The 57,188-nt window shown below is 66.7% G+C and carries 50 protein-coding genes (1 of these 50 running past the window's edge); 23 read left to right on the top strand and 27 right to left on the bottom strand.

Annotation, left to right across the window (positions count from 1 at the left end; all coding sequences use genetic code 11):
* Nucleotides 1-381 carry the 3' portion of a class A beta-lactamase gene (gene bla / locus Q0Q02_RS14240; RefSeq protein ID WP_293810400.1) on the top strand. The gene continues 621 nt to the left of window position 1, outside the view, so 381 of the gene's 1,002 nt are visible here — the last part of the coding sequence; its start codon lies off the left edge, out of view; the stop codon is at nt 379-381.
* A gap of 136 nt (nt 382-517) precedes the next feature.
* Here the strand turns inward: bla and Q0Q02_RS14235 are convergent, their stop codons facing one another.
* Nucleotides 518-1,426, bottom strand: a complete 909-nt coding sequence (locus Q0Q02_RS14235; RefSeq protein WP_293810399.1) for a DMT family transporter — start codon at nt 1,424-1,426, stop codon at nt 518-520.
* 112 nt (nt 1,427-1,538) lie between these two features.
* Here Q0Q02_RS14235 and Q0Q02_RS14230 point away from each other — a divergent pair, with 112 nt between their 5' ends.
* Complete coding sequence (locus Q0Q02_RS14230) at nt 1,539-2,420, top strand: type 1 glutamine amidotransferase (RefSeq protein WP_293810398.1); 882 nt, start codon at nt 1,539-1,541, stop codon at nt 2,418-2,420.
* Nucleotides 2,421-2,764: 344 nt separating this feature from the next.
* Nucleotides 2,765-4,477, top strand: a complete 1,713-nt coding sequence (locus Q0Q02_RS14225; RefSeq protein WP_293810397.1) for a mucoidy inhibitor MuiA family protein — start codon at nt 2,765-2,767, stop codon at nt 4,475-4,477.
* Nucleotides 4,478-4,592: 115 nt separating this feature from the next.
* On the opposite strand, the gene Q0Q02_RS14220 is transcribed toward Q0Q02_RS14225, so the two are convergent.
* Together Q0Q02_RS14220 and Q0Q02_RS14215 are read right to left on the bottom strand one after the other, a co-directional pair.
* On the bottom strand, nt 4,593-5,177 hold the full coding sequence (locus tag Q0Q02_RS14220) for a protein-tyrosine-phosphatase (protein ID WP_293810396.1): 585 nt from the start codon (nt 5,175-5,177) through the stop codon (nt 4,593-4,595).
* A 120-nt stretch (nt 5,178-5,297) separates the two neighbouring features.
* The gene (locus tag Q0Q02_RS14215; protein WP_293810395.1) at nt 5,298-6,497 is read right to left on the bottom strand and encodes a M20 aminoacylase family protein; all 1,200 of its coding nucleotides are present in this window, start codon (nt 6,495-6,497) and stop codon (nt 5,298-5,300) included.
* A gap of 306 nt (nt 6,498-6,803) precedes the next feature.
* On the opposite strand from Q0Q02_RS14215, the gene Q0Q02_RS14210 reads away from it, so the two are divergent.
* Both Q0Q02_RS14210 and Q0Q02_RS14205 read left to right on the top strand, forming a co-directional pair.
* Nucleotides 6,804-8,096, top strand: coding sequence for an adenylosuccinate synthase (locus Q0Q02_RS14210; RefSeq protein WP_293810394.1), 1,293 nt, complete (start codon nt 6,804-6,806; stop codon nt 8,094-8,096).
* A 31-nt stretch (nt 8,097-8,127) separates the two neighbouring features.
* The gene (locus Q0Q02_RS14205) at nt 8,128-9,360 is read left to right on the top strand and encodes a histidine kinase (protein ID WP_293810393.1); all 1,233 of its coding nucleotides are present in this window, start codon (nt 8,128-8,130) and stop codon (nt 9,358-9,360) included.
* Nucleotides 9,361-9,477: 117 nt separating this feature from the next.
* Here the strand turns inward: Q0Q02_RS14205 and Q0Q02_RS14200 are convergent, their stop codons facing one another.
* Nucleotides 9,478-10,425 carry a polyprenyl synthetase family protein gene (locus Q0Q02_RS14200; protein ID WP_293810392.1) on the bottom strand — a complete coding sequence of 316 codons (948 nt, stop codon included), beginning with the start codon at nt 10,423-10,425 and terminating at the stop codon, nt 9,478-9,480.
* Nucleotides 10,426-10,550: 125 nt separating this feature from the next.
* Between Q0Q02_RS14200 and mtgA the strand changes: the two genes are divergently transcribed.
* Nucleotides 10,551-11,219 carry a monofunctional biosynthetic peptidoglycan transglycosylase gene (mtgA, locus tag Q0Q02_RS14195; RefSeq protein ID WP_293810391.1) on the top strand — a complete coding sequence of 223 codons (669 nt, stop codon included), beginning with the start codon at nt 10,551-10,553 and terminating at the stop codon, nt 11,217-11,219.
* A 169-nt stretch (nt 11,220-11,388) separates the two neighbouring features.
* Nucleotides 11,389-11,574, top strand: coding sequence for a 50S ribosomal protein L32 (rpmF, locus tag Q0Q02_RS14190; protein WP_047582212.1), 186 nt, complete (start codon nt 11,389-11,391; stop codon nt 11,572-11,574).
* Between the two features lie 84 nt (nt 11,575-11,658).
* On the opposite strand, the gene Q0Q02_RS14185 is transcribed toward rpmF, so the two are convergent.
* Nucleotides 11,659-11,871 carry a hypothetical protein gene (locus Q0Q02_RS14185; RefSeq protein WP_293810390.1) on the bottom strand — a complete coding sequence of 71 codons (213 nt, stop codon included), beginning with the start codon at nt 11,869-11,871 and terminating at the stop codon, nt 11,659-11,661.
* A 172-nt stretch (nt 11,872-12,043) separates the two neighbouring features.
* Here Q0Q02_RS14185 and Q0Q02_RS14180 point away from each other — a divergent pair, with 172 nt between their 5' ends.
* Nucleotides 12,044-13,735, top strand: coding sequence for a bifunctional diguanylate cyclase/phosphodiesterase (locus Q0Q02_RS14180; RefSeq protein WP_293810389.1), 1,692 nt, complete (start codon nt 12,044-12,046; stop codon nt 13,733-13,735).
* Between the two features lie 327 nt (nt 13,736-14,062).
* On the top strand, nt 14,063-14,716 hold the full coding sequence (locus Q0Q02_RS14175; RefSeq protein ID WP_293810388.1) for a histidine phosphatase family protein: 654 nt from the start codon (nt 14,063-14,065) through the stop codon (nt 14,714-14,716).
* Between the two features lie 198 nt (nt 14,717-14,914).
* Here the strand turns inward: Q0Q02_RS14175 and phaR are convergent, their stop codons facing one another.
* A complete protein-coding gene (gene phaR / locus Q0Q02_RS14170) occupies nt 14,915-15,517 on the bottom strand; it encodes a polyhydroxyalkanoate synthesis repressor PhaR (protein ID WP_293810387.1) in 603 nt (200 codons plus the stop codon).
* Nucleotides 15,518-15,823: 306 nt separating this feature from the next.
* On the opposite strand from phaR, the gene Q0Q02_RS14165 reads away from it, so the two are divergent.
* The 3 genes from Q0Q02_RS14165 to phbB all read left to right on the top strand — a co-directional run bounded on the left by Q0Q02_RS14165 (nt 15,824) and on the right by phbB (nt 18,104).
* Nucleotides 15,824-17,002 carry an acetyl-CoA C-acetyltransferase gene (locus Q0Q02_RS14165; protein ID WP_293810386.1) on the top strand — a complete coding sequence of 393 codons (1,179 nt, stop codon included), beginning with the start codon at nt 15,824-15,826 and terminating at the stop codon, nt 17,000-17,002.
* 17 nt (nt 17,003-17,019) lie between these two features.
* On the top strand, nt 17,020-17,235 hold the full coding sequence (locus Q0Q02_RS14160; RefSeq protein WP_293810385.1) for a DUF1737 domain-containing protein: 216 nt from the start codon (nt 17,020-17,022) through the stop codon (nt 17,233-17,235).
* 143 nt (nt 17,236-17,378) lie between these two features.
* Complete coding sequence (phbB, locus tag Q0Q02_RS14155; protein ID WP_293810384.1) at nt 17,379-18,104, top strand: acetoacetyl-CoA reductase; 726 nt, start codon at nt 17,379-17,381, stop codon at nt 18,102-18,104.
* Between the two features lie 65 nt (nt 18,105-18,169).
* On the opposite strand, the gene Q0Q02_RS14150 is transcribed toward phbB, so the two are convergent.
* On the bottom strand, nt 18,170-18,418 hold the full coding sequence (locus Q0Q02_RS14150) for a hypothetical protein (RefSeq protein ID WP_293810383.1): 249 nt from the start codon (nt 18,416-18,418) through the stop codon (nt 18,170-18,172).
* A gap of 100 nt (nt 18,419-18,518) precedes the next feature.
* Nucleotides 18,519-19,721: an MFS transporter gene (locus Q0Q02_RS14145; protein WP_293810382.1), complete on the bottom strand. Its 1,203-nt coding sequence runs from the start codon at nt 19,719-19,721 to the stop codon at nt 18,519-18,521.
* Between the two features lie 244 nt (nt 19,722-19,965).
* Between Q0Q02_RS14145 and Q0Q02_RS14140 the strand changes: the two genes are divergently transcribed.
* On the top strand, nt 19,966-20,823 hold the full coding sequence (locus Q0Q02_RS14140) for an EamA family transporter (protein WP_293810381.1): 858 nt from the start codon (nt 19,966-19,968) through the stop codon (nt 20,821-20,823).
* 282 nt (nt 20,824-21,105) lie between these two features.
* Here Q0Q02_RS14140 and Q0Q02_RS14135 read toward each other — a convergent pair whose 3' ends face one another.
* The 4 genes from Q0Q02_RS14135 to argH form a co-directional block, all read right to left on the bottom strand.
* Entirely contained in the window at nt 21,106-23,817 is a 2,712-nt protein-coding gene (locus tag Q0Q02_RS14135; protein ID WP_293810380.1) for a TIGR02302 family protein, read from the bottom strand.
* 406 nt (nt 23,818-24,223) lie between these two features.
* Nucleotides 24,224-25,513, bottom strand: a complete 1,290-nt coding sequence (gene lysA / locus Q0Q02_RS14130) for a diaminopimelate decarboxylase (RefSeq protein ID WP_293810379.1) — start codon at nt 25,511-25,513, stop codon at nt 24,224-24,226.
* Nucleotides 25,514-25,671: 158 nt separating this feature from the next.
* Complete coding sequence (locus Q0Q02_RS14125; RefSeq protein ID WP_293810378.1) at nt 25,672-25,935, bottom strand: lipoprotein; 264 nt, start codon at nt 25,933-25,935, stop codon at nt 25,672-25,674.
* A gap of 187 nt (nt 25,936-26,122) precedes the next feature.
* Nucleotides 26,123-27,508, bottom strand: a complete 1,386-nt coding sequence (gene argH / locus Q0Q02_RS14120) for an argininosuccinate lyase (protein ID WP_293810377.1) — start codon at nt 27,506-27,508, stop codon at nt 26,123-26,125.
* Between the two features lie 30 nt (nt 27,509-27,538).
* On the opposite strand from argH, the gene Q0Q02_RS14115 reads away from it, so the two are divergent.
* From Q0Q02_RS14115 to Q0Q02_RS14105, 3 genes are all read left to right on the top strand, one after another.
* The gene (locus Q0Q02_RS14115; RefSeq protein WP_293810376.1) at nt 27,539-28,165 is read left to right on the top strand and encodes a TlpA disulfide reductase family protein; all 627 of its coding nucleotides are present in this window, start codon (nt 27,539-27,541) and stop codon (nt 28,163-28,165) included.
* Nucleotides 28,166-28,322: 157 nt separating this feature from the next.
* Entirely contained in the window at nt 28,323-30,053 is a 1,731-nt protein-coding gene (locus tag Q0Q02_RS14110; protein WP_293810375.1) for a carbamoyltransferase C-terminal domain-containing protein, read from the top strand.
* A 231-nt stretch (nt 30,054-30,284) separates the two neighbouring features.
* Nucleotides 30,285-30,533: a DUF1272 domain-containing protein gene (locus Q0Q02_RS14105; RefSeq protein WP_293810374.1), complete on the top strand. Its 249-nt coding sequence runs from the start codon at nt 30,285-30,287 to the stop codon at nt 30,531-30,533.
* Nucleotides 30,534-30,578: 45 nt separating this feature from the next.
* Here Q0Q02_RS14105 and grxD read toward each other — a convergent pair whose 3' ends face one another.
* The 7 genes from grxD to Q0Q02_RS14070 form a co-directional block, all read right to left on the bottom strand.
* Nucleotides 30,579-30,914 (bottom strand): Grx4 family monothiol glutaredoxin, encoded by a 336-nt coding sequence (grxD, locus tag Q0Q02_RS14100; protein WP_293810373.1) that lies wholly within the window; start codon nt 30,912-30,914, stop codon nt 30,579-30,581.
* A 16-nt stretch (nt 30,915-30,930) separates the two neighbouring features.
* Nucleotides 30,931-31,182 carry a hypothetical protein gene (locus Q0Q02_RS14095; RefSeq protein ID WP_293810372.1) on the bottom strand — a complete coding sequence of 84 codons (252 nt, stop codon included), beginning with the start codon at nt 31,180-31,182 and terminating at the stop codon, nt 30,931-30,933.
* Nucleotides 31,183-31,202: 20 nt separating this feature from the next.
* Entirely contained in the window at nt 31,203-31,439 is a 237-nt protein-coding gene (locus tag Q0Q02_RS14090) for a BolA family transcriptional regulator (protein ID WP_293810371.1), read from the bottom strand.
* A 118-nt stretch (nt 31,440-31,557) separates the two neighbouring features.
* Nucleotides 31,558-33,768, bottom strand: coding sequence for a phosphoribosylformylglycinamidine synthase subunit PurL (purL, locus tag Q0Q02_RS14085; protein WP_293810370.1), 2,211 nt, complete (start codon nt 33,766-33,768; stop codon nt 31,558-31,560).
* A gap of 94 nt (nt 33,769-33,862) precedes the next feature.
* Nucleotides 33,863-34,300 (bottom strand): thioesterase family protein, encoded by a 438-nt coding sequence (locus Q0Q02_RS14080; protein WP_293810369.1) that lies wholly within the window; start codon nt 34,298-34,300, stop codon nt 33,863-33,865.
* Nucleotides 34,297-35,184 (bottom strand): methyltransferase domain-containing protein, encoded by an 888-nt coding sequence (locus Q0Q02_RS14075; RefSeq protein WP_293810368.1) that lies wholly within the window; start codon nt 35,182-35,184, stop codon nt 34,297-34,299. Before Q0Q02_RS14075 ends, Q0Q02_RS14080 begins: the two co-directional genes overlap by 4 nt.
* Before the next feature lie 103 nt (nt 35,185-35,287).
* Nucleotides 35,288-36,166 (bottom strand): UTP--glucose-1-phosphate uridylyltransferase, encoded by an 879-nt coding sequence (locus Q0Q02_RS14070; protein ID WP_293810367.1) that lies wholly within the window; start codon nt 36,164-36,166, stop codon nt 35,288-35,290.
* Between the two features lie 169 nt (nt 36,167-36,335).
* Here Q0Q02_RS14070 and galE point away from each other — a divergent pair, with 169 nt between their 5' ends.
* A complete protein-coding gene (gene galE, locus Q0Q02_RS14065) occupies nt 36,336-37,328 on the top strand; it encodes a UDP-glucose 4-epimerase GalE (RefSeq protein WP_293810366.1) in 993 nt (330 codons plus the stop codon).
* Between the two features lie 163 nt (nt 37,329-37,491).
* Here galE and rnk read toward each other — a convergent pair whose 3' ends face one another.
* A complete protein-coding gene (rnk, locus tag Q0Q02_RS14060) occupies nt 37,492-37,902 on the bottom strand; it encodes a nucleoside diphosphate kinase regulator (RefSeq protein WP_293810365.1) in 411 nt (136 codons plus the stop codon).
* A gap of 337 nt (nt 37,903-38,239) precedes the next feature.
* Here rnk and Q0Q02_RS14055 point away from each other — a divergent pair, with 337 nt between their 5' ends.
* Together Q0Q02_RS14055 and Q0Q02_RS14050 are read left to right on the top strand one after the other, a co-directional pair.
* Nucleotides 38,240-39,472 (top strand): lytic murein transglycosylase, encoded by a 1,233-nt coding sequence (locus Q0Q02_RS14055; RefSeq protein ID WP_293810364.1) that lies wholly within the window; start codon nt 38,240-38,242, stop codon nt 39,470-39,472.
* Nucleotides 39,473-39,528: 56 nt separating this feature from the next.
* A complete protein-coding gene (locus Q0Q02_RS14050) occupies nt 39,529-40,725 on the top strand; it encodes an SGNH family hydrolase (protein ID WP_293810363.1) in 1,197 nt (398 codons plus the stop codon).
* An 8-nt stretch (nt 40,726-40,733) separates the two neighbouring features.
* On the opposite strand, the gene Q0Q02_RS14045 is transcribed toward Q0Q02_RS14050, so the two are convergent.
* The 4 genes from Q0Q02_RS14045 to gltB form a co-directional block, all read right to left on the bottom strand.
* Nucleotides 40,734-42,248: an ABC-F family ATP-binding cassette domain-containing protein gene (locus tag Q0Q02_RS14045; protein WP_293810362.1), complete on the bottom strand. Its 1,515-nt coding sequence runs from the start codon at nt 42,246-42,248 to the stop codon at nt 40,734-40,736.
* A gap of 356 nt (nt 42,249-42,604) precedes the next feature.
* Complete coding sequence (locus Q0Q02_RS14040) at nt 42,605-43,624, bottom strand: helix-turn-helix domain-containing protein (protein ID WP_293810361.1); 1,020 nt, start codon at nt 43,622-43,624, stop codon at nt 42,605-42,607.
* A 263-nt stretch (nt 43,625-43,887) separates the two neighbouring features.
* A complete protein-coding gene (locus Q0Q02_RS14035; protein WP_293810360.1) occupies nt 43,888-45,312 on the bottom strand; it encodes a glutamate synthase subunit beta in 1,425 nt (474 codons plus the stop codon).
* A gap of 98 nt (nt 45,313-45,410) precedes the next feature.
* Nucleotides 45,411-50,099, bottom strand: coding sequence for a glutamate synthase large subunit (gltB, locus tag Q0Q02_RS14030; protein ID WP_293810359.1), 4,689 nt, complete (start codon nt 50,097-50,099; stop codon nt 45,411-45,413).
* 615 nt (nt 50,100-50,714) lie between these two features.
* Between gltB and Q0Q02_RS14025 the strand changes: the two genes are divergently transcribed.
* Complete coding sequence (locus Q0Q02_RS14025; protein WP_293810358.1) at nt 50,715-51,770, top strand: low specificity L-threonine aldolase; 1,056 nt, start codon at nt 50,715-50,717, stop codon at nt 51,768-51,770.
* 93 nt (nt 51,771-51,863) lie between these two features.
* On the top strand, nt 51,864-52,820 hold the full coding sequence (locus Q0Q02_RS14020) for a hypothetical protein (protein WP_293810357.1): 957 nt from the start codon (nt 51,864-51,866) through the stop codon (nt 52,818-52,820).
* 65 nt (nt 52,821-52,885) lie between these two features.
* Here Q0Q02_RS14020 and Q0Q02_RS14015 read toward each other — a convergent pair whose 3' ends face one another.
* Nucleotides 52,886-53,353, bottom strand: coding sequence for an Hsp20 family protein (locus tag Q0Q02_RS14015; protein WP_293810356.1), 468 nt, complete (start codon nt 53,351-53,353; stop codon nt 52,886-52,888).
* A gap of 413 nt (nt 53,354-53,766) precedes the next feature.
* Between Q0Q02_RS14015 and Q0Q02_RS14010 the strand changes: the two genes are divergently transcribed.
* A complete protein-coding gene (locus Q0Q02_RS14010) occupies nt 53,767-54,822 on the top strand; it encodes an alpha/beta hydrolase (protein ID WP_293810355.1) in 1,056 nt (351 codons plus the stop codon).
* On the opposite strand, the gene hisN is transcribed toward Q0Q02_RS14010, so the two are convergent.
* Nucleotides 54,727-55,509: a histidinol-phosphatase gene (gene hisN / locus Q0Q02_RS14005; protein ID WP_293810354.1), complete on the bottom strand. Its 783-nt coding sequence runs from the start codon at nt 55,507-55,509 to the stop codon at nt 54,727-54,729. The genes Q0Q02_RS14010 and hisN overlap by 96 nt on opposite strands.
* A 309-nt stretch (nt 55,510-55,818) precedes the next feature.
* Nucleotides 55,819-56,709, bottom strand: a complete 891-nt coding sequence (locus Q0Q02_RS14000; protein ID WP_293810405.1) for an N-formylglutamate amidohydrolase — start codon at nt 56,707-56,709, stop codon at nt 55,819-55,821.
* Nucleotides 56,710-56,962: 253 nt separating this feature from the next.
* Here Q0Q02_RS14000 and Q0Q02_RS13995 point away from each other — a divergent pair.
* Nucleotides 56,963-57,188 (top strand): response regulator (locus Q0Q02_RS13995; protein WP_293810353.1); only part of this gene is annotated, 226 nt, incomplete at its 3' end.

The following is a 57,188-nucleotide window of genomic DNA, read 5'->3' as shown; positions in this document are numbered from 1 at the left end:
CTGTCCAACGCTCTCAAGGACGAGCGCGACGCCTCGACGCCGGAGGCGAGCGCGCAATTCCTCGAGGCCTTCGCCAAGGGCAACTGGCTGCGCGACCCCGCGCACACCGCCTTCATCGAGAAGATCGTCGCGGAATCGAAGGTCGGCACCGACCGGCTCAAGGCGGGCCTGCCGGCCGGCTCACGCTTCGCCCATCGCACCGGCCTCGGCCTGACCACGGACGGCATCAACCACGCCACCAACGATATCGGCATCGCGACGCTGCCGGACGGGCGGCACTTCGTCATCGTGACCTATCTCGCGGGTTCCCGCGCCGATGCCAAGGAGCGCGAGGCGGCGCTGGCGGACGTGGCGCGGCTGGCGGTTTCGGCGCTGCGCTGACGGACATTCCAAGCACCCGCACGCCGTGATGCTCGAGCTTGAGCCCTAAGCATCGCGGAAACCAGAGCCCTCTGGTCATGAGATGCTCGGGTCTGCGCTTCGCTCCGCCCGAGAATGGCGCTGAGGCGTACCCGCCCTACCGCCCCAGCCGCTCGGCGATAAAAATACCGCCGAGCACGAGCGCGAGCGCCACGGCGTGATAGAGGCCGAAGGGCTCGCCGAGGAGCAACACGGCCAGAACCGGCGCGAAGACCGGCACGAGATTGACGAAGACGCCGGCCCGCCCCGGCCCGATCAGCTCGATCGCCCGCATGAAGGACAATTGCGACAGGATAGAGGGGCCGATCACCGTGAAGGCGAGGATGGCCCAGCCCGCCGGTGTCGGCATGTGGAAGCGGCCCATGGCGATCTCGACGGCCAGCAATGGCAAGGAGACCAGGCAGGCAAAGGTCGCGACAACCGTGAAGAAGACGAGCTGGGGCATCGGCGGCCGGCTGCGGACCGCGACCGTGTAGCCGGCATAGAAGACGCAGGCCAGGATCATCAGCAGATCCCCGGGGACGAAGCGCAGGTTCGCGAGCACATGGGCATCGCCGCGGCTCGCCGTGACGGCAACCCCGAGCAGGGTGACGGCGACACCGAGCGCCTGCATGGCGCCGATCGGGATGCGATAGGCGACGAAGGCGCCGAGCAGCACGAAGATGGGGATCGAGCCCTGCAGAATGCCGATATTGATCGCCGTGGTCGAATACGCCGCGACATACATCAGGGTGTTGAAGGCGGTGAAGCCGATGATGCCCAGCAGCGCGATATACAGCCAGTGCGCCCTGATCTGCGGCAGATGTGCCGCGATCTGCCGCCGCAGCAGGAAGGGCATGATCAGGCAGACGCCAACCCAGCGAAAGGAGGTCAGTGCCATCGGCGAGATGTTGCCGACCGCGAACCGGCTGGCCACGGCATTGCCGGCCCAGATCAGCGTGGTCAACACCATCAGCAGATAGGCATTGCCCCAGGCGCGTTGCAGCCAGGTCTGGGAGGGGTGCACGTTTCCGCCCTGTTACGAGAAAGGGCTCATGCAATACCCTTGCGCGAACCCAGTCTCTATGAGATCGGGCGCAAGCCTGCCCGTCGCCCTGCGCATCCCTGCGGAACCTCCGATGATCGAAACCAGTGCCCGCCCGCTCCGCCTGCTCTTCGTCGACGGCAATATGCGCGACACGCGCGAAGGGCTGCGCCAATCCTATGGCATGGCCTATGGCGAGGCTTATGCGGCCGAGATCGCAGCGTTCGAGCCGGGGATCGTCTCCGACATCTGCCTGCCGGCCGACGAAGGGGCAAACCTTCCCGACAGCGCCGGGCTCGAATCCTATGACGGCATCTTCCTGACCGGCTCGGCCCTGCACATCTATGATACCGCTCCGGCGGTGACCCGGCAGATCGACCTGATGCGGGCGATCTATGCCAGCGGCACGCCCTGCTTCGGCTCCTGCTGGGGCATCCAGGTCGGCTCCGTCGCGGCCGGCGGCACCGTCACCGCCAATCCGAAGGGCCGCGAAACCGGCTTTGCCCGCAAGATCACGCCGACCGAGGCCGGCCGCAACCATGCGCTGCTCGCCAGCCGCCCAGCCGCCTTCGATGCCCCGGCGATCCATCTCGACACGATCGCGCTACCGGCGCATGGCACGACGATCCTCGCCTCCAACGCCTACAGCCAGGTTCAGGCCGCCGAGATCAAGCATAATGGCGGCACCTTCTGGGGCGTGCAGTACCATCCCGAATTCTCGCTGAAGCAGGTCGTCGCGATCCTCGACCGCCGGGTGCCGCTGATGATCAAGGAAGGCTTCCGCAAGGACGAGGCTTCCGCGAAAGCGTGGCTCGACGACATGATGACGCTCGATGCCGAACCCGGCCGGCAGGACCTCGCCTGGGCGCATGGCCTCGACCGCGAGGTGCTCGATGCCGAGCGCCGCGTCACCGAGCTGCGCAACTTCATGGAGCATCGCGTCAAGCTCCATGCCAGCGCGCGCGGTCGCGCCTGAGCCGACGAGCGGCGAACATCGTGAGCCCATCCCGGTTGTCTGACTGGGAATTCTCTGAGCCCTCATCCTGAAGAGTCATTTCTTTGGGAATGGCGTCTCGAAGGATGGTTCAGGAGGCTCCGGAACCACCTGGAACATCCTTCGAGACGCCGCTGACGCCGCCCCTCAGGATGAGGGCTCGAATTTGCAAACGGGCTCTCGGGATGAGGCCACTCCCGCAAACGCAGGATGTTTCGCACTCCCGCCCCGCCTATCCGCATTCCGGCCCAATTCCGCCTTGGACACGCCGAATTCGGTGGTGTCTATCACGGTGACGTGATTGCGATCTGGAGGGGATGATTTCGATGCGAAGCCATATTGCTGCTGCCCTGATTCTCGCGCCCGGCATTGCCGCTGCCGCCGAGACCGAATTGTCGAACCGGATCGATCGCGTCACGGTCTTTCCGGACGGGGCGGTGGTGACGCGCCTCGGCAAGGCCGATCTGCTGCAAGGCGCCTCGCAGATCGTGCTGCGCGGCCTGCCGGCGACGATCGACCCCGCCTCGATTCGCGTGGAAGGCAAGGGCGACGGCGCCTTCTCGGTCGGCGCGGTCGATGTCCGCATCACGCCCGGCGATGCCAAGCCCGTGCTCGACGCGGTGCTGGAAGAGAAGCTGAAGACGCTGCGCGGCGAGAAGGAGAAGCTCTCCGGCCAGGTCGCCGCGATCGAAGCCAAGCGCGCCACGATCGAGCGCTTCGCGCAGGTCGGCCCCGACAAGCTCGGCCCCGACGGCAAGGCCCTGCCCGTCGGTGACTGGCCGGCGGTGTTCGAGGCGATCGGCACCGCCCTCGTCAAGGTGCAGGACGAATTGCGCGGCACCCGCAACCGCCTTTCCGATGTCGAGGCCGAGATCGCTTCGCTGGAGCGCGCCCGCCCGTCGCCCGCCCGCCCCGGTGCCCCGAAGCGCGATGTCGCCATCGCCGTCGAGGCGCCACAGTCGATTTCGGCCGAGTTCACGGTGACCTATCGCGTCACTGGCGCGAACTGGACCCCGACCTACGAGGCGCGCCTGACCACGACCGGCGAGAAGCCGGAAATCGCCCTGACACGCCGCGCCGAGATCCGCCAGCGCAGCGGCGAGGCCTGGGACGACGTGGCGCTGACCCTCTCGACCACGCGCTCGACCGGTGGCACCCGCGCACCCGACCTCACTCCGATGCAGGTCGCCTTCTTCGAGCCGCAGATCGTCGCCGAGGCCCGCGCGCGGGCCATGGCTTTGGCGCGCAAGGCGGAAGCGGAGAAGGCTGCGGCCTCGGCGGGACCACGCCGGACGGCGGTCCCGGCAGCCCCTGCCGCGCCCGCGCCCGTAGACAGTCTCGCCAAGCCGGTCATCGCAGCGGATGTCGCCGAGGCCGCGCTCGAAGCCGGCGCCTATCAGGCGAATTTCCAGGTGCCCGGCCGCGCCTCGATCCCGCAGGACGGCAGCTCCAAGACGGTGACGCTGACCCAGCGCAAGACGGAAGCGACGCTCGCTGCCCGCACCGTGCCCGAAATGGAGCAGAAGGCCTATCTCGAAGCCGGCTTCACCCATGACGAGGAGGCGCCGCTGCTGGCCGGCCGCGTCGCGCTGCATCGCGACGGCACCTATGTCGGCATGGGTCAGTTCAATCTTGTCGCGCCCGGCGACAAGGTCGAGCTCGGCTTCGGCGCCGACGATCGAATCAAGGTCTCGTTCGCGCCGGTGAAGCGCCGCGAGAACGATCCGACCTGGCTCGGCCAGACCCGCACCGACCAGCGCGAGTTCCGCACGATGGTGAAGAGCCTGCACACAAGGCCGGTGAAGGTCACCGTGCTGGAGCGCATCCCGTTCTCGGAGAACAGCGGGATCACGGTCGAGACCATCGCGGCCCAGACCACGCCGCCGACCGAGAAGCAGGTCGGAGACCGGCGCGGCGTCGCCTCCTGGACCTTCGATCTTGCCCCCGGCACGGAGAAGGAGATCAAGCTCGCCTATCGCATCAAATGGCCGGGCGACCGCGAGCTCTCCTATGAGGAGCAGCCGCTGCCGGGGAAGTGAGCCAACCTGGCGTCATTCTCGGGCGGAGCGAAGCTTCGACCCGAGAATCTCTTTCAGGATAGATCGCCTCTTTCGGCCTGAGATGCTCGGGTCAAGCCCGAGCATGACGGCCTCGTCAGAGCCCCAACCCCATCTCGATCTCGCGCTTGCGGCCGAGATCGTTCATCCAGGTTCGGAACTTGGGTTGTGCCTCGATCTGGTGGGCATAGTGCCGCCGCAGCGCCTCGGTCATCCGGCCGCCACGGCCGAGCTGCGCGTCGGCGAAGCCGATCATCACCGAATTCGGCCAGGCCTGCGGCCGGATCTCGCGCAAGCGTGCGAACAGCGCATCCTCGTCCTCGGCCGGATCGGCCTGCGCCATCAAGGTCATCATCGCCGCCGTCGAGCGCGAGATGCCCATATGGCAATGCACCAGCAGATGGCCCTTCACCCGGCCGGTCGCGGTCTCGCGCAGGCCTTCGCCGAAGCGCAGGATCTCGCCGACATGGTCCGGCGTCGGCATGATCTGGCCGGGCAAGGGATCGATGATGTCGTGGAAGCGCAGCGTGACGCGATGGTGCTCGCCATAGGTCCCGAAGGCTTCGATCTCGGCCCGGTCGGGATCGAGCACCGAGAGCACATGCGTCACCTCGCGGGCGCTGTTGCCGGGCAACTCGTCGATGCCGCAGATCGTCAGGGTCGAGATGGACAGGGTCTTCATGGCGTGCCTCCGCTGCGGAGCCCGCCGCCTAACGCTCTTGCGCCGGCTATACAACCGCCGGGAATGACGGGCTGCCCTGCATGATTGCGGCCGGCCCCGAAGGGCCGGCTGCTATGGTTCTTACGCGGCGCCTTTGGCCTGCCCCAGCTCCTGATCGACGACGCCGACCCAGTAGCGCACGCCATCCGGGATGATCGCGTCGTTGAAGTCGTAGAGCGGGGTATGCAAGCCGACGAAGGAGCCATCCGGATTGACGCCGTTGCCGATGCGCATGAAGGCGCCCGGCCGGACCAGCATCATCTCGGCGAAATCCTCGCCACCCGTGCCGGGGCGAAGCTGGCCGTTGACCTTCTCGGCACCAACCGCCGCCGTCGCCGCAGCAACGCCGACCCGCACCTGCTCGGCCTCGTTCACCAGCGGGCTGGTGCCGCGACGGTAATGGGCTTCCGCCTTGCAGCCCCAGGTCTGCGCCGTCGCCGCAGCGAGCTCGCCGATACGGCGCTCGACGAGGTCGCGCACCTCCTGCGAATAGGTCCGCGCCGTGCCGCCGATGACGAGTTCGGAGGGAATGACGTTCGAGGCGTTGACGTCGCCGCCATGGATGAAGCCGACGCTGATCACGGCCGTGTCGAGCGGGGCGACGTTGCGGCCGATGATGCCCTGCAGCCCGAGCACGAAATGCGCCTGGGCATAGGTGATGTCGGTCGAGCGGTGCGGCTGCGAGCCGCCATGGCCGCCGACGCCCTGGAAGGTGACCTTCCACGAGTCAGCCGCGGCCAGGAACGGACCGACCGTGGTACCGAAGGTGCCGGGCGCCATGCCCGGCGTATTGTGCAGCCCGTAGATCGCGTCGCAGGGGAAGCGTTCGAACAACTTGTCGGCGAGCATCGCATTGGCGCCGCCGCGGCCCTCCTCGGCCGGCTGGAAGATCAGGTTGACGGTGCCCTCGAAATCCCGGTTTTCGGCGAGGTAGCGCCCGGCAGCGAGCAGCATCGTGGTGTGCCCGTCATGACCACAGGCATGCATCCTGCCCGGGTTCTTCGAGGAATAGGGCAGGTTCGTCGTCTCATCGAGCGCGAGGCAATCCATGTCGGCGCGCAGGCCCACGGCACGGCCGGGCTTGTTGCCTCGGATCACGCCGACGACGCCGGTCTTCCCGACATTCTCGGTGACCTCGACGCCCCACTCCCGCAGCTTGTCCGCGACGAGCTTGGCCGTGCGGACTTCTTCGAGACCGAGTTCGGGATGGGCGTGGATGTCGCGGCGGATCGCGGTGAAGGCGGCGTGATGCTGGTCGAGCCAGGCGTCGAGCTTCGTCATGGTCGGTGAGATCCCCTCTCCTGCAGATGCGGCGGCATGGCCCCTCCATCGCCGCCCGCTGGGCCCCCCTAGCCCTTACGCCCGATTGTGGCAGCATCACTGCGCAGATGCTGCAGGGCGGCCATGCTCAGGCAGTTTATCCCCCCGGATCACGCCCCCCGCTGCCGAAAAACTTGACCTGCGGGCCGTGTTGGCCCATGAGGGCTTGCAAGGACCTGCCCCGAAACCCCGGCCTTGCGCCGGGGTTTTGCATTTGCGCGGGCCGCTTGCACAAGGCAACGCGGTAACAGCAGGGACACCTCGCTCATGGCGAATGTTGTGGTGGTCGGCGCCCAGTGGGGCGACGAGGGCAAGGGCAAGATCGTCGACTGGCTTTCCAGCCAGGCCGATGTCGTCGTCAGGTTCCAGGGCGGCCATAATGCCGGCCATACCCTGGTCATCGACGGCGTCGTCTACAAGCTCTCGCTGCTGCCTTCCGGCATCGTCCGCCCCGGCAAGCTCTCGGTCATCGGCAACGGCGTCGTCGTCGATCCCTGGCATCTCGTCGAGGAGATCGCCAAGCTGCGCGCGCAAGGGGTGGCGATCACGCCCGACAACCTGCGCATCGCCGACAACGCGACGCTGATCCTGCCGCTGCACCGCGAGCTCGACCATTTCCGCGAAACCTCGAATGCCGGCATGAAGATCGGCACGACCAAACGCGGCATCGGCCCGGCCTATGAGGACAAGGTCGGCCGCCGCGCCATCCGCGTCATCGATCTCAAGGACGATGCCCTGCTCGAGGCCAAGATCGAGCGCCTGCTCGCCCATCACAACGCCCTGCGCCGAGGCCTCGGCATCGGCGAGGTCGACGCCAAGGAGCTGCTCGGCCAGCTCAAGGCGATCGCTCCCGAGGTGCTGCCCTATGCCACATCGGTCTGGGCCCTGCTCGACGCCGAGCGCCGCGCCGGCAAGCGCATCCTGTTCGAGGGCGCGCAGGGCGCCCTGCTCGATGTCGACCACGGCACCTATCCCTTCGTCACCTCCTCGAATATCGTCGCCGGCCAGGCCGCGACCGGCTCGGGCATGGGTCCCTCGGCCGTCGGCTATGTGCTGGGCATCGCCAAGGCCTACACCACCCGTGTCGGCGAAGGCCCCTTCCCGACCGAGCTCTTCGACGAGATCGGCGAATTGATCGGCACCAAGGGCAAGGAATTCGGCGTCGTCACCGGCCGCAAGCGCCGCTGCGGCTGGTTCGACGCCTGCCTCGTGCGCCAGACGGTCAAGACCTCCGGCATCGACGGCATCGCGCTGACCAAGCTCGACATCCTCGACGGCTTCAAGGAGATCAAGGTCTGCGTCGGCTACAGGCTCGATGGCCAGATTCTCGAGCACCTGCCGGCCGGCCAGAACGACCAGGCCCGTGTCGAGCCGATCTACGAGACCATCGAAGGCTGGGAAGGCTCCACCGCCAATGCCCGCTCCTGGGCCGATCTCCCGGCGCAGGCGATCAAATATGTCCGCCGCATCGAGGAGCTGATCGGCGCCACCGTCGCCGTGCTCTCCACCAGCCCGGAGCGCGACGATACGATCCTCGTCCATAATCCTTTCGAGGGTTGACGGCGCGCGCCATCAGCGACAAGTGAGGCCAATGGCCGATTTCTACCCGATCCTGGCGCGTGCGGTCGCCGGGCTGCCCGAAACCTCCCCGGAGGCCCGGCGCGCCATCTACGACCGGGCGCGGACGGCGCTCGTCGCGCAGTTGCGCGGGCTCGACCCGCCGCTGAGCGAGGCCGAGATCATGCGCGAGCGCCTCGCGCTCGACGAGGCCGTCGCACGGATCGAAGCCGATTATGACGAGGCGCCGACCCCACCGCCGGCATCGGACGGCCCGGTGATCCGTACCCTCGATAACCCGACGCTGCCGATCCGCCCGCCGGCGCCGAAGAAGGTGCCGGAATTCGCGCCGCTCCCCGCGGCTGCGGGACAGGAAGACGGCGAGCCATTGCCCGAACCGGCCGAGCAGCAGGCCGCCCGGCCGCGTGTGCAGCCGCCGCGCGAGCGGCGGGTCAAGCCCGGCCATATCCGCTCCGCCGTCGTCGGCGGCGTCGTGGCCGTCGCGGTCGCCGCAATCGCGGCCACCGCGATCTATGTCCACAAGCTCCGGCCCCAGGATACCCCGCGCCCGAACAGCGAAACCGCGCAGCGGGCGCAACCGGCCCAGCCCGACGGTGGCGGCAAGATCGCGGAGCGGGTCGGCGAGCCCCAGCAGAACCGCCCCGCCGGAAACCAGCAGGGCGGCGCGCCCGGCACGCCCGTGCCGCAGCCGGGCGGCGAGATCGCCGTCGCCCAACGCGCCATCCTCTACACCGAGGTGCCGGAGGCCCCGCAGCAGCCGCGGGCCTCGACCGGGCGCGTGTTCTGGCGCCTCGACAGCGAGAGCGCCGGCCAGGGGCGCCCGATCGAGACCATCGTGCGCGCGACCGTCGAGATTCCCGATATCGGCCTGAGCCTCGACTTCACCATCCGCCGCAACACCGATTCGGCCTTCCCGGCCTCGCATATCATCGGCCTGCGCTTCACCAGTTCCGGCGACCCGGCCAGCCAGGCCATCAAGGAGGTCGGCGTTCCCCAGTTCAAGAGCGAGGAAAGCGAGCGCGGCGCGCCGCTCTCGGCGATCAATTCGGCGCTCGGCGACAATCTCTTCGTGGCGGCGCTGTCGAACGTGCCGGTCGAGGTCGAACGCAATGTCGACCTCATCCTGAATCGCAGCTGGATCGACGTGCCCGTGCGCTTCGCCTCGGGCCGCCGCGGCATCATCACCTTCGAGAAGGGCGTCTCCGGCAGCCAGACGCTGGCCGACGCCTTCGGGCGCTGGCGGTAAGAGCGGCACTCAGCCGTCATTCTCGGGCGAGCGAAGCTTCGACCGAGAAGCTCATGACGAGAACGCACTGTTTTCCGTCATGCTCGGGTCAAGCCCGAGCATGACGGTGGCTGAGCTCTAGCTCTTCCGCTCGGCTGCGAAGCGCCCCGCCGCCCGCAGCACGTCCGCATCCGGGCCGAAGCCTGAAAGCGCTGCCGCGGCTTCGGCGCTCAACCGATCGCGCTCGCGCTTGGCGCCGGCAAGGCCGAGCGCGCCGACCAGCGTCCCCTTGCCCTTGTCCGCGTCCTTGGCAGTCGCCTTGCCCATCTGCTCCGCATCCGATTCGACGTCGAGGATGTCGTCGGCGATCTGGAAGGTCGCGCCCAGCGCCCGGCCATAGCGGCCAAGCGCCGCCAGCGCCGCCGCATCAGCACCGCCGAGCCGGGCGCCGATCTCCACGCTCGCCGCCAGCAAGGCACCGGTCTTCATCGCCTGAAGCTGGCGGATGGCATCTTCCGAAAGAGAGCCCCGCACGTCCGCGAAACGCCCTTCGGCCGCCAGGTCGAGCATCTGACCACCGACCATGCCGCCCAGCCCTGAAGCCCGCGCCAGGCTGCTGACCAGCGCCGCGCGCACCGCGCCGGATTCATGCGTCGCCTCGTCGGCCAAAACCTCGAAGGCGAGCGTCAACAGGGCGTCGCCCGCCAGGATCGCGGTCGCCTCGTCGAAGGCCTTGTGCACGGTCGGCCGGCCGCGACGCAGGTCGTCGTCATCCATCGCCGGCAGGTCGTCATGGACCAGCGAATAGCAGTGCAGCAGCTCGACAGCCGCCCCTGCCCGCCTCGCCTGTTCGACTGGAGCGCCCAGCAGCCTTGCCGTCTCGACCGTCAGGAAGGGCCGCAGCCGCTTGCCGCCGCCGAGCGCGCCATGCCGCATTGCGGCCACGAGGCGCGGCGGACGCGTGACTTCGCCAGCAGCCGCAACATCGGACAGCAGCACCTCCAGCAGCGTCTCGATCGCGGCCGCGTTCTGCGCCAGCCGGGCATCGAGATCGCCAAAGCTGGCCGGAGAGGGGACGGAACTCATGCGCGGATCTCGCGTTCGCTGCCGGAAGGGGGGCCTTGCCGGACGAAGGCCGCATCGTCAAGCTGCGCCGCCCTGGCCCGAGCCGCTATGGCGGGGCGATCGACCGGCGGGGAGGATGAAGCAAGGTGCTGGGTAGGATTCTCGGCCTGTGCTTCCGGCTCGCGTTCTGGCTGCTCCTCGCTCTCGCGGCCTTGATCCTGCTCTATCGATTCGTGCCGGTGCCCTCGACGCTGATGTTCGGCCGCTGGCTGGTGCTGAAGCCCGTCGAGCGCGAATGGGTGCCGCTCGACCAGATCTCCCCGCATCTCGTGCGCGCGGTCATCGCCTCGGAGGACCAGCGCTTCTGCAGCCATCGCGGCGTCGACTGGGTCGAGCTCAACAAAGTGCTGGAGAACGAGGATGGGCCGAGCCGCGGCGCCTCTACCCTCACCATGCAGACCGCCAAGAACGTCTTTCTCTGGCAGGGCCGCTCCTATCTCCGCAAGGGCCTGGAGATTCCGCTCGCGATGGCGATCGATTCCGTCTGGGGCAAGCAGCGCGTGATGGAGGTCTATCTCAACGTCGCCGAATGGGGCGAAGGCCTGTTCGGCGCCGAAGCCGCGGCGCAGCATTACTTCCGCAAACCAGCCGCGCGGCTGACGGCCGGTGAGGCCGCCCGGCTTGCCGGCGCCCTGCCCAACCCGATGCTGCGCAACCCGGCCAAGCCGAATCGAGCGCTGCAATCAGCCGCCGGCCGCAGCCTGCGCCAGCTCGGGCAACTCGGGTCGCTGGGCGATTGCGCCATTCCCGGCTGATTAGGTAGATGTTCGACGTTCTGAACCGTGCCGGCGAAGAAATCCGGATTCAGCACTAGCAATCCGCGCCCTGACCGTGTATGGCCAACGCCTCACGAGATTGATCCGTCGCCGTGGCGGGTGCTTGGCCTTGGGCCAGCGTCCGGGCGGTGGCACGATGGAGAGTACTATGGCCGTTCCGAAGAGAAAGACGTCGCCGTCGAAGCGTGGCATGCGCCGCTCGGCCGACGCCCTGAAGCAGCCCACCTATATCGAGGACAAGAACTCGGGTGAGCTGCGCCGTCCGCACCATGTCGACCTGAAGAGCGGCATGTATCGCGGCCGTCAGGTCCTGAAGGTCAAGACCGACGCCTGAGGCGCCCGGTCTTCGGCGCCGGCAGCGATGCCGGCTTGCCTTCGCGAGATTTGAACCGGCCGCAAGGCCGGTTTTTCTTTGCCTTCAGCCCCGCACCGCTTGCAGGCGGGGCTTTCCGGCTGGCGCGACGAGCCGCGCCGCGGCCCGGTAGAAACCCGCCGCCGCTTGCGGGCTCGCCCGTCCGCGCCGGGCGAAGGGCCCGATCTCCGCCCGCGCCGCAGCCGCCTGCAGGAGCACCAGCGCGGATGCATTGGCATCGGCGGCACTCCGTTCGGTCCAGCTTCCGGCTTCTGCCATGTATCACTCCGGCACAGACGAGTTGTGACGGAGTCGTTGCTGCAAGGAATCGACCAGCCTTAACGCCGCGTTAATCCGAAATACCGCATCGTTTCGAAGCACTTCCCTTCACATGGACAGGGCGCCGAAGCACCGGAATGGAGCCGCGCGACCATCCGACAGAGGCCGGCCGATGCCCTCCCCGTCGCTCTTCAGCTTCCAGAACGGCAGCCCGGTCGATCCCCGCAGCATTCTCTCCTCGATCGGCGAAGTGGTTTATGGCTGGGACATCCAGAGCGACGCCCTGAGCTGGGGCCCCAATGCCCGCGAAGTTCTGGGCACGCTTCCCGAGCAGGCGATGCAGCGCGGCCTTGCCTTCGCCGGCCTGGTCGAGCCGGGCAGCGGCCCCAGCCGCTACGACGCGATCTTCTGCTCCAGCGAGCACGACAAGGGCGAAGGCGTCATCTACCGCACCCGCTACGCCGTCGATCTCGCCGGCCGCAAGATGTGGGCCGAGGATACCGGCCGCTGGTTCGCCGGCAGCGACGGCTACCCGGCCCGTGCGCGCGGCGTGCTCAGGCTCGAACGGGCGGCGCGTGCCGACGAGCTCGAGCAGTTCGACAACGAACTCTGCGACCGCCCCGCCCTGGTCGAGCGAATCGGCATGGCCCTGCAGGAACATCTGCCGGCCGAGCGGCCGGTCGTGGTCCTCGTCGCCGCCATCGACGAGCTCGCCCGCCTTAACGACGATTTCGGCCACGAGGCCACCGACGAGATCATCGGCACCGTCCATGAGCGCCTGCGCTCGGTGACGCGGCGGCGCGACCACCTCGTCCGCTATGCCGGCAACAGCTTCGCGATTCTCCTGGTCGGCTGTCCGCCCGAGCAGGTCGAACCCGCCGCCAGACGCTTCATCAAGGTCGTCGCGCAATCGGCGATCGAGACCAGCCACGGCATTGCGCTGGTGCGGCTGCGCGTCGGTGCGGCCAGCGCCCCCGAGCTCGGCAGCCACGGCGGCGCACTGCTGGCCGCCGCCGAAGGCGCCCTGACGAGCGCCCGCGCCGGCGCCGTCGACACCGCCGTCATGGCGAGGCCACAGCCGCGGCGCAGCCCTGGAGCCGACCAGACCGGCTTCGACGTCCAGGCCATCGCCGCCCTGAACGACCGCCGCGTGCGCCTGGCCCTGCAGCCGATCGTCCGGACGAACTCGCGCGAGATCGCCTTCCACGAGGCGCTGCTGCGCGTCGGCCAGGGCGATACCGGCCTCTATTTCGCCTCGGCCGAGCTCATCCCGATGCTGGAACGCCGGGGCCTCGTCAGGCTGTTCGACCAGCGCGTGCTTGAACTCGCGATCGAGATGCTCGGCGCCGATCCCAAGCTCAACCTCTCGGTCAACGTCTCGCCGCGTTCCCTGAACGATCCCGAATGGTTCGACGCCTTCATCGCCTGCACCGCTGCGGCGCGGGGCAAGGCGTCGCGCCTCATCGTCGAGGTCACGGAAACCGCGACGATCGACAATCCCGGCCGCATCGCCAAGCTGCTGGGCCGGATCAAGGAGCAGGGCGCGCGGATCGCGATCGACGATTTCGGCGCCGGCCACACCTCACTCCGGCACCTGCGCGCCTTCCCGATCGACATTCTCAAGATCGACGGCGCCTTCACCCAGAACCTGCGCCGCTCCACCGACGACCGCTTCTATGTCCGCACGCTGGTCGAGCTCGCCGGCCATCTCGGCGTCGAGACGGTCGCCGAGTGGGTCGATGACGAGATGCAGGCGAGCATGCTGCGCGACTGGGGCGTCACCTATCTGCAGGGCCATCTCGTGGGGCGGGCGGAAGTCGCAGAGCCGATGCAGGTCGCGCCTCGCCGGCTCGCGGTCGGCTGAGGCAGGTAAAGTTTCGAGCGTATTTCAGGGCTTGGCCCGCTGGCCGCTTTCGCCCCATCGCTGACATCAGCGAACTACATCACCCGCCAGCAGCGGACCGATCACGCTATTCTCGTTTGAAGGCAAATGAACCTCCTCAATTTCTCGTGCCGCGCCTCCTCCCTGGAGCGCAGTTCTGTCGATGCGTAAGAACGGTAACATCAGCACTGGCCGTTGAGAAAATTATTTCCCACCCTCTACGGTCAAACCTTTGTAAAAACTGAGAAATTTAGAGATCGAAAGATGGCCCGGGGGTTGCTGAGGCGAAGGAGGATAGGAGACCACAGATTGACCAAGCTGCCCGAACTTCTCGTCATCCGACATGCTGAGACCGACTGGAACAGTCGTTCCATGCTGCAAGGCCACCGCGACAGTCCGCTCACGCTCAACGGCGTCAGGCAAGTGCTCGCTGTTGGCGAGACTCTCGCTCCCGAGATCGCAACAGCGCAGCCGAAGCACTTCTGGTGCAGCCCTCTCGGAAGAGCTCAACAGACCGCTGCGATTCTGGCCGGGCTGTGGTCGCTGCCATTCTACAAGTTCGACACGGTTTCAGCTCTCAGGGAGCGATCCTATGGCGTTTGGGAGGGCATGAGGCAGGACGAGATCGCGGAAAGGCGGCCGGAGGAGCATGACGCTCACATGGCCGACCCGTGGCATTCTCGGATGGAAGGCGCCGAAACCAAAGTCGAGATCTACGACCGCCTTTCCAATTGGGTCCGCAGCCTCAACCATGACGTTCTTCATGTGGTCGTGACACACAGCGGCTGCCTGCGGATTCTGCGTGGCATCTATTCCGGGGCGAGCCGGCAACAGATTGACGAATTTCGCGAGCCGCAGACCGCTAGCTTTCTTCTGAGCGATACGGAAAGAATGATCGAGCCGACAGAGGCGGTGCTTTCGCGTCACGGTTGCGAAGGACTTGGCCGAACCGTCTGGATCTAGCGAACGGCTGCAAGGGCGAGCCACGCACCAAGGAGGTGGGCTCTGCTTCGATCCGAAGCGGCATGATATGCAAAGCGAACGCGAGGCGAGGAGCATTCCGTCCGCTCCCGCCCCCATCCGGACCTCACTGTATCGGCTCTCCGGCCAACAAAAAGCCGCCCCCTTTTCCAAGGGCGCGGCTCAATCACTTGCCTTGGCTCAGCGCGAGCGCGACAGCTTGTCCAGCCTCTCGCGCATCTCGTTGAGCTCGCGCTTGAGATCGCCGATGTCGCCGTTGCCGGCTTCCGCCGCGGGCTTCGCGCCGGCGGCTGCTTCCTGCTTGGCCTGCGCCGCCGCGGTGAACGGATTGAACAGCCGGAAGGCTTCCTGGAACATCTGCATGTTGGCCCGCGTCTGCGCCTGGATGGCGTCGAGCGCGTTGCCGCCGAAGGCCGAGCCGCCGAAAGCCTTGGCCATCTGCTCGCGGAACTTGCTCTGCTCCTGCGTCAAGTTCTCCATCGAGAACTCGAGGTAGCGCGGCACCAATGCCTGCATGCTGTCGCCGTAGAAGCGGATCAGCTGGCGCAGGAAGGCGATCGGCAGCAGGTTCTGCCCGTCCTTGGCTTCCTCGTCGAAGATGATCTGCGCCAGCACCGAACGGGTGATGTCTTCCCCCGACTTCGCGTCATAGACCACGAAATCCTCGCCCGAGCGCACGAGCCCGGCGAGGTCCTCCAAGGTCACATAGGAACTGGTGCCCGTATGATAGAGACGCCGATTGGCGTATTTCTTGATGACGGTCGGTTCTTTATCGCTGGCCATCATATCCCGCTTGACGTTGATCGCGGCCGCCAGTGGTTCCGGCGTGCTCGGCGAAACGGTCTCCCATGGTCAGACGATAGCCTGTCGGTGCTGCACCGCAAGCTCTTTGAGCGAATGCGGCAAAAATCGGTCGAAGGCCCTGCAAGCACAGGAATATGCCGTCCCTTACGTCACGCCGGCGGCGCTACCTCGGTCGATTTCGACTCGCGCCCGTCTTGACGCCGTCGCGACAGGCTTCGAAGGTGGCGGGGAACGGTTGGGCCGGCGGGAGCGGTGCAGCCGCAACAACAAGCGAGGAACCCTCTCATGGCAGATTCGGATATCGTGATCGTCGGTGCGGCACGCACGGCGGTCGGCGCCTTCAACGGCGCTTTTGCCAACACTCCCGCCCATGATCTCGCCGCCGTCGCGATCAAGGAAGCGCTGCGCCGCGCCAAGGTCGAGGCCGTCGAGGTCGACGAGCTGGTGATGGGCCAGGTGCTCGCCGCCGGCCAGGGCCAGAATCCGGCCCGCCAGGCCGCGATGGCCGCCGGCATCCCGCAGGAGAAGACCGCCTGGGGCCTGAACCAGCTCTGCGGCTCGGGCCTGCGCACCGTCGCCATCGGCCTGCAGCAGATCGCCGCCGGCGACGCCAACGTCATCGTCGCCGGCGGCATGGAATCGATGTCGCTCGCCCCGCACGCGTCCTATATGCGCGCCGGCACCAAGATGGGCGACGTCAAGTTCGTCGACACCATGATCAAGGACGGCCTCTGGGACGCCTTCCACGGCTACCACATGGGCACGACCGCCGAGAACGTCGCGACCAAGTACCAGATCAGCCGCGAGGAGCAGGACCGCTTCGCCGTCGGCTCGCAGAACAAGGCCGAGGCTGCCCAGAAGGCCGGCAAGTTCAAGGACGAGATCGCGCCGGTCACCATCTCGACCCGCAAGGGCGACATCGTTGTCGACACTGACGAGTACCCGCGCCATGGCGCCACGATCGAGGCCATGGCCAAGCTGAAGCCCGCCTTCTCGAAGGACGGCACGGTGACCGCCGGCAACGCCTCGGGCCTCAATGACGGCGCCGCCGCGCTCGTCATCATGACCGCCAAGGAAGCGGCCCGCCGCGGCCTCACCCCGCTCGCCCGCATCGCCTCCTGGGCGACGGCGGGCGTCGATCCGGCGATCATGGGCACCGGCCCGATCCCCTCGACCCGCAAGGCGCTCGAGAAGGCCGGCTGGAAGGTCGGCGATCTCGACCTCGTCGAGGCCAACGAGGCCTTCGCGGCGCAGGCTCTGGCGGTCAACAAGGACCTCGGCTGGAACCCGGACATCGTCAACGTCAATGGCGGCGCGATCGCGATCGGCCACCCCATCGGCGCTTCCGGCGCCCGCGTGCTGGTGACGCTGCTGCACGAGATGGCCAAGCGCGATGCCAAGAAGGGCCTCGCCACGCTCTGCATCGGCGGCGGCATGGGCGTCGCCATGGCCGTGGAGCGCTGAGAAAAGCGCCCCAGCCCGTGGCGAAGCGTACCACGCTCTACCGCTATCTCACCGGGCCCGATGACGCCTCCTTCTGTCATCGGGTTTCCGAGGCGCTGAGTCTCGGCTGGTCGCTCTACGGCCAGCCGACCCTGACCTTCGACGCGACCCAGGGTCGCGTCATCTGTGGCCAGGCCATCATCAAGGACGTGGACGCGACCTACGCGCCCACCTTGAAGCTGTCTGAACAATAACGGCGGCAAGCCGGAGCAGCGGACCGAAAAGTGGAATGCACTTTTCGGGTGAATCCGGTGCTGAAACAAAGAACTGGATCGCCAATTCGCATCTGTAAGAACGCAAGACGATCTGGACCGATCACTGGAAGGGAGACTGGCCTATGGCGAAGGTGGCATTGGTTACAGGGGGCTCGCGCGGTATCGGCGAGGCGATCTCGAAGGGTCTGAAGGCGGCCGGCTACAATGTCGCCGCGAGCTATGCCGGCAATGACGAGGCTGCTGCCAGGTTCACGGCCGAAACCGGCATCAAGACCTATAAATGGGACGTCTCGAACTATGATTCCTGCGTCGCCGGCATCGCCAAGGTCGAGGCCGATCTCGGGCCGGTCGACGTGCTCGTCAACAATGCCGGCATCACCCGCGACGGCATGTTCCACAAGATGACCAAGGAGCAGTGGGACGCGGTGATCAACACCAACCTGAACTCGCTCTTCAACATGACCCGCCCGGTCTGGGAAGGCATGCGCGCGCGCAAGTTCGGTCGCGTCATCTGCATCTCCTCGATCAACGGCCAGAAGGGCCAGATGGGCCAGGTCAACTATTCAGCCGCCAAGGCCGGCGATATCGGCTTCGTCAAGGCGCTGGCCCAGGAAGGCGCCCGCGCCGGCATCACGGTCAACGCGATCTGCCCCGGCTATATCGCGACCGAGATGGTCAAGGCGATCGATCCGGCCGTGATCGAGAAGTCGATCCTGCCGCATATCCCGGTCGGCCGCCTCGGCGAGCCCGAGGAGATCGCGCGCGCGGTCGTGTTCCTCGCCAGCGACGATGCCGGCTTCATCACCGGCTCGACCCTCTCCGCCAATGGCGGCCAGTACATGGCCTGAGGGCACAACATCAATAAGCTGCCTCCGCCCTTCCAAGTGGAGGCAGCCTATCTCAGCTTGCGAGGCTACCGCTTCTTGTTCGCTTGAGACAAAACAGACCCGGCAAGCGCCTTCGTGTCTTCGCTGTATTTTGTGCTCGTGAGCACCCGCGAAGCCTTATCTTCCATTTCGGCGCCGGTCTGCCGACCAGTCCCCGACTGCGAAAGCGCGGAACCAGCCAAGCTTCGAGCGATGGCCGACGAGTTCGGATCGCTGAGAGTAGCAGCAGCCTGAGCTGCCACATCTGATGACGTCTGCTTCGTGTTGTTCGCCATGATCGCTATCCCCACGGAAGAGAACAAAGCATATACTATGTTCTCTGTATGTTCAAGCCAATCTGGCTAGCTGGCATTAGAGAAGGCCAGCGCCTCCCACTCAGCTCTGACGCCCGCTCTTCGGCAGCAGGAAGGTCAGCAGGCCGAAGGCCGGCAGCCAGGCGCAGATCTTGAACACCTCGATGATGCCGATCTTGTCGGCGAGCAGGCCGATGCCGGCCGCCGCGACGCCGCCGAGCCCGAAGGACAGGCCGTAGAACAGCCCGCCGACGAGTCCGACCCGATGCGGCACGAGGTCGATCGCGTAGATCAGGATCGCCGAGAAGGCGCTCGACATGATGAAGGAGACGACGATGCTGAGCACGCCGGTCCAGAACAGGTCGGCATGAGGCAGCATCAGCGCGAAGGGCAGCGAGCCCAGGATCGACAGCCAGATCACCCGGTCGCGGCCGATCCGGTCGCCGATCATGCCGCCGACGATCACGCCGATGGCGCCGACGACGAGATAGAGGAACAACATGATCTGCGAGAGCTGGATCTGGATGCCGAAGCGCTCGATCAGGTAGAAGGTGTAATAGGAGGTGAAGGCCGCCGTGTAGCCGTTCTTCGAGATCAGCAGCATGACCAGCACGGCCATCGCCAGCAGCACGCGGCCATGCGGCAGGCCATGGCTCGCCGTTTCTTCCGCATGGCTCGATGACGACTTCTGCTCGCGCCGCATCGCCGAATAGCGCGAACCGAGCCAGCCCATCACCAGCATCGCCACCAGCACCACACCGGAGAACCAGGACAGGCTCGTCTGGCCGCGCGGCATCACCACCGCCGCCGCCAGCAGCGGGCCGACGGAATAACCGATATGGCCGCCGACCTGGAACACGCCCTGCGCCAGCCCCTGCCGGCCTGCCGCGGCATGGCGCGCCATCCGCGTCGCTTCCGGGTGGAACACCGCCGAGCCGAGCCCGATCAGCCCCGCCGCGAGCAAGACGACCGCATAGCTATGGGCGAAGGAGAGCATCAGCAGGCCCGCCAGCGTCGAGCACATGCCGGCGACCATCGCATAGGGCCAGGGCTTGCGGTCGGTGACGAAGCCGAGGATCGGCTGCAGCAGCGACGACGTCACCTGGAAGGCGAGCGTGATCAGGCCGATCTGCACGAAATCGAGCTGATAATTCTCCTTGAACAGCGGATAGAGCGCCGGGATCATCGACTGGACGAGATCGTTCAACAGATGCGCGACGCTGAGCGCCGCCAGAACCGGCATCAGCGGGCGGCGCGCGGCGGATTGCAGCGGGATCGTGGTCATAAAGCAGGCAATGAGCCGCCTTGCGCGAGCGGTCAACGGGGCCGGGAGCATGGCGCCCATGGCTGCAAGGCTGAGTTGCAGCGCAGCATGCCGCCGCCGAAGGTCGCAAAAGGCGCGGGATCCCCTCTCCTTACAGGAGAGGGGATCCCGCGCTGCCCGAGTTGACTGAAACGCGTCTGCCCCTCCCCATCGGCAAGCCCGGCGAAACCTGCTATCGCCGCGCGATCTCCATTCCCGGCCTCCCATGACCACCCGCACCGCGACCCTCATCGGCTTCTGCGCCATCCTGCTCTGGTCGACGCTTGCGCTGTTCACGGCGATGTCGGGCCGCGTCCCGCCCTTCCAGCTCGTCGCCATGACCTTCGTCATCGGTGGCCTGCTGATCCTCGCGATCACGGCTTTGCGCCGACAGCTCTCGCGCATCCGGCCAACGCCGGCCTCCTTCGCGCTCGGGCTCTACGGGCCGTTCGGCGACACCGCGCTCTATTATGCCGCGGTGAAGACGGCTCCGGCTGCCGAAGCGAACCTGATCCATTACCTCTGGCCGCTCCTGATCGTGCTTTTCGCCGCGCTGCTGCCGGGCGGCGGGCTCAAGCCCCGCCACCTTGTCGGCGCGCTGATCGGATTGGTGGCGACCGCCCTTCTGGTCTCCGGCGGCCTTGGAAGCGGCAGCGGGCTGGCGCTCGGTCATGTCCTGGCAGCGCTCGGCGCCTTCGTCTGGGCGAGCTATTCGGTGGCCTCGCGCCGCTTCGCCAACGTGCCCTCCGAAAGTCTCTGCGTGACGATGCTGGGCTGCGCAATCCCGGCGCTCGCCTGCCATTTCGACTTCGAGACCACGCTCTGGTCGCTGACATCTGTCGAATGGGGTGGCGTGCTCGGTCTCGGCCTCGGCTCGATCGGGCTCGCCTTCGTGGTCTGGGATATCGGCATGAAGCAGGGCGACGTCGCCCTGCTCGGCGTCGCCTCCTATGCCGCGCCGGTGCTCTCGACGCTGATCCTCGTGCTGTTCGGCTATGCCCCGGCAAGCTGGCTGCTCGCGGCCTCCTGCGCGCTCATTGTCGTCGGGGCTCTGGTGGCGAGCGGGGGCGGACGGAAGGTCTAGAGTCTACCGATTTAACGTGGAATCCCGCGTCATCCCGGGCTTGACCCCGAATCCATCGTAGAGCGCCTAAGCCCTTCAATGGATTCCGGATCAGCGCCGCTTCGCGGCTTGTCCGGAATGACGGCGTGCTTGCATGAAAACCCCTCGAGCTTCCAGAAACGAGCTCGTCATTCTCGGGCGGAGCGGAGCGAAGACCCAAGAATCTCTTGCAAGAGAAAGCTCCGGCACGCGCTGGTCACAAGATGCTCGGGTCAAGCCCGAGCATGACGGCCTTGACCCCGCTCAATTCCGCCGCAGCAGCCGCTCCAGATAATCCAGCTCTTCCGCCGGCCTTAAGGGATCGCCGAGCCGCTTGCGCAGCTCCTCGAGAATGCGCCGCGCCCGCTGGGTCGCGCTCTCGTCGGCGCCGGGCACCTTGACCCGGCCGTCGGCCCAGTCGCGCTGACGCTGCGGCCGGCCGAGCGGGTCCTCGCTGCCGCGCTGCTGCGCCGAAGGCCGGCCCTGCTGCCGTCCGTCCGGCTCGCCATAGGCCTGCCCGTCGCCTTCGCCCTCGCCGGGCTGGCCCTGCATCTGCTGGGCGAGGTTCTGGCCGCCCTTGCGCAGGGCTTCGAGCGCACGGCCCTGCGCGTCGAGGGCGCCCTCGCCCTGGCCCTGGCCGAGCTGGCTTTCCGCCTCGCGCATCGCGTCTTCGGCCTCGTCGAGTTCGCCGTTCTGCGGCGCGCCCATGCCGCGCATCCGGCGCTGCAGATCCTGCAGGCGCTCGCGCAGGGCCTGCTGGCGCTGCGACAAGCCCTGCCCCTGGCCGCTCTGGCCCTGCATGCCCTCGCCGCCTTCGCCGTCCTCGCCCTGCTCGCCGGGCTGCTGCCCCGGCTGCTGGCCGCGTTGACCCTGTTGCCCGCGCTGCCCTTGCTGGCCCTGCTGGCGCTGGCCGGGCCGCGCCTGCTGCTGGCCGGGGCGCTGGCCGCGCTGGGTCTGGCCCTGTCCCTGCTGGCGACGCTGCTCGTTCTGATAGGTCTCGTCGCGCAGGTTCTGCTGGTCGCGCGTCATCCGGTCGAGATCGCCGAGCGCCTGGTTCATCTCGCGCTGGCGCGGGTCCTGTTGGCCCGGACGCGCCATCTGGAGGTTGTTGAGCATCCGGTTGAGCTCTTCCATCAGGCGCTGCGCCTCAGCCATGTCGCCGCGCTTCGAAAGTTCCTCGATACGGTCGAGCATGTTCTGCAGGTCGCGCGGCGTCACGGTCCGGAAATTCTCGGGCAGGCGGGCCTGATCGCGGTCGCCGTTCTGCTGTTGCTGGCGCATCATCTGCTCGGCGAGCTGGCGCATGAAATTGTCCATGGCCCGGCGCATCTCGTCGGTGAGCTTCTTGATCTCCTCCTCGGACGCGCCACGCTCCAGCGCCTGCTGCAGGTTCTCCTGCGCCTGCCGCAGCGCCCGCTCGGCATCGGACATGTCGCCGTCCTCGAGCTGGAGGGCCATCGCCCACATCAGCTCGGAAACCTCGCGCAGCGCGTCGTCGCCGGCGGCCCGGCGCAGGCGCTCGGTCAGCATGCGCATGCCGAGATAGACGCCGGTCTCCTGCATGAACAGGTTGGGCTCGATCATCAGCGCGTCCATGGCGAGCTGGACCTTGGAGCGGTCCTCGACATCCATGACGAGCTTGCGGCGCTGCTCGACCAGCGCCTTGGCCAGCGGCTTGGTGAAGGTGCGCTGCGGCAGCACGACCTCGAGCGGCTCGCTGCGGCCTTCCTGTCCGGCCTCGTCCTTGGCGATCAGCACCATCTTGACCTTGGCGCCGGCCCAGGGATGGGCCGAGAAATCGACCGTGCTCTTGTTCTCCTCCTCGCCCGAGGCGGAGGACGGCACGGCGAGATTCTGCTTCGGCGGCTCGACCAGCGAGCGCCCGCCTTTCCCAGCGTCAGGACGCGAGACATTCACCTCGATCGAGGCGATGCCGTAATCGTCCTTGGCCTTGTAGGTGATGGCGAGGCCGCCCGACTGCGCGCCGGTGACCGGCTTCGGCGGATCGGTGAAGGCGATGGTCGGCGGCTGATCGGCAATGGCGGTGATCGAAAGCGTCGCGCCCGGTGCGCCGCTGCCGGTGAGCTTCAGCGTGCCGTTGCCGGCAAGCGTGAAGCGCTTCTCCAGAACGGCTTGCTGCCCCCCGACCGGCGGCTTGGCCTGGTCGTCCTTGCCCTCGCCCTCCTTCGCCTCCGGCTTGATCAGGTCGAGTCGGCCGGTGGTGGCGACGTCCATGTTCGTCTTGCCGGCGATGCGCACGACGATGACGGATTTTTCGGGCGCGCTGAGATTGGGGCTCGCCAGCTTGGCGAAATCGATCAGAATCGGCGGCAGGCGCGTATAGGCGGGCGGATCGATCCAGGCGTCGATCCGGGTCGAGGCGGCTATGGCGGAGGGGCCCTTCCAGTCGAAGGCGGCGGAAAGGCGCTGCGTGACCTCGGGGCCGGCGACGAAGAAGCCGGTGACGGCGGCGAGCAGCGGCACGGCGCGCAGCGCCAGCCTGTCGTGGCTTGCCATGCGCGGCTGCGGCGGCTGGACGCGCAGCGCCGCAACCTGCCGGCTCTGGCGCTCGACATGCAGCTTCCACAGCGCCTGCGAAACCGGGTCGGCCGAGCCGATCGCCAGGCTGTCCTCCAGCGCGGAGGCCGGGCGATGCCCCTCGGCAAAGGAACGGTCGAGCCGCGTCAGCGCGTCGCGATGCGTCGGCAGCACGAGGCGGGCGACATGCCAGAGACTGGCGGCAAAGGCTCCCGCAAAGGCGAGCACGCCGACCATCCGCCCGTACCAGGGAAGATGGGTCCACAGTCCGAACCAGGACACGGCGAGGAAGGCGAGAACGACGCCGAGCGGCAGCCACAGCCGTGGCCAGAGCCGCTCCCAGCCAAGCGAGGCGCGCGAAGCCAGTGCGAGACGGCTCAGCCGCTGCCGGATGCCGTCGATCGTGTCGGGCGCCTTGCGGCGCTCTACCTCGCTCATGCCATCGCTCCGGGCAGCCCCCATTTCCGTCTGAACTCGCCTGACCCGGTCAGGCTAGCACGGGAATGTGGCATTGCCAGTCCGAAGACGGGCTTTGCACCGCGCTCGACGTTTCGTGAACGGGGCATTCCAACGTGCCTGGCCGATTCACATCCCGAAAAAGACTCCGACAGCGCGGGGACCCCTCTCCCGAAGGGAGAGGGCAGGGTGAGGGGTAGGCCGTTGGATATTGGGGCCAAGACCTAACCGCCGCTGCGGTGAGGTCGTGCCCTACTGGTCAAACGGCCTACACCTCACCCCTGCCCCTCTCACTGATCTCGGGTTTACCCGAGATCAGCACTTAAAGTGTCGAAGTCGGCAACAGCCGACTTCGATGCAGGAGAGGGGTTCCCCGAGGTTCCTGCGCTTAGGCGAACCAGCCCGGCAGCCGGTCCGTGCCGATGAGCTCCTCATAGCTCTGGCGCGGCCGCGTCACGGCATACTGGTCGCCCTTGACCATGACCTCGGCGACCAGCAGGCGCTGGTTATAGGTCGAGGACATCGAGGCGCCGTAGGCGCCGGCCGTCATGAAGGCGACGAGGTCGTTCTGGCGCAGCTGCGGCAGCTTGCGCCCCGTCGTGAAGGTATCGCCCGATTCGCAGATCGGCCCGACCACGTCGTAAGCCACTTCCGGCCCGCCGATCACGGGTTCCGCCACCGGCCAGATCTCGTGATAGGCCTCGTACATCGCCGGTCGGACGAGATCGTTCATCGCCGCGTCGACGACGAGGAACTGCTTGGTCGGGCGGGGATTGAGATGCAGCACCCGCGTCAGCAGGATGCCGGCATTGCCGACGATCAGGCGGCCGGGTTCGAAGCCGAGCTCGACATCGAGCCCCTTCGTCACCTTGGCGACCATCTCGGCATAGGCTTCGATCAGGCCCGGCCCGTAGTCGAAGGTCTTCGGGATGTCGTAGGGAATGCCGAGGCCGCCGCCGAGATCGAGCCGGTCGACGCGATGGCCCTCGCCCTTCAGGTCGCCGACCAGCGCCACCATCTTGGTATAGGCGGCCTCGAAGGCGTCGATCTCGCGAATCTGGCTGCCGATATGGACGGCGAGCCCCATGATCCGCACGCCCGGCATATTGGACGCACGGGAATAAAGCCGGCCGACCTCCTCGAAGGAGACGCCGAACTTGTTCTCGGAGGAGCCGGTCGTGATCTTGGCATGGCCGCCGGCGCCGATATCGGGATTGACCCGGAACACCGCTTCCTGCCGCTTGCCGAGCGAAGCGGCGACCTTCGAGAGCAGGTCGAGCTCGCTCTCGCTCTCGATATTGACCTGATAGATGCCGGCCTCGACCGCGAAGCGCAGCTCCTGCTCGCTCTTGCCGACGCCCGAGAACACGATCTTCCCGGGCGGGATGCCGGCGGCGAGCGCCTTGCGCACCTCGCCTTCCGAGACGGTATCGACGCCGGCGCCGAGCGCGCCCAGCGTCTTGAGCACGCCGAGGTTGCCGTTCGCCTTCATGGCGTAGAAGACATGGGCCTTGCCCGCGGGCGCGGTCTTCTTCATCGCCGCCGCGAACAGCTTGTAGTGCCGCTCGATCGTCGCGCTCGAATAGACATAGACCGGCGTGCCGACCTCGGCCGCGATGCGCTGGAGATCGACGCCCTCGGCATGGAGCGAGCCGTCGCGATAGGCGAAATGATGCATGGGATTAACCCTGGAAAGGCTTGCTGAAATTCACGCCGTCATCCCGGTCGGAGCGAAGCGCAGAGCCGGGATCCATGCCGGAACCTTCGGCGATAGCGCTCAGGCATGGATCCCGGGTCTCACTTCGGTCGCCCGGGATGACCGCGGGGAAACTGAAATCACATCAGCGGATCGAGGAGGAAGGGCTTGTCCGGCACGGTGATCGCCCTGTTCGTCTTGACCGGCTTCGCCAGCACCGAGCTCGAACCCAGGGAAGAAGGATCGTTCTCCTTCGCCCCGATCTGGTCGTCCGGCAGGTCGGTGGCGCCGGTCACATTCGGCGGCGGCTCCAGCGGCCCCTTGCGCCCGCAGGCGCCGAGCGCAACGGCCAGGAGGCCGACGACCAGCAAGGTGCGGCCGAGTTTCAGGCGGGAATCAAGCACGAAAACGAACCCTCGGGGCGAAACGTGGCGGGACCTTAGCGGAGGATGCGGCGGAGCGCGAGCGCTTGTGACGGGGAGCCGTCATCCCGGACGCAGCGAAGCGGAGATCCGGGATCCATCATAGAGCGCAACGCCCTTCGATGGATCCCGGGTCAAGCCCGGGATGACATGGAGGTTCCAGCGCGCTTCAACCCTTCGCGAGCTGCTTCAGCCAACGCCTGGCCTGCTTGCGGACATTGGCCGGAGCCGTGCCGCCATAGCTGACGCGGCTCTTCACCGACTGGTCGACGCCGAGCACGGCGAAGACGGCCTCGGTGATCTGAGGTTCGACGGCCTGCATCTCGGCAAGCGAGAGCTTCTCCAGCCCGACCTTCTTCTCCGAGGCGATACCGACGAGGCGGCCGGTGACGTGATGCGCGTCGCGGAACGGCATCTTGAGGACCCGCACCAGCCAGTCGGCGAGGTCGGTCGCGGTGGCGTAGCCGAGGCCGGCGGCCTTCTTCATTACTTTAAGGTCGGGCTGCATGTCGCGGACCATGCCGGCGGTGGCGGCGAGGCAGAGCGACAGCGTCTGCAACGCGTCGAACGTGCCTTCCTTGTCCTCCTGCATGTCCTTCGAATAGGTCAGGGGCAGGCCCTTCATCATCGTCAGCAGGCCCTGCAGCGCGCCGAAGACGCGCCCCGCCTTGCCGCGCACCAGCTCGGCCGCATCGGGATTGCGCTTCTGCGGCATGATCGACGAGCCCGTCGAGAAGGCGTCCGACAGCCGCACGAAACCGAATTGCGGCGTCGACCACAGCACGATCTCCTCGGCGAAGCGCGAGAGATGCATCGCGCAGATCGAGGCCGCCGAGAGCGTCTCCAGCACGAAGTCGCGATCCGAGACCGAATCGAGCGAGTTCGCCGTCGGCCGGTCGAAGCCGAGCGCCTTCGCCGTCATGTGCCGGTCGATCGGGAAGGAGGTGCCGGCGAGCGCGGCGGCGCCGAGCGGGCATTCGTTGAGGCGGGCGCGTGCGTCGCGGATGCGGCTGCGGTCACGGCCGAGCATCTCGACATAGGCGAGCAGGTGATGGCCGAAGGTGACCGGCTGCGCCGATTGCAGATGGGTGAAGCCCGGCATCACCGCGCCGGCGTAAGCTTCGGCCTTCTCGGCCAGTGCCTGCTGGAGATCAGCCATCTGGCCGTCGATCTCGTCGAGCGTGTCGCGCACCCACAGCCGCATGTCGGTCGCGACCTGGTCGTTGCGCGAGCGGGCGGTGTGCAGGCGACCGGCGGCGAGGCCGATCTTGTCCTTGAGATTCGATTCGACGTTCATGTGGACGTCTTCGAGCGCACGCGAAAACGTGAAGGCGCCGCTCTCGATCTCGCCCTCGACCTTCTTCAGGCCGGCGGTGATGGTCGCGACGTCCTCCTTGGTCAGGATGCCGGTCTCGGCCAGCATGGCCGCATGTGCCAGCGAGCCGCGGATATCCTGACGCCAGAGCTTCTTGTCGAAATCGATGGAGGCATTGATCTCCTCCATGATGGCGTCGGGACCTGTGGCGAAACGCCCACCCCACATGCGATTGCTCACGACGGTCTTTCCTGCTTTTGAGGACGCATAATGACGTCTGGAAAAAAGATCGGACTGGCCCTCGGGGTCGTGGCGGCGCTCGGCCTCGCTGGCATGGCGGCCTTCTACTCCGTCCGGGGCGATGCCGGCAACGGATCATGCAGCGCGGCGCGCGCGACAGCCGAGCGCATGAAGCCGCTGGTCAAGGGCGAAGTCGCAGCCGTCGAACTGCGCGCTCGTCCTGAACCGGCACCCGCGCTCGCCTTCACCGGGCCTAACGGCCAGCCGATGACGCTGGCCGCACTCAAGGGCAAGACGCTGCTGGTCAATCTCTGGGCGACCTGGTGTGCGCCCTGCCTGAAGGAAATGCCGGCGCTCGACGCGCTCCAGAAGGAGATGGGCGGACCGGATTTCGCGGTCGTCGCGATCAATATCGACACGCGCAATCTCGACAAGCCGAAAGCCTGGCTCGCCGAAAACAAGGTCACCACCCTGCCCTTCTATAGCGATCCGCAAGCCGCGACCTTCCAGGCGCTGCGCGCCGCCCACAAGGTCGAGGGCATGCCGGTCAGCATCATCGTCGACAAGTCCGGCTGCGAACTCGGCATCATCCAGGGGCCCGCCGATTGGGCGAGCGCCGATTCGAAGGCTCTGATGAAAGCTGCCATCGGCCGCTGAGATCGCCTCCACGTCATTGCGAGCGCAGCGAAGCAATCCAGGGGGACTGGGTTGGGCCCCTTTCGCCCAGTCCCCCTGGATTGCTTCGTCGCTTCGCTCCTCGCAATGACGGGGCCGGATTGCCTCGATCCGCGCACTGAGCCATATCCTGCCTGGCATGAGCTACACGATCGGTCTCGCGACCACTTTCCACGATCCCGCCATCGCGATCATCGGGCCCGATGGCGAGGTGCTCTTCGCCGAGGCGACCGAGCGCTACCTGCAATACAAGCGCGCGCCGAATTGCGAGCCTGATTCGGCGCCGCGCATGGAAGGGCTGCTGAAGCGCTACATCCCGAAAGACGCCGAAGTCCGCATCGCCACGAGCTGGGGCGAGGATTTCACCGGCTTCCTCGACCAGATGGCCCGCGCCGGCTCCTTCACGCTCGACGCGCTGCTCAAGCTCTCGCCCGAGCTCAACCGCTCGCTGGTGCCGGAGCGCACCGAGCGCGCCCTGATCGCTTCGCTCCATCTCGGCCAGCAGCGCGCCGGCATGGGCGTTCTGCTCGGGCTCGACCGCGCCTATGGCAAGGCCAATGTCACCGGCCTCAAGCGCTACGGCCACCATCTCAGCCACGCGGCCTATGCCTGCTGGTCCTCGCCCGTCGACAATGCCGCCTGCCTCGTCGTCGACGGCATGGGCGAAACCGGGGCCTCCGCCATCTTCGCGCTGGAGAACGGCAAGCTCCGCGAGGTGAAGCGCCATCGCGGCCGGGAATCGATCGGCTTCTATTTCGGGCTCGTCACCGACCTCGCCGGCTTCGACCAGGCCAAGGGCGAGGAATGGAAGATCATGGGGCTCGCGCCCTACGGCAAGACCGATCCCGAGCTGATGGCGCTGTTGCGCAAGCTCTACACGATCGAGGGCCACAAGCTCTCCTTCGCCAAGGCCGATGTGGTGCAGGCGGTCGCCGCCGAGATCCTGGCGAAGCGCCCGACTGAGGCGCTCGACCAGGGCTGGGCCGATCTCGCCCGCTGCGGGCAGGACGTCTTCGCCGAGATGATGGAAGCGCTGCTGGCTGAGGCCGCTGCGCTCGTGCCGAGCGAGAATCTCGTCATGGCTGGCGGCTGTGCGCTGAACTCCTCCTTCAACGGCAAGATTGCCGGCCGCCATGGCTTCGAGACCGTGTTCGTCCCCTCGGCGCCGGCCGATGACGGCAACGCGATCGGCGCCGCCTGGCTCGCCCACGCCGAGGCCAATCCGGACTGGCGCGCGCCGAAGGGGCCGCTTTCGCCCTATCTCGGCTCGACCGTCTCGACCGAGCCCCTTGAGCGCATGCAGCTCTGGGAAAAGCGCCTGCGCAAGCTCTCCCCCGACGAGATCGCGCCTGTGACGGCGAAACTCCTGACCGAGGGCAAGCTGATCGGCTGGGTGCAGGGCCGCGCCGAGTTCGGGCCGCGCGCGCTCGGCAACCGCTCGATCATCGCCGATCCGCGCCCGGCCGACGCCAAGGACATCCTCAACGCCAAGGTGAAATACCGTGAGGCCTTTCGCCCCTTCGCGCCCTCGATCCTGGCCGAGCATGCTGCCGACTGGTTCGAGAACTATCAGGACGCGCCCTATATGGAGCGCACCCTGGTCTGGAAGGAAGCCGTGCGCGACCGCGTCCCGGCCGTGGTCCATGAGGACGCGACCGGCCGGCTCCAGAGCGTCACCGCCGAGCGCAACCCGCGCTACCACGCGCTGATCTCGGCCTTCCATGAGCTCACGGGCGTGCCGGTGATCCTCAACACCTCCTTCAACATCATGGGCAAGCCGATCCTGCACACGGCGGAGGACGCGATCCTGATGTTCTATACGAGCGGGCTCGACGCGCTGGTGATCGACGACTGGCTGCTGGTGAAGTGAAGGCTCCCTGCCAATCCTCCTAAGACACGCCGTCATGCTCGGGCTCGCCCCGAGCATCTCGGAAACCAGTGCCTTATGGTCATGAGATTCTCGGGTCTGCGCTTCGCTTCGCCCGAGAATGACGCCCCTACTCCAACCGATCCGCCGCGTTGATCGGTCGGATCACGCGAAATCGCTGGTCTCAGTCCGGTTTGTGGTCATTCTTCCGGCCCATCGGAAGGAGACGACGCCATGCTGCAATTGCGCCCGAACTGCGAATGCTGCGACCGCGACCTGCCGCCGCAATCGCGCGACGCCCTGATCTGCACTTTCGAATGCACCTTCTGCGCGGACTGCGTCGAGACGCGCTTCGCCGGCACCTGCCCGAATTGCGGCGGCGATCTCGTGCGCCGGCCGATCAGGCCGGAGCGGATGCTGGAGAAATACCCGGCCTCGACCGAACGCGTCCTCAAGCCGCACCCGCAATGCGCAGCGGCTTGAGGAAAGCGGTCGAATCAGAAAGCTGATCGGGAAACCGGCGAGCCTTTAGCTCGCCTGCTTCACCGCGATGCCCTTCTCTTCGAAGAGCTGCTGTAATTCGCCGGCCTGGAACATCTCGCGGGTGATGTCGCAGCCGCCGATGAACTCGCCCTTGACGTAGAGCTGCGGGATCGTCGGCCAGTTCGAATAGGCCTTGATGCCCTCGCGGATTTCCTGGTCCTCGAGCACGTTCACGCCCTTATAGGGCACGCCGATATAGCCGAGGATCTGCGCGACCTGGCCGGAGAAACCGCACATCGGGAATTGCGGCGTCCCCTTCATGAACAGCACCACGTCGTTGTTCTTCACTTCCGCTTCGATGCGGGCATTGACGTCGGACATCGTCTCTCTCCGAAAATCAGCTTTGGCCCGCCAGAGCTTCCTGCTCGTCGAGGCGGTACACGATGCGTAGGATTTCATTGGTTTGGGTCAGAAGGCGGTTCTCAAGCAGAACGAGATCGCTTTTCACCTCGGCAACATCCCGTTCCAGCCGCCCCAGCCTGACATCATGGCGCGACAGCGTCTCGATGACGTGGTCGAGCTTGCGATCCATCGTCCTGAGCAGGACGAGCGTATGGCTGGCAACGTTCTGGCTCGTCTCGTCGGCCAAGGGACCCGCTCCGTTTCAGATCAAATATCGGGCGCCTTGGTCGTCAGCGCAAGGGCGTGCAGCACGCCGCCCATATTCCCCTGGAGCGCGGCATAGACCATCTGGTGCTGCTGCACCCGGGTCTTGCCCTTGAAGGCGGCCGAGGTGACGGTCGCTGCATAGTGGTCGCCGTCGCCGGCCAGATCCTTGATCTCGATCGCGGCATCCGGCAGCGCCGCCTTGATCATGCGCTCGATCTCGTGGGCATCCATCGCCATGGTCTAACTCCTCATTTCGGACCGCCCCCCGTCATTGCGAGGAGCGAAGCGACGAAGCAATCCAGGGGAACGTAGAACTCTACGAGATTGGATTGCTTCGCTACGCTCGCAATGACGATCAGGCCGCCTTGCCGGCCATGTAGGACGGCAGCCAGTCTTCATGGATCTTGCGGAGATCGGCGATCGCCAGAGCGGACTCGCCCGGCAGGGTAAGCGAGGCGCCGCCCGTGCGGCCGATCACCAGCGTCGGCACGCCGGCCGCCTTGGCGGCAGCGATCACGGCATCGGCCTCGGCCGCCGGCACCGCCAGGACATAGCGCGCCTGATCCTCGCCGAAGAGCGCGGCATGGGCAGGGCCGGCCGGCAGCGTCTCGACGGTCGCGCCGATGCCCTTGGCCATCGCCATCTCGGCAAGCGCAACCGCCAGGCCGCCATCCGACAGGTCGTGGCAGGTCGTAACCTTGCCGCCCGCGATCAGCCCGCGCACGAAATCGCCGTTGCGGCGCTCGATCGCGAGATCGACCGGCGGCGGGGCGCCCTCCTCGCGGCCGCAAACGGTCGCGAGATAGGCGCTCTGGCCGAGCCAGCCGGCGGTCTCGCCAATCAGGATGATCGCCTCGCCCTCGGCCTTGAAGGCGACGGTCGCGTGCCTGGTGACATCGGCCATGACGCCGACGCCGCCGATGGTCGGGGTCGGCAGGATCGAGATGCCGTTGGTCTCGTTGTAGAGCGAGACGTTGCCGGAAACGACCGGGAAGTCGAGCGCCTTGCAGGCCTCGCCGATGCCACGGACGCAGCCGACGAGCTGGCCCATCACTTCCGGCTTCTCGGGATTGCCGAAGTTCAGGTTGTCGGTGATAGCCAGCGGCGTCGCGCCGGTCGCGGTCAGGTTGCGCCAGGCTTCCGCCACCGCCTGCTTGCCGCCCTCGAAGGGATCGGCCTCGCAATAGCGCGGCGTCACGTCGGCGGTCATGGCAAGGCCTCGCGGCCCATCCTCGATGCGGATCACACCCGCATCACCGCCCGGCGTCACCGCCGAATTGCCGAGGATCAGCGTGTCGTACTGCTCCCAGATCCAGCGCTTGGAGGAGAGGTCCGGCGAGCCTATCAGCTTCTTCAGCGCCTCGGCATTGCCGCAAGGCGGCGTCACGCTCTCGGCCGCGATGCGCTGCTGCGGCGCGGTCTCGATCCACGGCCGGTCATATTCCGGAGCCTCGTCGCCGAGCTCCTTGATCGGCAGGTCGGCCATGACCTCGCCCTGGTGCTTCACGACGAAGCGCAGCGTGTCGGTGGTGTGGCCGATGACGGCGAAGTCCAGGCCCCATTTCTTGAAGATCGCCTCGGCGGCGTCCTCGTGGCCGGGCTTGATCACCATGAGCATGCGCTCCTGACTCTCCGACAGCATCATCTCATAGGCGCTCATGCCCTCCTCGCGGCAGGGCACCTTGTCGAGGTCGAGCTCGACGCCGAGATCGCCCTTGGCGCCCATCTCGACGGCCGAGCAGGTCAGGCCGGCGGCGCCCATGTCCTGGATCGCATCGACATGGCCGGCGGCCATGATCTCGAGGCAGGCTTCGAGCAGCAGCTTCTCGGCGAAGGGATCGCCGACCTGCACGGTCGGACGCTTCTCCTCCGACTTGTCGTCGAATTCGGCCGAGGCCATGGTCGCGCCGTGGATGCCGTCGCGGCCCGTCTTGGATCCCAGATAAACGATCGCCTTACCGACGCCAGAGGCCTTGGCGTAGAAGATCTCGTCGGCCTGGGCGATGCCCACCGCCATGGCGTTGACGAGGATGTTGCCGTCATAGCGGCTATGGAAGCCGGTGGCGCCGCCAACGTTCGGCACGCCGAAGGAATTGCCGTAGCCGCCGATGCCGGCGACGACGCCGGAGACGAGGTGGCGGGTCTTCGGATGATCCGGCGAGCCGAAGCGCAGCGCATCGAGCACCGCAATCGGGCGCGCGCCCATGGTGAAGACGTCGCGCAGGATGCCGCCGACGCCCGTCGTCGCGCCCTGATAGGGCTCGATGAAGGAGGGGTGGTTGTGGCTCTCCATCTTGAAGACGATGGCGGTGCCCTCGCCGATATCGATGACGCCGGCATTCTCGCCCGGGCCCTGGATCACCCAGGGCGCCTTGGTCGGCAGCGTCTTCAGATGGATCTTCGACGACTTGTAGGAGCAGTGCTCGTTCCACATCGCCGAGACGATGCCGAGCTCCGTGATCGTCGGCTCGCGGCCGATCAGATGCAGGAAGCGCTGGTACTCGTCAGGCTTCAGGCCATGCTCGGCGACGAGCTGCGGGGTGATCTTGATGTCGTTCGGAATCACGGGCTCAGGCTTCCTGGCGGTCCGGCGATAAGGGTTGGCAGGGGCATAGCCTGCCTAGGCTCGCGAGACAACATTCCAGGCGCGGAGCGCGCTTTCAGCCCTGGATAGCGACGAGCGCGGCCCTGAGCGTCGCCGGAATCGGCACAGGCTTCTGGCTCGCGCGCTCGACATAGACATGGGTGAAGCGCCCTTGCGCAGCCGCTTGAGTTCCGCCTTGCCGGAAAATGCCGATACGATAGGTGACCGAGCTGTTGCCGAGCCGCTCGACCGCGATCCCGACGTCCACCGCCTCGGGGAAGGCGACGCTCTCGAAATAGGTGCAAGCCGTCTCGACCACGAGCCCGACGATCTCGCTGCCGGCAAGGTCCAGGAAGCCGTTCTCGATCAGCCAGGCATTCACCGCCGTGTCGAACCAGCCGTAATAGACGACATTGTTGACGTGCCCGTAGGCGTCATTGTCGTGCCAGCGTGTCGGGATGGCGCGGAAGACGTGGAAATCGGCGCGGGTCAGGCGGGGTTGGCGCTCGCTCATCCCTCGCCTCCCGGCTTCTCGCCCGCCTTGATCTCCGGCACACCGAGCGCGTCCGCCAGACGAGCCTTGGCCGAACCGGGCTTCAGCGGCTTCTGCTGGCTCTCGTGCGGGGCCCAGCCGGAAACCCAGACGAATTCGAAGGTCGCCGGCAGGCGCCCGTCCGGATCGGCGAAGCGTTCGGCATAGAGCGCAGCCGCTCGCAGCAAGGTCTCGCGCCGGAGCGGCGTCTTGCGCCGGGCGACGAGCGCATTCGCCCAGCCCATGGCGCGCAGGTCGCGGAACAGCCCGAAGGCATCGCGATAGCGCACTGTCACGATCTCGCTGTCGATGACGGGCAAGGCGAAGCCGGCGCGTTGCAGGAGCCCGCCGAGATCGCGCAGGTCGGCGAAAGGCGCGACACGCGGGCTGACTCCGCCCGTCGTCTCGCTTTCGGCTTCGAGCAGCGCCTGCCTGAGTTCCTGCAAGGTCCGCCCGCCGAGAAGGCAGCCCATGAACAGGCCGTCGGGCTTGAGCGCCCGTTTGATCTGGATGAGCGCGCCGGGTAGGTCGTTGACCCCATGCAGCGCCAGCAGCGAGACGGCGAGATCGAGCGAGCCGGCGGCAAAGGGCAGGCTTTCGAGGTCACCGACGAGATCGGCAGGCTTTCCTTCCGCCTCCGCCATCCGCAGAAGCCGCCCGGCCCGCCCCGCGAGGATGGGCGCGACGACCGGCAGCGCCGTCCCGAGATCGGCCGCGACCGCGAACTCCCGCAGCACGGCCCCGAGTCGCTCCTCCAGATCACCCGCCGCACGCTGGAGCAGGAAATCCGGGTAATCCTGCGCAAGCGCGCGTCTCAGCCGCGAACGGCCGAGTGCACGGTCGAAGACGAGGCTCTGGTCACTCAACTTTGCACCGCCAGCAAGACGCAAGCCCTCACCCTTGAAGGAGCCATTCCTATTCGGAATGGCTCCTCAGGACGAGGGCTGAGTTGAACGGGCCGCGCACCATTCAGCGGTCGAGCAGCTTCTCGATCTCGGCGCGCAGCTGCGGGCCAAGATCGCTGCGGTCGAGTGCATAGGCGACATTCGCCGCGAGGAAGCCGATCTTCGAGCCGGCATCGTAGATGTCGCCGTCGAAGCGCACCGCGTAGAACGGCTCCAGATGCGACAGGGCGATCATCGAATCGGTCAGCTGGATTTCGCCGCCGGCACCCTTCTCCTGGTTGGCGAGCAGGTTGAAGATCGTCGGCTGCAGGATATAGCGGCCGGAGATGTGGAGGTTCGACGGCGCCGTGCCCTTCGCCGGCTTCTCGACCATGCCGGTGATCTTCGAGACCTTGGCCTTGGCGTCCTGGACGCCGACGATGCCGTATTGATGGGTCTGGTCGTCAGGCACGGGGGCGACGGCGATGTGGTTGCCGCCGTGCTGGTCATAGGCCTCGATCATTTCGGCGAGGCAGCCCTTGCCGGCGCTGTAGTGCAGCATGTCCGGCAGCAGCAGCGCGAAGGGCTCCTCACCCACCAGTTCGCGCGCGCACCAGACCGCGTGGCCGAGGCCGAGCGGCGCCTGCTGGCGGGTGAAGCTGGTCGCGCCTGCGGCCGGCAGGTCATGCTTCAGCGCCTCCAGCTCCTTCACCTTGTTGCGCTTGGCCAGCGTATCGTCGAGCTCGTAGGCCATGTCGAAATGATCCTCGATCACTGCCTTGTTGCGGCCAGTGACGAAGATGAAGTGCTCGATGCCGGCGGCGCGCGCCTCGTCCACGACATGCTGCACGACCGGACGGTCGACGATGGTGAGCATCTCCTTCGGGATCGCCTTGGTGGCGGGCAGGAAGCGGGTGCCAAGACCAGCGACGGGAAGAACGGCCTTGCGGATGCGTTTCGTCATGAAAAATCCATTGGGCGCAATAGCCTTGCCGAAGCCAGGCGATGATGGGAACGGCCGTACAACTGTCATGGTTGCGGGCCATCAGGCGGTATTAGCTGACAGGCCTTGAGAAGCCGTCAACGGTTTTTCGATAAGTCCGGTTCCTGACAAAGATGAGGCGAGAGAGACGATGGCGGTATTGGTTTCCGGCGGCGCCGGCTACATCGGCAGCCATATGGTGCTGGAATTGCTCGATCGCGGCGAGAAGGTCGTGGTGCTCGACAATCTCTCCACGGGGTTCTGGTGGGCGGTGCCGCCCGAGGCGATCTTCGTCCAGGGCGATATCGGAAACCAGGAACTGGTCGAGGGCCTGATCGGCGAATACGAGATCACCGAGATCGCGCATTTCGCCGCCAGGATCGTGGTTCCGGAATCCGTGACGGATCCTCTGGGCTATTATTTCAACAATACCGTGAAGACGCGCGCACTGATCGAGAGCGCCGCGCGCATGGGCGTGAAGCACGTCATCTTCTCCTCCACCGCCGCCGTCTATGGCGAGCCGCAGGTCTCCCCGGTGCCGGAGGAGATCGCGCTCAACCCGATCAACCCCTATGGCCGCTCCAAGCTGATGAGCGAGTGGATGCTGCAGGACGCGGCGAAGGCGCATGGCTTCTCGTATGTTGCGCTGCGCTATTTCAACGTCGCCGGCGCCGATCCGAAGCTGCGCTCCGGCCAGTCCTCGCCTAACGCCACCCATCTCATCAAGGTCGCGAGCCAGGCCGCGCTCGGCCAGCGCGACGGCTTGACCGTCTTCGGCACCGATTATGCGACGCCGGACGGCACCTGCGTGCGCGACTATATCCACGTCACCGATCTCGCCCGCGCGCATCTCGCCGCGCTCGACCATCTGCGCAGCGGCGGCGAGAGCCTGACGCTGAACTGCGGCTATGGCCGCGGCTATTCGGTGAAGGAGGTCGTCGAGGTCGTGAAGAAGGTCTCCGGCGTCGATTTCCCGGTGGCGCTGGCGGAGCGCCGTGCCGGCGATCCAGCCTCGCTGATCGCCCGGGCCGACCGCATCCGCGCCGAGCTGGGCTGGCAACCCGAGCATGACGATCTCGAGGAGATCGTCGGCCAGGCACTCGCCTGGGAGGAGAAGCTCAGGACGAAGAACGCCTCGGCCTGACCGATCCGAGAGTCCACCACGTTTCCATGAAAGCGCGGATCATCCCGGCCGGAGCGAAGAGCCGGGATCCATGCCTGAACTTTGATCGGAAGCGCCCCGGCATGGATCCCGGGTCAAGCCCGGGATGACGGCGTGGTTCCGAGAAGATCAGCAGAATCTGCCCTCAGGGCGCCGCCCCCTCCTCCACCGGCTCGCGCACTTCGAGCACGGTCAGGCGCTTCACCTCGCCGGAGCGTGTCGTCCAGTCGATCGAGCGCTCGGCTGCCATGCCGATCAGCGCAACGCCGATCGGCGTCATCACCGAAACGCGATTCTTCTCGATATCGGCATCCTGCGGCCAGACCAGGGTGACCGTGGTCTCCCGCTTGGTGCTCTCGTCTCGATAGACGATCTGGCTGCCGATGCGGGCATGGTCGTGCGAGACCCGGTTTCCGGGCAGGATGCGGGCACGGTCGAGCTCATGGGTCAGCTCTGCGGCAAGCTCGGGCATCGTGTTGGCCGCGCCGGCCGCGATACGGCTCAGCATGGCATGATCCGCGGCCGTGACGGTGATGGCGGGACGCTTGGCGGTCATCGGTATAGTCTTTCATCGAAAACGCGAGCGCCCGCCGGCGGACAAAACCGCGCGGCATCCAAAGGTCGAACTCGCAGGGAAATTGGTGAGAGGAAGCGCCCCCCGAACCGGAGGCGCGACGCGCGACAGGCCCGGGGCTAGAAGCCCGCGATGAGGTTGCCCGAGCGGTGCAGACCGCGGCGGAAGGGGGACGCGCTATTCATCCCTCAAGAATCGGACAATCGCCGATGCTTGTCAAATCACGAATACCGCAGCGTTTCAGGCAAGAATTAACCGCTGATTAATCTTGTTAGGGCGCTGTGAAGGTGTTTCCATCCAACATGCTCCGGGAGTGTCCATGCGCCTGTCCGTCATCGCAGCTGCGGCCCTGATCAGCCTGGCGCCGGCGCTGGCCCAGACGACCGGCTCGATCAACGTCTCCGGCGCCCATGCCCGCAATGCGCAGGCGACCTCGGCCAGCGCCTCTTTCGACATCTTCCTGCAGCGGCTCTGGCCGCAGGCCCAAGCGCGCGGCATCTCGCGCGCGACCTTCGACCTCGCCTTCCGCGGGGTGACGCCGGACCCGTCCATCGTCGCGCTCACCAAGAAGCAGGCCGAATTCAGCGCCCCGATCTGGAACTATCTGGAGAACGCCGTCGGCGGCGCGCGCATCCAGCGCGGGCGCGAGGCCGCAGCCGAGAACGCCTCCGTGCTCGCCCAGGTCGAGGCGCGCTATGGCGTGCCCAAGGAGGTCGTCCTCGGCGTCTGGGGCATGGAGACCAATTACGGCTCGTTCAAGGGCAACAAGGACGTCATCCGCTCGCTGGCGACGCTGGCCTCTATCCGCTATCGCGGCGACTTCTTCCGCGACGAGCTCCTGACCGCGCTCGAGCTGATCGAGAAGGGCTATGTCGAGCGCAGCGAGCTGAAGGGCTCCTGGGCCGGCGCCATGGGCCATACCCAGTTCATGCCGTCGAGCTACATGAAATACGCGGTCGACTGGACCGGTAACGGCCATGCCGACATCTGGACCTCGTCGAGCGACGCCATCGCCTCCACCGCCAATTACCTCAAGGGCTATGGCTGGGTCCCGGGCCTGCCCTGGGGCATGGAGGTCACCCTGCCCCAGGGATTCGACCACCGCCTGGACAAGGCGAGCTTCGTCAGCTTCGTCTCGGCCGGCGTCCGGCGCGCCGATGGCGGGCGCCTGCCCTCCTCCGGCGAAGGCCGCCTGTTCTACCCGGCCGGCCATACCGGCCCGGTGATGCTGCTGACCGCCAATTTCGACGTCATCAAGAAGTACAATTCCTCGGATGCCTATGCGATGGCCGTCGGCCATCTCGGCGACCGCATCGCCGGGCGCGCCGCCATCCAGGCGAGCTGGCCAACCAAGGCCCCGCGCCTCGACATGGCCGCGACCCGCGACCTCCAGAACCGCCTGAAGGCGCTCGGCCTCTACAACCACGACGCCGATGGCCGCATCGGCACCGGCACGCGCGAGGCGGTCCGCCGCTACCAGATCAGCGCCGGCGAAATCGCCGACGGCTACCCGACCCCAGCCCTGCTCTCCAAGCTGCGCGGCAAGCGCTGACTTCGGGCCGACCCCGGCCTATAATACAGAGCGAAGGGGAACCACCGGATCGGCCTATGCGCCTGCGCTCGCTCGCCATGGTTCTGGCTGCCGCCTGCCTGCTCCTCCTGACGGGCGGGCCGGTTTCCCTCGCCCAGCAACAGCAGCGCAGCCTGTTCCAGATGTTCTGGCAATTGCCCGCGCAGCCGCGCACCGCGGCGCCGCAGCCGCGCCAGCGCGTCGCCCCCGTCGTCCGCCGCCGCGAGGCGCCCGTCGTCGTCCGCGACGATCCGGTCATCCCCAAGGTCGATGTCAGCAGCCACATCGTGGTGATGGGCGATTCCCTCGCCAATCTCCTGGCGAACGGGCTCGACGACGCCCTCAACGACCGCCCGGATGTCGAGGTGGTCCACCGGGCAAAGCCCGATTCCGGCCTTGTCCGGACCGACTTCTACGACTGGCCGAAAGCGGTTTCCGAGCTCCTCGCCAGCGACCAGAAGATCAGCATCGGCGTCATCCTGCTCGGCCTCAACGATCGCCAGCCGATCCGCGAGGGCGAAGCCGTCCACGAGCCCTTGAGCCCGCGCTGGCTCGAGCTCTATCGCGACCGTGTCGACGCCATCGCCAACGCCTTCGCCGGCAAGCGCGTGCCGCTGATCTGGGTCGGCGCGCCGCCGATGCAGAACGGACGGCTCTCGGCCGACCTCGTCACCCTCAACGACCTCTACCGCCAGCGGGTCGAGAAGGCGGGCGGGCAATATGTCGATCTCTGGGGCGGCTTCGTCGATGCCGAGAACCGCTATGCGGCGACCGGCCCCGACGTCTCCGGCCAGCCGATGCGCCTGCGCCTCGGTGACGGCATCCATTTCACGGTTGCCGGCGCCCGCAAGGCCGCCCATTTCGTCGATCTCGTCATCCGCCGCATGATCGAGGCCGCCCCGCAGAACAGCGTCATCGCGCTCCCCGTCTCGCCCGAGACCGGCGCCCCCAGCGCGCCGGAGCTCCAGCCTGGCGGCGTCGAGCGCCTGATCGACCAGATGGTCGCGGGCGTCCCCACGATGGGCCTGCCCGCCGCCTTGCAGGCCCGGCCATTGGCCGGGCCGATCCAGCCCCTCACCGGTCAGGCCGCGCTCTCCGAGCAGCCATTGCTCGCCTCGGTCACCGAAGCGCGCGGGCGCGGCGATGCCGCCCTCCAGCTCGAACGCGTCTTCGGCCAGGGCATCGCGCCGGACCCGGTCGCGGGCCGGCTCGACGATTACCGCTGGCCGCGCTGAACGCCCGATCAACCCGCCATCAGCCGATCGAAGACCGGATCGGGGTCGTCGGCCTCGACCAGCTTCTTGCCGGTGATCACCCAGATCCGCGTCGCGACCGCTCGCACGAAGGCGCGGTCATGGCTGACCAGCAGGCAGGCCGTTTCCTGCTTGATCAGCTCGCTTTCCAGCATGTCCTGCCCCTCGATATCGAGATGGTTCGTCGGCTCGTCCAGCAGGTAGAAATTCGGCTCGATCAGGCGCAGCAGCAGCATCGCCAGCCGCGCGCGCTGCCCGCCCGAGAGACGCGCGATCGGCGCGGCCTGCGCCTCGCTCGCGATCCCTGCGCCAGCAAGCACCGTGCGCGCCGTCTGGTCGCCAAGATCGCTGGAGCGCTTCACCGCGTCCCAGGGCGTGCGCCAGGCATCGAGCTGCGAAAGACCCTGGTCGGAATAGCCGGCCTTCAGGGTCGCCGCGCCGCGGACATCCGAGTCGGAACCATCAAGCGCCATCCGTAGCCGCGCGACGAAGCGCGTCTTGCCGCTGCCATTGGCACCGAGCAGCGCGATCCGGTCGCCCTTCTCGATCCAGAGCGGCCCGGTGCGGAACAGCAGGCGCCCGTCCGGCGTAGCCACCGCCGTTTCCTTGATCGCGACCAGCGCCCTGGCATGGATGCCGCTGCTGGCGAGCCGGATCGTGCCGGCCGAGCGCTCCTTGTATCCGGGCTTGGCCCGCTCCTCCAGCTTGTCGGCGCGCTCGGACAATTGCTTGGTCTTGACCACCAGCAGGTCCGAGCCGGAATTGATGCCGATATTCTTCAGCTTCGCCGCCTGCTGGCGAAGCGCCCGAACCTTGCGCATCTCGTTCTCGAATTGCCGGTCCCGCGCCGCGTCGCGCTCCTCCAGCGCCTGCAAGGCGCGCGCATAGGGCAAGGCGAAATCGGCGCTCTCCACCGGGCGCAGGAATAGGGTGCGCGTGCTGACATCGTCGAGGAAAGCGCGGTCATGGCTCGCCACGACCACGGCGCAGTCGCGTGGCAGGCTGGCGAGGAAACGCTCCAGCAGGCCGATCCGTTCGAGGTCAAGATGGTTGGTCGGCTCGTCCAGCAGCAGCAGATCGGGCTCGATCACGGCCGCGCGCGCCAGCAGCATCGTGCGCTGCCAACCGCCGGACAGGCTGCCGACAGGCCGGCTGCGCAGGCTTTCCTCAACCATGAGATCGTCGAGCAGCACGTCGACGCGCCAGCTCTCGGTCTCTGCCGCCTCGGGATCGAGCGCGTCCAGCACGGCATCGTAGAGGCTCATCGGCAACAGGCGCTCGGGCGGGTCCTGCGGCGCGAAGGTGGTGACAAGGCCGTGCGAGCGGGTCAGCGTTCCGCCGCTCGCCTCCTCGCTGCCGGCCAAGATGCGCAGGAGCGAGGATTTGCCACGTCCGTTGGCGGCGACGAGGCCGAGGCGGTCGCCCTTGGCGATGGCGAGGCCGAGGCCGGCGAAGAGCGGCGCGCTGCGCGCGAGCGAAAGGTCTTTCAGGGTGATGAGGGACATCGGAATCTCATGAAGTCAGGCTTGCGCGCAAGAGCACGCCGAAGAAGGCTGACGATGAGACGGCGATGCGTTCCCGGTCAGCCCCGCGAAGTGAAGCGCGGGGCGCAGACAGGTCCGCGGGTACGGCAATGGAAGCGGCGGCGCGGTGCCTGCTTCCCCTTCTGGCTTGATTCCATGACGCGGATCATAACCGAGTCGGCACGGTTGAACAGGGCTCCCGCCCTCTCCGCCGCTCCCTCGCGACCTTCTGACTTCTATAGCATCGGCCCGAAAAGTGGAGCGCGGTTTTCGGGCAAATCCGATGCAAAATCAAAGAGCTAGAGTATCGGGCTGAATACGATATTCAATCCGATACTCTAGTCTCGCGCGATCTGCCGCAGGAGACCATGCAGGTTGAGCGCTTCGGAAGCCTGTGCCTTGGCCACGATCGCATCGACAGGCGCGCCCGATAGCCGCTTGTGCATGACATCCCGGGGGGCCAATCCGAACTCCCTCCTGAACGATCGGCTGAAGCTGGACGGATCCGGAAAACCCAACCCCTCGGCGATCGCAGCCACCGAACGCCCTTCGGCATTCTTCGACAGTTCTGTGAAGCAGCGCTTGAGGCGACGGCGCTGGATGTAATTCGCCACGCCCCCTTCGTTCTCGAACAGGCGATAGAGCTGCGACCGGGACATGCCGGCTTCGCGGCAGAGGAAATCCGGCCCCAGAGCGGTGTTGTTCAGGTTCAGGTCGACAATGCGCCGGACGACCTCCTTGCGCGTCGCGGCAAGCGGCGCCGCGCCAATGGCACTGTGATCGGCCGAAGGCGAGACGCAGGCGAGCAGCATGCCACGGATCGCGCTTTGCAGGTTCTCCAGATTCATGTCGGCAAAGGCCGAGGCGCTGCGCACCAGCAGGTCGATGAACTCGGTCAGGAGCGCGCCCATCTGGTCACCGAGCGGGCGCCCCTCGGCCGCTTCGAAAACGGGTGACAGCTCGGGAAAGGCGTCCCGCGGCAGATAGAGTTGCAGGCGCTCGTCCGCTTCACGCTGACTGACGAGCGGACGGCCGAACGAGGCTATGAAGGGCGTGTTGGCCGGCACGTCGAGCGTGCCTTGCCGGCCCTCACCAAAGGTCCGCTGACGGCCGAAGGCGACGCCCCAATGATCGACGGGGTTGCGCCGGACAAGGCCCGTCGTCCGGAGCGCGCGCAGTTTCGGCGCGCGGATGCGGGTCAGGCCGAAGCCGCCGAAATCCCAGGTTTCGCTTGTCGCGGAGAAGCCTTGCTGGGGGTCGTCGACCTCGACGTCGAAGATCGTATCGAACCAGCCGCGCCAGGCGTCGAGCTGCTGCGCTTTGGGAAGGCCCGCCGTGGTGAAGATAACCGGTATCATGGAACGGAGCCGGACCAGGGACTGGGGAGCGCCCTTGCACTCCCATTTTACATGACGGTCAAGTTAATTATTCGCAACTGCGAAAGCCTGCCTAAATTTAAGGCAGCTTTGCTGCAGCGCCGAGGTAGAGACCGGATTCAACCATGCGGGCGACCGTCGAAGGGAGACGCCTGCGAACGGACGCAACCGTTCGCCCGCCGCCCGATCGGCACCGAGACGGCTAGTGCATGAGCGCGAACCGGAGTCTCCCCGTCGGGACGGGCTCACACCGGCAGGATCGTCGCGCCCATCAGCTCCTTGTCGATCGCATGGGCCGCCTGGCGACCCTCGCGGATCGCCCAGACCACCAGCGACTGGCCGCGACGCATGTCGCCGGCGACGAAGACCTTGCCGACATTGGTCTTGTAGTCGCGGTCATTGGCGACGACGTTGGCACGCTTGTCCACGGCCGCGCCCGACTGCGCGATCATGCCCTCGATCACCGAGCCGGCGAAGCCGATGGCGAGGAAGCAAAGATCGGCCTGGAGCACGAATTCGGTGCCGGGAATGGGCTTGCGCTTCTCGTCCACGCGGGCGCATTTCACGCCGGTGAGCCGGCCGTTGCGGCCTTCGAGCCCAAGCGTCGCCGCCTGGAACTCGCGCTCAGCGCCCTCGGCCTGCGACGAGGACGTGCGGAACTTGGTCGGCCAGTACGGCCAGACCGTCAGCTTGTCCTCCAGCTCCGGCGCCATCGGCCGGATATCGAGCTGCGTCACCGAGAGCGCGCCCTGCCGGAAGGCTGTGCCGACGCAGTCCGAGGCCGTATCGCCGCCGCCGACGACGACGACATGCTTGCCAGCCGCGCTGATCGGCTCAAGGCTCGAGACGTCCTCACCGCCGACGCGCTTGTTCTGCTGGGTCAGGTACGGCATCGCGTAGTGCACGCCGGCAAGATTGGTGTCCGGCAGGCCGGGATCGCGCGGCGCTTCCGCCCCGCCCGTCATCAGCACCGCGTCATGCTCGGCCATCAGCGTGGCGAAGGGCAGGTTCACGCCGACATTGGCATTGTAGTGGAAGGTCACGCCTTCCGCCTCCATCTGCTTCACCCGGCGGTCGATATGCTTCTTCTCCATCTTGAAGTCGGGGATGCCGTAGCGCAGCAGGCCGCCGGCCTTGGCCTCGCGCTCATAGAGATGGACGTCGTGCCCGACGCGGGCGAGCTGCTGCGCCGCAGCCATGCCGGCCGGCCCCGAGCCGACGATGGCGATGCGCTTGCCGGTGCGCTTGGCCGGGATTTCCGGCGCGATCCAGCCCTCCTCCCAGCCCTTGTCGGCAATCGCCTGCTCGATCGTCTTGATCGTCACCGGCATGTTTTCGAGGTTGAGCGTGCAGGCTTCCTCGCAAGGAGCCGGACAGATGCGGCCGGTGAATTCCGGGAAGTTGTTGGTGGAGTGGAGGTTGCGCAGAGCATCCTCCCAGCCGCCGGAATAGACCAGCTCGTTCCAGTCCGGGATCTGGTTATGGACCGGGCAGCCGGTCGGCCCATGGCAGAACGGAATGCCGCAATCCATGCAGCGCGCCGCCTGCTTCTTGATATCGCGCTCTTCCAGCGGGAGCGTGAACTCGCGGAAGTGGCGAATGCGGTCGCCGGCGAGCTGATACTTCTGCTCCTGCCGGTCGAATTCGAGAAAGCCCGTGACCTTGCCCATGCCGTTTCTCTCGCCGTGTGCGCGGGGCGTCCCCGTGCGCGTGCCTTAACCTGATCGAGATGCCGGGACCGTGACGGCCCCGGCGGGGTGGCGTTCGCTTATTCCGCAGCCTGCAAGGTGCGGGCCTGTTCCATCTCGCGCAGCGCGCGGCGGTACTCGACCGGCATCACCTTGACGAACTTGGTGCGGTAATCCGCCCAGTTGTCGAGGATGGTGCGGGCGCGCTCCGAGCCGGTGTAGTCGACATGGTTCGTCAGCATCTGCATCAGGCGCTCTTCATCGTGGCCCGACATATTGGTCATGTCGATCCGGCCCTTGTGCTCGAGATCGCCGCCATGATGGTGCAAGCGCTCCATCAGGTCCTCTTCCTCCTCGACCGGTTCAAGATCGACCATCGAGAGATTGCAGCGCGACTTGAAGGTGCCGTCCTCGTCCAGAACATAGGCGATGCCGCCCGACATGCCGGCCGCGAAATTGCGCCCGGTCTGGCCGATGACCGCGACGACGCCGCCGGTCATGTACTCGCAGCCATGGTCGCCGGTGCCTTCCACCACCGCGATGGCGCCGGAATTGCGCACCGCGAAACGCTCGCCCGCGACGCCGCGGAAGTAAGCTTCGCCTGCGATCGCGCCGTAGAGCACGGTGTTGCCGACGATGATCGAGCGCTCGGCCACGGCCTTGGTCGCCGGATCGGGCTTCACGATCACCTTGCCGCCCGAGAGACCCTTGGCGACATAGTCGTTGGCCTGGCCGGTGAGCTCGACCGTGACGCCCGCCGCCAGGAAGGCCGCGAAGCTCTGGCCGGAGGTGCCGGTGAGCTTCACCGTGATCGTGTCTTCCGGCAGACCGGCATGGCCGTACTTCTTGGCGACGGCGCCAGACAACATCGCGCCCGTGCTGCGGTCGACATTGCCGACCGGCTTCTCGATCACGACCGGCGTGCCGGTCTCGATCGCGTTCGTCGCCTCTGCGAGCAGCTGGCGGTCGAGCACGGTGTCGATCGGGTGCTTCTGCAACTCGACATGGCGGATCGCCACGCCCGGCAGGTCGACCTTGTGGAAGAGCTTGGTGAAGTCGAGCCCGTTCGCCTTCCAGTGTTCGATGGCGTCGCGCTTGTCGAGCAGGTCCGAGCGGCCGACGATCTCCTCGATCTTGGTGAAGCCCATCTCCGCCATGATCCGGCGGACATCCTCGGCCACGAAGAAGAAGTAGTTCACGACATGCTCGGGCAGGCCCTTGAAGCGCTTGCGCAGCACCGGGTCCTGCGTCGCGACGCCGACCGGGCAGGTGTTGAGATGGCACTTGCGCATCATGATGCAGCCCGCCGCGATCAAGGGCGCGGTCGAGAAGCCGAACTCGTCGGCCCCGAGCAGCGCGCCGATGATGACGTCGCGGCCGGTCCGCAACCCACCGTCGACCTGGAGCGCGACACGCCCGCGCAGTTGGTTCAGCACCAGCGTCTGCTGCGTCTCGGCGAGGCCGATCTCCCAGGGCGAGCCGGCATGCTTCAGCGAGGTCAGGGGGCTCGCGCCCGTGCCGCCCTCGAAGCCGGAAATGGTGATGTGGTCGGCGCGCGACTTGGCGACGCCGGCGGCTACCGTGCCGACGCCGATCTCGGAGACGAGCTTCACCGAGACATCGGCTGCCGGGTTGACGTTCTTCAGGTCGAAGATGAGCTGCGCCAGATCCTCGATCGAATAGATGTCATGGTGCGGCGGCGGCGAGATCAGGCCGACACCCGGCGTCGAATGCCGGGTGCGGGCGATCTTGGCGTCGACCTTGTGGCCGGGAAGCTGGCCGCCCTCGCCGGGCTTGGCGCCCTGCGCCACCTTGATCTGCATCACGTCGGCATTGACGAGATATTCGGTGGTGACACCGAAGCGGCCGGACGCGACCTGCTTGATCGCCGAGCGCTTCGAGCGGCCATCCGGCATCGGGCGGAAGCGGATCGGTTCCTCGCCGCCCTCGCCGGTGTTCGACTTGCCGCCGATCTGGTTCATCGCGAGCGCGATCGTCTCGTGCGCCTCGCGCGAGATCGAGCCGAAGGACATCGCGCCGGTGGCGAAGCGCTTCACGATCTCGGCGGCGGGCTCGACGCTCTCCAGCGGCACCGGCGCGCGGCCATTGTCGGTCGCCATCTTGACCTTGAACAGGCCGCGGATGGTGCTGAGCCGCTGCGCGTCGTCGTTGACCTGCTGGGCGAACTCCTCGTAGCGGTCCTGCGCGTTCAAGCGCACCGCATGCTGCAGCGAGGCGACAACATCCGGCTTCCAGACATGGTCCTCGCCGCGGACGCGGTACATGTACTCGCCGCCGATATCGAGGCTGTTGCGGTAGAGCGGCGAGTCGCCGAAGGCGTCGCGATGCCGGCGCAGGCTCTCCTCGGCGATCTCGTCGAGACCGACGCCCTCGATCGCCGTGCCCGTGCCGAAGAAGAACTTGTCGACGAAGGCGCTCTTCAGGCCGACGGCGTCGAAGATCTGCGCGCCGCAATAGGACTGGTAGGTCGAGATGCCCATCTTGGACATGACCTTGAGCACGCCCTTGCCCACCGACTTGATGTAGCGCTTCACCACCTCGTCGGCATCGACCTCCTCGGGGAAGGCGCCCTGCTCATGCTGGTCGAGCAGGGTGTCGAAGGCGAGATAGGGGTTGATCGCCTCGGCGCCGTAGCCGGCGAGGCAGCAGAAATGATGGATCTCGCGCGGTTCGCCGGATTCGACGACAAGGCCGACCGAGGTGCGCAGGCCCTTGCGGATCAGGTGATGATGCACCGCCGCCGTCGCCAAGAGCGCCGGGATCGGGATGCGGTCCGGCCCGACCTGCCGGTCCGAGAGGATAATGATGTTGTAGCCGCCATGGACCGCCGCTTCCGCGCGCTCACAGAGCCGCGCCACGGCGCCGTCCATGCCGGCCGCGCCCTCGCGCGCCGGATAGGTGAAGTCGATCGTCTTGGTGTCGAAACGATCCTCGTAATGGCCGATGCAGCGGATCTTCTCGAGATCGTCATTGGTCAGGATCGGGGTGCGGACCTCCAGGCGCTTGCGCCGCGAGGTGCCCTCCAGATCAAGGATGTTCGGACGCGGCCCGATGAAGGAGAGCAGGCTCATCACCAGCTCCTCGCGGATCGGGTCGATCGGCGGGTTGGTGACCTGTGCGAAGTTCTGCTTGAAATAGGTGTAGAGCAGCTTCGACTTGAGCGAGAGCGCCGAGATCGGCGTGTCCGTGCCCATCGAGCCCACGGCTTCCTGCCCGGTCACCGCCATCGGCGCCATCAGCAGGCGGACATCCTCGGTGGTGTAGCCGAAGGATTGCTGGCGATCGAGCAGCGGGACGTCGGTGCGCGAGGCCCGCGCCTCGACCGGCGGCAGGTCCTCCAGCACGATCTGGGTGCGCTTCAGCCAGTCCTTGTAAGGGTTGGCGAGGCAGAGCGAGGTCTTGATCTCGTCATCGCCGATGATGCGGCCTTCTTCGAGATCGATCAGCAGCATCTTGCCGGGCTGGAGGCGCCACTTCTCGACGATCTTCTCCTCCGGGATCGGCAGCACGCCGAATTCCGAGGCGAGCACGACGAGCCCATCGTCGGTGACGAGATAGCGCGCCGGACGCAGGCCGTTGCGGTCGAGCGTGGCGCCGATCTGGCGACCGTCGGTGAAGGCGATCGCGGCCGGCCCGTCCCAGGGCTCCATCAGCGCGGCGTGATATTCGTAGAACGCGCGCCGCTCCTCGTTCATCAGCGGGTTGCCGTTCCACGCCTCCGGCACGAGCATCATCATGGCATGGGCCAGCGAATAGCCGCCCTGCACCAGGAACTCGAGCGCGTTGTCGAAGCAGGCGGTGTCGGACTGGCCCTCGTAGGAAATCGGCCAGAGCTTCGAGATGTCGGAGCCGAACAGGTCGGAATCGACGCTCGCCTGCCGCGCCGCCATCCAGTTGACGTTGCCGCGCAGCGTGTTGATCTCGCCGTTATGGGCGACCATCCGGTAGGGATGGGCGAGGCGCCAGGACGGGAAGGTATTGGTGGCGAAGCGCTGGTGGACCAGCGCCAGCGCGCTCTCGAAGCGCTCGTCCTGCAGGTCCTTGAAGTAGGAACCGAGCTGGTTCACCAGCACCATGCCCTTGTAGACGATGGTGCGGCAGGACATCGAGACGGGGTAATACTCCGCCGTCTTGCGCTCCTGATGCTTGTAGACCTTGTTCGAGACCGACTTGCGGAGGACATAGACCTGCCGCTCGAACTCGTCCTCGTCGGCGATGTCCTCGGGACGGCCGACGAAGAGCTGGCGATGGACCGGCTCGGTCGCGAGCACGGCATGGCCAAGATCGCTGTTGTCGACCGGCACGTCGCGCCAGCCGAGGAAGACGAGCCCCTCCTCCGCCACGGTCTGCGCGATGATCTCCTCGCACATCGCCCGGGCAGCGGGATCGCGCGGCATGAAGAACTGGCCGATGGCGTAGTAGCCCTGCTCCGGCAGGGTGATGCCGAGCCGCGCGGTCTCCTCGCGGAAGAACCGGTCGGGGATCTGGACGAGGATGCCGCAACCGTCGCCGAGCTTCGGATCGGCACCGACCGCACCGCGATGGTCGATATTGTGCAGGATCTGCAGGCCCTGCTGCACGATCGCGTGGCTCTTGCGGTTCTTCATGTCGGCGATGAAGCCGACGCCGCACGAGTCTTTCTCGTTATTGGGATCGTACAGGCCCTGATGCGTCGGCATCGCCGGATCGCGCACGGCCGGAAAACGCTCGAAAGCCTCTGCGCCGCTCGACTTGCTGGTCACGCTCATCGTCAAACCCCGCTTCCCAGAACCCCGCGGACTCGCGCCGGCAGGGAGACCCGTCAGTCCACAATCCCGACCGCTGCGGCCCTCGGAGCCGACCTGATGTCGGCAGCAAGGATGGGGCCAGAGCGGTTCGGCCGTCGTCTCTTTGGAGGCTTTGCTTGCGCTTTGTTTCCACCGCGCCCGCGTCCTCCGCAGGCGCCTCGGGCGTGGCTCGCCCGTTCGCGCCTGTCTTCAGGCCGTCGTTTTACGGACGGCGCGCGTGCGATTGGCTTTGGCGTTGGTAGCCCGGCCCTTCGTCATGCTCCGCTCCGTTGCGACGGCGCGACCTCGAGCTAGAACAGCTTTTGGTCGGCGCGGTGAAAAATGGGACAGCAACACTGTCCTATTGCGATGAACTTGCCAGAATTCCAATCTAGGCACAAGCGCCGATTTCGCGCTGCAGCGAAATTTTATTGCAAAATTGAATCCACGCCAGACATTTCCGAAACGAAAGCCCGACTCAGGCAGTCCGGTTCTTGTTTTTCGGCATGCCCCAAGGTCTCACCCAGCGCAGCGCGCAAGCCCCCTCCTCGTCCTTGTCGCTTGGCAGAAAACCGCCCTCCGCCTAACCCTCAAGCCATGGATTTCTTCAGCGACAACACCGCCGCCGCCAGCCCTCGCGTCATGGCGGCGCTCGCCGCCGCCAATGCCGGTGCCGCCTCCCCCTACGGCAAGGACGACTGGACGCGCCGCGTCGAGGAGCGCTTCGCCGCGATCTTCGAACGCGAGGTCGCGGTCTTCCTCGTGCTCACCGGCACGGCGGCGAATGCGCTGGCGCTGGCCAGCATCGTCAAGCCCTGGGGCGCGATCCTCACCCATGAAGAGGCGCATGTCGTCGAGGACGAGTGCGGCGCGCCGGAATTCTTCACCAACGGCGCCAAGCTGGTCGACCTGCCCGGCACCGGCGCCAAGCTGAAGCCGGAGACGGTGACGAGCGCGCTCTCGCATCTGCTCGCCGGCGATTTCCATCAGGTCCAGGCGCAGGCGCTGACGATCACGCAGGCGACCGAATGCGGCACGATCTACACCCCGGCCGAAGTGCGCGCCCTCAAGGAGGCCGTCACGCCGCGCGGCCTGAAGCTGCACATGGATGGCGCCCGCTTCGCCAATGCGTTGGTCACGCTCGGTTGCACCCCGGCCGAGGTCACCTGGAAGGCCGGCGTCGACGTGCTCTCCTTCGGCGGCACCAAGAACGGCGCGCTCGCGGCTGAAGCGGTGATCTTCTTCGACCCGGCCGAGGCCGAGGAGATGAAATGGCGCCGCAAGCGCGCCGGCCAGACGCTCTCGAAGGGCCGCGTCCTCGGCGCCCAGTTCGAAGGCCTGCTCGCCGACGATCACTGGCTCGACCTCGCCCGCCATGCCAATGCGTGCGCGAAGCGACTGGCGGATTCGGTTGCACAGGGCAGCGAGGCCCGCCTCGCCTGGCCCTGCCAGGCGAACGAAGTCTTCCTCGTTCTGCCGCCCGCAGTGCAGGAGCGTCTGAAAGCGGCAGGCATCGGCTATTACGACTGGTCGGCGCGCTCGCTGCCGCCGGAAGCGCCGCTGAAAGATGGCGAGGTCGTCGGCCGCTTCGTCATGTCCTTCGCGACGAAGCCTGAGGATGTCGAGCGCTTGGTCGCCGCGATCGCAGGCTGAACGGGCGCATTTGCGCCCCGTTTCCAGCCGCATACCTGCCGCAATCCCTAACAAGACTGAATAGCGAGCAGTCAGTCGCTAAGGGAATTTCGCATGGCAGATCGTTCGACCGCACCGGGGCGCATCGCGCTGATGGGCCTGGTCGTGGCCGGCGCAATGGCCGGCATGGCGGGCACCGCCAGCGCCCAGTACTATTATTACGACGACGGATACGACCCCTACCCGGCCTATGGCTACGGCTATCGTTACGACTACGGCTACGCGCCGCGCCCGCCCGCCGCCGTGCCGCGCGCGCCGGCTGCCGTCTCGCCCTACTCGGTCAACGGCATCGCGGCCCGCCGCTACGGCCTCGTGCGGATCGAGCGCTCGATCCGGCGCGACGACACCTATATCGTCGACGGCGTCACGCAGGGTGGCCAGCGCCAGCGCCTGATCCTCGACGCCTATGCCGGCGAATTGATCCAGCGCATACCCTTGCGCGGACAGGCCGCCCCCAGCGTCGCCCGCGCCGACCCGCGCGAGGAGTACGCCCCGCCGCGCCAGCGTCTCGTGCCCCAGCCGCCGGAACGGCCGCCCGAGCTCAAGGGTCCGACTGAGGCCAGCGCCCCGGCAACGACCGTGCCGCCATCCCCGGCCGCACCGCCCACGCCCGAGCCTGTCGCGCCGGTCGAGAAGCCGCCGGCAGAGGCAAGCGCACCCGCGACAACTTCGCCGCCCTCACCCGCCGCGCCGCCTGCGCCCGAACCGGTGAAACCAGCGGAAACGGCACCGGCTCAGGCCAGCGCCCCGGCGGCCATTGTCCCGCCGCAGCCCGCCCGGCCGGCGGAGCCGTCACCCGGAGCGACCAATCCGGAGACCGGCGCCGACAAGCCGAAGCTCGTCAACCCGAGCGACGTGCGCAACACCGAGGGCACCGAGCGCAAGCCACCGCTCTCGACCGCAGCGCCGGCAGCCGAAGCCTCGTCGATCCCGCCGGTGCAGAACATCGATCCGAGCCCATCGACGCCGAAGCCCGAGACGCCGATCGCTCCGGTCGCCCCGATGAACTGACCGAACAACAAAAAAAGGCTCCCGTTTCCGGGAGCCTTTCGCTTTCATCGAAAGCCTGACGCTGGTTACGCGGCCTTGGCGACCTTGGCCTCGAGGACCTTGGCGGAACCGCCGCCAATCGGAATCTGGCGCGGCTTCTTGGCCTCGGGGATCTCGCGCACGAGGTCGATATGGAGCAGGCCGTTCTCCAGGCTGGCGCCGGTCACCTGCACATAATCCGCAAGCTGGAAGCGACGCTCGAAGGCGCGCGCGGCGATGCCCTGATGCAGGACCTCGCGCTTCTCGGCACCCTCGACGATCTGCTTCTCGCCCTTGACGGTCAGCGCGTTTTCCTTGGACTCGATGGAGAGGTCGCCCTCACCGAAACCCGCGACCGCGATGGTGATGCGGTAGGCGTTCTCGGCGGTCCGCTCGATATTGTAGGGCGGGTAGCTCGGAGCGGCTTCGCTGCTCGACGCCTGGTCGAGGAGATTGAACAGACGGTCGAAACCGACGGTCGAGCGATAAAGCGGCGAAAGGTCGAAATGACGCATGATATGTCCTCCGAAGAAGCGACAATGAGGCCGGTCCGCCTCGCCTGAGCGCGGACCTTGGTTGCTTTCGTGCAGCCGGTTCTGGCCTGCACAGACCTGATCTGGGGAGGCATTTGGGCTTTTCAAGAGCCGTGCTTCGTAGCGTCGGATTGAATGCTCAGCCCTCATCCTGAGGAGCGCCGCGAGGCGCGTCTCGAAGGATGCTCCAGGTGGTTCCGGAGACATCTGGACCATCCTTCGAGACGCCGCTGACGCGGCTCCTCAGGATGAGGGCTTGAAGGCTTCTCCCGGCACCAAATGACCCGCACGTTTCTTTTTTCGACGCACCGACATGTTTTCGCAGGATATCTCGTGCAGGATGTGAGGCATGCGGCGGCCGCGACCCATGATGCAGCCGCGATGCGGAGCACTTGATGGCCGAGGCCGCCTTTTTCGCCGACCCGGACTATCCCGTTCCCGGGCGTGGCAAGACCTGGCTCGCGACGACGCGGGATGGGGCCGCCTTGCGCTTCGCGAGCTGGCACCCGACGGTGAAGCCTGTGCGCGGCACCATCGTCGTCGTGCAGGGCCGGGCCGAGTTCATCGAGCGCTACAGTGAAACCATCGCGGAACTGCGCCGCCGTGGCTTCCATGTGCTGAGCTTCGACTGGCGCGGCCAGGGCGGCTCGCAACGTTTCGTCCGGCGCACGCGCAAGGGCCATGTCGGGCGTCTCAGGCACTACGAGGCCGATCTCGCGCTGGCCATGGCCGAGATGCAGGCGAAGTTGCCACCGCCCTATTTCGTCCTCGCCCATTCGATGGGCGCCGCGCTCTGCCTCGACGCTGCCCGCTCGAATGCCCTGCCGGTCTCGCGCATGGTCGCGCTCGCGCCGATGCTGGGCATCGCGATGATCCCGCATTCCGGCCGGGCCAAGCTCCTGGCGAGCCTGCTCTACTGGCTCGGCCTCGGTCGCGCCTTCGTGCCGGGCGGCGGCGATACCGCGATCGCGACCAAACCCTTCGAGGGCAACCGCCTGACCGGCGACCCCGTCCGCTATGCCCGCAACGCCGCACTCTCGGCCGCGGCACGCGAGCTCAGCATCGGCGACCCGACCGTCGCCTGGATCAGGACGGCCTTCCGGCTGATGGCGCGCCTCGCCACGCCTTCAGCCCCGCTGGAGGTGAAGGTGCCGACCCTGATCATCGCCGCCGGCCGCGATCCGGTCGTCTCGACGCCCGCGATCGAGCGCTTCGCGGCGCGGCTGAAGACCGGCTCGGCGCTGGTCCTGCCGACGTCACGCCACGAGATCCTGATGGAGAACGACGCGATCCGCGCCCAGTTCTGGGCCGCCTTCGACGCCTTCATCCCCGGCGAGGATCAGGCCCTGCCCGGCTCAGCCCGCGAGCCTGGCCATGGCGGCCTCATGCAGCGCCTTGCTGCCGGCCGCGAGGATGCGCCCGCCTCCGGCAGCGCTGCCGCCGTCCCATGAGGTGACGATGCCGCCCGCCCCCTCGATGATCGGGATCAGCGCGACGATGTCATAGGGTTTGAGGCCGCTCTCGATGACGAGGTCGACATGGCCGGCCGCGAGCATGCAATAGGCGTAGCAGTCGCAGCCATAGCGCGAGAGCCGAACGTCGCTTTCGACGCGCGCGAAGGCCTCGGCCTCCTCGCCTTTGAACAGGGCCGGCGTCGTCGTCATCAGCGTCGCGGTGGCAAGGTCGGTCGTCTGGCGCGTCCGCAGCTTCTTCGATCCGCCCGGCCCCTCATAGCGCGCCTCGCGCCCGTCGCCGGAAAAGCGCTCGCTCGAGAAGGGCTGGTGCATCATGCCGTAGACCGGCACGCCGTTGCGCGTCAGCCCGATCAGCGTGCCCCAGACCGGAATGCCCGAGATGAAGGCGCGCGTGCCGTCGATCGGATCGAGCACCCAGACATATTCCGCATCTGTGTTCTCGCTGCCGAATTCCTCCCCGAGCACGCCATGGGCCGGGAACTGCCGCTTGATCATGTGGCGCATCACCGATTCGCCGGCGCGGTCGCCCTCCGTCACGGGATCGAACACCCCGCCGCGGGACTTGTCCTCCGTCGCGTGCAGCGCGCGGAAGAAGGGCAGGATCGCCCGGCCCGACTGTGTCGCCAACTCTGCGACAAAGGCGCCGAAATCGACTGCGCTCATGAACAGGCACTCCATTTTGCTGCTCTGCAGCATCGACTCCGCGAGCGGATCACACAGATCGAGGCTCGGACGCGGAAATATCCGAAAAACCTCTGCTTTTCGCAACAACGCCATGCATCAGTCGCATAGCGCCTTTGATTTCGTCGATTTCACTTGCGTTTTGCAGCGCACTCTCATATTGTGCACTGCGAAGGGGAGATGACCTCAAACCTTCATTGCCCTCCTTGGGCGTTTCCTCCCTAGACTTGGGCCGCCACGCAAGTGTGCGGCCCTTTTTTCTTGGACAGCCCCCCGCTTCGCCGGCAACCGCTACTCGGCCGCCTCGCGCCCTTCGTCGAGCCAGCCGCTCCAGCGCGCGAAGCAATCCGCCATCACGCCCGCGATCGCCTGCTCGACCGCGCCGAAGCCGGCATGCGGCTCCAGCGTCGTCTCGTTCATGTAGAGCGCGCGGTTCACTTCAATCTGCAGCGCATGCACGCCGGCAGCCGGCGCGCCGTAATGCTCGGTGATGAAGCCGCCGGCATAGGGCCGGTTGCGGGTGACGCTGAAACCCAGCCGCGTGAAGGCCTGCTCGGCGATGTCGATGATATAGCCTGCGGCGCTGGTGCCGAAGCGGTCGCCCAGGATGATGTCGGATTTCGCGCCCCCCTCGCGATCGAGCCCGGCCGAGGGCATCGAATGCGCATCGACGAGGATGCAGGTTCCGAATACGCCTTGCGTGCGCTGGATGAGGCTGCGCAGACCCGCATGATAGGGTCGGTAGAGCTCGTCGATGCGGGCGAGCCCCTCCTGAATCGGAATCCGGCCGAAATAGATCTCCTGCCCGTCGCCGACGATGCGGGGAATCGTGCCGAGCCCGCCGGCGACCCGCATCGAGCGCGTATTGGCGAAGGGCGGCACCCGGCCCTCGAACATGCGCGGGTCGAGCTCGTAGGGCTCGCGATTGACGTCGAGATAGGCGCGCGGGAACTCCGCCGCGAGCAGCGGCGCGCCGAGCGCAACACTCTGCCCGAACAGCCGGTCGACATAGGCGTCCTCGGAACGTCTGAGGCTGCGCAGCGGCAGACGCGCCGCCTCGACGAAACCGCGCGGATAGCAGCGGCCGGCATGCGGCACGTCGACCACCACCGGCACGACCTGGAGAGCCGGCTGGTACAGGCTGAACGGCCGCTCGATCTCGGCGACGACGTCGTCCGGCACGGGCTGAAAAGGGGTGGAGGAAAAGCTCATCTCACGCTGACTGAAGCACACAAACCGGAGCGGTTGAAGCGATGTCGCAAACCTGAGGAAATTCTCTGCTGGATTCACGCCTTGTTTACCATGATGTTGCCTTATCAAAGGACATGGTTCCAACTGTGCGGCCGGGTGAGTACCCAACCGTTCCAGACCCGGCCTTGGCCGCGGTGCCAGACGTTACAGAAACACAGGCCTCAGGGACGAACAGATCAGGCCCATGACGAAGATACTGCTCGCCGAAGACGACAACGATATGCGTCGCTTCCTGGTCAAGGCCCTGCAGAACGCGGGCTACGACGTCGCCTCCTTCGATAATGGCCTGTCGGCCTATAACCGCCTGCGCGAGGAGCCGTTCGAGCTCCTGCTGACGGATATCGTCATGCCGGAAATGGACGGCATCGAGCTGGCGCGCCGCGCCACCGAGCTCGATCCCGACATCAAGG

This window comes from uncultured Allobosea sp. (genome assembly GCF_945956895.1).
GTDB lineage: Bacteria > Pseudomonadota > Alphaproteobacteria > Rhizobiales > Beijerinckiaceae > Allobosea.
The sequence above is the reverse complement of the archived record's forward strand: the minus strand, read 5'-3'. Positions and strand labels throughout refer to the sequence as shown.

Bases quoted from the DNA above. Each gene is read 5' to 3' on its own strand.
- lysA (WP_293810379.1), bottom strand. From the start codon at position 25,513: ATGCATCATTTCGCCTATCGCGACGGCTCGCTCCATGCCGAGGGCGTC.
- Q0Q02_RS14050 (WP_293810363.1), top strand. From the start codon at position 39,529: ATGCGCCTGCGCTCGCTCGCCATGGTTCTGGCTGCCGCCTGCCTGCTC.
- phaR (WP_293810387.1), bottom strand. From the start codon at position 15,517: ATGGCCAGCGATAAAGAACCGACCGTCATCAAGAAATACGCCAATCGG.
- gltB (WP_293810359.1), bottom strand. From the start codon at position 50,099: ATGAGCGTGACCAGCAAGTCGAGCGGCGCAGAGGCTTTCGAGCGTTTT.
- Q0Q02_RS14025 (WP_293810358.1), top strand. From the start codon at position 50,715: ATGGATTTCTTCAGCGACAACACCGCCGCCGCCAGCCCTCGCGTCATG.
- Q0Q02_RS14180 (WP_293810389.1), top strand. From the start codon at position 12,044: ATGCCCTCCCCGTCGCTCTTCAGCTTCCAGAACGGCAGCCCGGTCGAT.
- Q0Q02_RS14055 (WP_293810364.1), top strand. From the start codon at position 38,240: ATGCGCCTGTCCGTCATCGCAGCTGCGGCCCTGATCAGCCTGGCGCCG.
- Q0Q02_RS14225 (WP_293810397.1), top strand. From the start codon at position 2,765: ATGCGAAGCCATATTGCTGCTGCCCTGATTCTCGCGCCCGGCATTGCC.
- Q0Q02_RS14140 (WP_293810381.1), top strand. From the start codon at position 19,966: ATGACCACCCGCACCGCGACCCTCATCGGCTTCTGCGCCATCCTGCTC.
- Q0Q02_RS14200 (WP_293810392.1), bottom strand. From the start codon at position 10,425: ATGAGTTCCGTCCCCTCTCCGGCCAGCTTTGGCGATCTCGATGCCCGG.
- Q0Q02_RS14015 (WP_293810356.1), bottom strand. From the start codon at position 53,353: ATGCGTCATTTCGACCTTTCGCCGCTTTATCGCTCGACCGTCGGTTTC.
- grxD (WP_293810373.1), bottom strand. From the start codon at position 30,914: ATGTCCGACGTCAATGCCCGCATCGAAGCGGAAGTGAAGAACAACGAC.
- Q0Q02_RS14020 (WP_293810357.1), top strand. From the start codon at position 51,864: ATGGCAGATCGTTCGACCGCACCGGGGCGCATCGCGCTGATGGGCCTG.
- Q0Q02_RS14150 (WP_293810383.1), bottom strand. From the start codon at position 18,418: ATGGCGAACAACACGAAGCAGACGTCATCAGATGTGGCAGCTCAGGCT.
- Q0Q02_RS14165 (WP_293810386.1), top strand. From the start codon at position 15,824: ATGGCAGATTCGGATATCGTGATCGTCGGTGCGGCACGCACGGCGGTC.
- Q0Q02_RS14115 (WP_293810376.1), top strand. From the start codon at position 27,539: ATGACGTCTGGAAAAAAGATCGGACTGGCCCTCGGGGTCGTGGCGGCG.
- rnk (WP_293810365.1), bottom strand. From the start codon at position 37,902: ATGACCGCCAAGCGTCCCGCCATCACCGTCACGGCCGCGGATCATGCC.
- phbB (WP_293810384.1), top strand. From the start codon at position 17,379: ATGGCGAAGGTGGCATTGGTTACAGGGGGCTCGCGCGGTATCGGCGAG.
- galE (WP_293810366.1), top strand. From the start codon at position 36,336: ATGGCGGTATTGGTTTCCGGCGGCGCCGGCTACATCGGCAGCCATATG.
- Q0Q02_RS14090 (WP_293810371.1), bottom strand. From the start codon at position 31,439: ATGGCGATGGATGCCCACGAGATCGAGCGCATGATCAAGGCGGCGCTG.
- hisN (WP_293810354.1), bottom strand. From the start codon at position 55,509: ATGAGCGCAGTCGATTTCGGCGCCTTTGTCGCAGAGTTGGCGACACAG.
- Q0Q02_RS14070 (WP_293810367.1), bottom strand. From the start codon at position 36,166: ATGACGAAACGCATCCGCAAGGCCGTTCTTCCCGTCGCTGGTCTTGGC.
- Q0Q02_RS14145 (WP_293810382.1), bottom strand. From the start codon at position 19,721: ATGACCACGATCCCGCTGCAATCCGCCGCGCGCCGCCCGCTGATGCCG.
- Q0Q02_RS14210 (WP_293810394.1), top strand. From the start codon at position 6,804: ATGGCGAATGTTGTGGTGGTCGGCGCCCAGTGGGGCGACGAGGGCAAG.
- Q0Q02_RS14040 (WP_293810361.1), bottom strand. From the start codon at position 43,624: ATGATACCGGTTATCTTCACCACGGCGGGCCTTCCCAAAGCGCAGCAG.
- Q0Q02_RS14105 (WP_293810374.1), top strand. From the start codon at position 30,285: ATGCTGCAATTGCGCCCGAACTGCGAATGCTGCGACCGCGACCTGCCG.
- Q0Q02_RS14135 (WP_293810380.1), bottom strand. From the start codon at position 23,817: ATGAGCGAGGTAGAGCGCCGCAAGGCGCCCGACACGATCGACGGCATC.
- Q0Q02_RS14045 (WP_293810362.1), bottom strand. From the start codon at position 42,248: ATGTCCCTCATCACCCTGAAAGACCTTTCGCTCGCGCGCAGCGCGCCG.
- Q0Q02_RS14080 (WP_293810369.1), bottom strand. From the start codon at position 34,300: ATGAGCGAGCGCCAACCCCGCCTGACCCGCGCCGATTTCCACGTCTTC.
- Q0Q02_RS14010 (WP_293810355.1), top strand. From the start codon at position 53,767: ATGGCCGAGGCCGCCTTTTTCGCCGACCCGGACTATCCCGTTCCCGGG.
- rpmF (WP_047582212.1), top strand. From the start codon at position 11,389: ATGGCCGTTCCGAAGAGAAAGACGTCGCCGTCGAAGCGTGGCATGCGC.
- Q0Q02_RS14230 (WP_293810398.1), top strand. From the start codon at position 1,539: ATGATCGAAACCAGTGCCCGCCCGCTCCGCCTGCTCTTCGTCGACGGC.
- Q0Q02_RS14185 (WP_293810390.1), bottom strand. From the start codon at position 11,871: ATGGCAGAAGCCGGAAGCTGGACCGAACGGAGTGCCGCCGATGCCAAT.
- Q0Q02_RS14110 (WP_293810375.1), top strand. From the start codon at position 28,323: ATGAGCTACACGATCGGTCTCGCGACCACTTTCCACGATCCCGCCATC.
- Q0Q02_RS14220 (WP_293810396.1), bottom strand. From the start codon at position 5,177: ATGAAGACCCTGTCCATCTCGACCCTGACGATCTGCGGCATCGACGAG.
- Q0Q02_RS14215 (WP_293810395.1), bottom strand. From the start codon at position 6,497: ATGACGAAGCTCGACGCCTGGCTCGACCAGCATCACGCCGCCTTCACC.
- Q0Q02_RS14035 (WP_293810360.1), bottom strand. From the start codon at position 45,312: ATGGGCAAGGTCACGGGCTTTCTCGAATTCGACCGGCAGGAGCAGAAG.
- Q0Q02_RS14205 (WP_293810393.1), top strand. From the start codon at position 8,128: ATGGCCGATTTCTACCCGATCCTGGCGCGTGCGGTCGCCGGGCTGCCC.